Source organism: Streptococcus sp. HMSC076C09 (assembly GCF_001837905.1).
GTDB classification, from domain to species: domain Bacteria; phylum Bacillota; class Bacilli; order Lactobacillales; family Streptococcaceae; genus Streptococcus; species Streptococcus parasanguinis_I.
In genome coordinates this window covers 1-41,540 of sequence record NZ_KV834651.1, presented here as the reverse complement: position 1 = coordinate 41,540, position 41,540 = coordinate 1, and the positions used below count along the sequence as shown (strand labels likewise).

Here is a 41,540-nt window from a genome sequence, read left to right as displayed (position 1 = left end):
CCACTAATATCAACAGAAAAGACCCCATCTTAGAAATTGGGGGTTATTAAACTCTTGATTTTTTCAGCAAGCTATGGTATTCTTTTGTTAGTTAATAAACTAACGAAAAGGAGAACAAATGTTTTCACCTACTAAATTAAAAGAAAAAAGAGAAAGTCAAGGATTGTCTCAATCTCAACTTGCATCCAGGTTGGGAATCAGTAGAGCCTCATATTTTAATTGGGAAGCGGGTAAAACAAAGCCTAATCAACATAATTTGAGTAAATTGAGTCAGATTTTGAATGTTGATACTCGATATTTTGAATCAGAGTATGAAATAGTTGAAACTTATCTCAAGCTAACTGAAAAGAATAAAGAAGCGACACTTCATTATGCTACAGAACTGTTGAACAAACAGAATGTAAAGGTTGTAGACATTCCTCAGCGTTTTGCTTATAAAGTTTACGAAAAATTATCAGCTGGCACGGGAACAGCATACTTTGATGATGGTAATTACGATACAGTTTATTTTAATCATCAATTTGATTATGACTTTGCATCGTGGGTGTTTGGTAATTCAATGGAACCAACATATGAAAATGGTTCTGTAGCCCTAATTAAGCAAACAGGATTTGATTATGATGGAGCTATCTATGCCATAGATTGGGATGGTCAAACTTATATCAAGAAAGTCTATCGTGAAGAAAATGGACTTCGTTTAGTTTCACTCAATCGGAACTATTCAGATAAGTTTGCGCCTTATGATGAGAATCCTCGTATCATAGGGAAAATCGTTGGAAACTTTATGCCTTTAGAGGACTGAGTATGACTTGGTTTGATTATAGTCTCGAACCGAAGAGTGACATTGCCTTTATTGATATGAAATCTTTTTACGCAAGTGTAGAGTGTGTCGATAGAGGATTACACCCGCTTAAGACTTCGCTTTGTGTTATGAGTCGTGCAGATAATTCTGCTGGGCTAATCCTTGCTTCCTCTCCTATGTTTAAGAAGGTATTTGGGAAATCAAATGTTGGACGTTCCTATGATTTACCATTTGATGTAAAGACTAGAAAGTTTTCTTACTATAATGCTGGAAAACAAGGTTTACCGACAACGATAGACTATGTCCGTTATATAGAGGAATGGGCAAAATCAACTGTGATTGTTCCTCCGAGAATGGATACTTATATTGCAGTCAATATGGAGATTCAAAAAATTTTTCAAGATTTTGCAGCATCAGACGATATCTATCCATACTCAATTGACGAAGGATTTATCGATTTAACTAGTTCATTAAATTTTTTTGTGCCTGATAAAAGTATTAGTCGAAAAGATAAGTTAGATATTATCTCAGCTGCTATTCAAAAAAAGATTTGGAGAAAAACAGGAATCTATTCAACGGTAGGTATGTCTAATGCTAATCCCTTATTAGCGAAGTTAGCACTTGATAATGAGGCTAAAAAAACTCCGACAATGAGAGCCAATTGGTCCTATGAGGATGTAGAAAAGAAAGTATGGTCTATCCCTAAAATGACAGATTTCTGGGGAATTGGGAATCGGATGGAGAAGAGATTACATAGTTTAGGCATCTTTTCGATTAAAGAATTGGCACAAGCTAATCCTGACTTGATTAAAAAAGAGCTTGGTATCATGGGCTTAGAGTTATGGTTTCATGCTAATGGGATTGATGAAAGTAATGTTCATAAACCTTATAAGCCAAAGTCAAAAGGGATAGGGAACTCTCAAGTTTTACCTAGAGATTATGTCCAACAAAGAGATATTGAGATCATACTTCGTGAGATGGCAGAACAAGTTGCTGTTAGATTGAGAAGAGTTGGTAAGAAAGCAACTGTAGTTTCTATACACTTAGGGTATTCTAAAGTGGAACAGAAACGATCTATTCATACTCAAATGAAGATTGAACCAACTAATCAAACAGCACTACTGACAAACTATGTTTTAAGGTTATTTCACACTAAATATACTTCAGGAGCTATCAGAAGTGTTGCAGTGAGCTATTCAGGTTTAGTAGATGAATCATTTGGATTGATTTCATTATTTGATGATGTTGAGAAAATAGAAAAAGAAGAAAGGCTCCAGTCCGCAATCGATGCTATTCGAACAGAATTTGGTTTTACTTCACTATTGAAAGGGAATGCCCTGGATCAGGCTTCTAGAACAATTGCAAGAAGTAAACTCATTGGTGGTCATTCAGCTGGAGGATTAGATGGACTAAAATGATGAATCGTTCTTATTTACCTTTTTTGTCTGCAAGAGAGTATCAAGACCGTGGGATGGCTAAGTGGATGGGATTCTTTTTGTCAGAACATTCAAGTTCTCTTTGGGAAGAAAATAATAGAGAAGACATCTCCATTTCTCTATCAATGGAAGAGAAAGTTCGATTTGTTCGTCAACTTTATACGAATGCATTCCCAGCAACTTTTGTTTGTAAGCTCTCAAATAGAAGAAAAGTAGTATCGGGTATTGTTAAAGAGATGGGGAGAGAATCTATATCCATTAAATCAGACTTTGGTTTTTTCGCTTAAAATGGGAAGATATACTCGATATACAGATAGAAGGGGTAGATTTATATGAATCGTAAAGAATTATATGATGATAAATTGCAGCTAGATTATTTTTCTGATTCTTATTTACGGTTTGAGTCAGATTTTTACAAGTATTCTGCTTTAGACATACCATTAACATTTATCACTGATGATATTTTACGTACAATGGCTATGTCTCAAAAACATTATTTTAAACTTAACAAAAGTAAATCTTTAGATAATCGTGATCATTACTTTGTTTTTTCTATCAAGATGAACAAAGATAGTAGTGGGATTAGGCAGTATGAATATCAGAGACATTGTTTTAGTTTGTAAGAGTCCGATAGGGCTCTTTTTTCTGTGATAATTTTATCAAAAAGTATTTGTTATACTTTTTTTAATTTAGATTTATCTTGGGGGTTTGGGGGCGTGCCACCACATTTTCATATCGTTTGTTTTTTGAACCGTGAAGTTTGAAATGGCAGGCGATATGATTTTTGAGATATTGTGGACACAATATCTGAGCTCGCAAAGCCTTACAAAAATGTTGAATCTATTTTGAAAAATGTACTGACAGTGTCTGTAAGCTTACATTGTCAGTACAGGTATCAATGAGGGAGGAAAAGTCATATGAAAAGAGATATACGTAGTATTCGGAAACAATTTCGCTTAACAGAAACGGAAGAAAAACAAATACTAGATTTAATGAGAGAGAAAGGAGAGAATAATTTTTCTGATTTTCTCCGTAAAAGCTTACTATTGTCTGATGGACAAAAACAGATGGAAAAATGGTTCAACCTTTGGAAAAATCAAAAGTTGGAACAAATTAGCCGTGATGTTCATGAAATATTAATAATTGCTAAAATAAATCATCAGGTTACTCAAGAACATGTTTCTATTCTGTTAACTTGTATTCAAGAATTAATTAAAGAGGTAGAAAAAACAAGTCCTCTTAGTGAAGATTTTCGTAACAAATACATGAGGTAGTAGAGTGGAACATCGATATAGAACGAATTTAAAAAAAGTCTTTTTATCTGATCTCGAATTAGTCAAATTAAATGAAAATATCTCAAAAAGTAATTGCTTATCCTTTTCAGAATATGCTAGACGAACTCTATTAAATCCTGGTATGAATTTCATTACCATTGATACAAATAGTTATCAAGATTTAATTTTTGAATTAAAACGAATAGGAAATAATATTAATCAAATCGCCAGAAGCATAAATTATTCGAACTTAATAACGGAAGTTGAATTAGATGAATTGAGAAAAGGTATAGAAGAGTTAATAGTAGAAGTGGAGAAAGATTTTCTTATCCAATCTGAAAAATTGAGGAAATTTTATGGTCATCACTAAACACTTTGCGATACATGGAAAAAATTATCGTAGTAAACTAATCAAATATATTTTGAATCCAAGTAAAACAAAAAACCTAACACTAGTTTCAGATTTTGGCATGAGAAATTATTTAGATTTTCTTAGTTATGAAGAACTAGTGAAGATGTACAATGATAATTTTTTAAGCAATGATACTCTTTATGAATTTCGTCATGATAGGCAAGAAGCAAATCAAAGAAAAATTCATTCTCATCATATCATTCAGTCCTTTTCTCCAGATGACCATCTTACTCCAGAACAAATTAATCGGATTGGTTATGAGACAGTTAAAGAGTTAACAGGAGGTAGATTCCGTTTTATCGTAGCAACTCATGTTGATAAAGATCATATCCACAATCACATCATCCTAAATTCAATTGATAAGAATTCTGATAAAAAGTTTCTATGGGATTATAAAGCAGAACGTAATCTAAGAATGGTTTCAGATCGTCTTTCAAAAATTGTAGGCGCAAAAATTATAGAAAATCGTTATTCTCATCATCAGTATGAAGTTTATCGCAAAACAAATTACAAATATGAAATAAAACAACGAGTATATTTTCTAATCGAGAACTCGATAAATTTTGAAGATTTCAAGAAAAAAGCAAAAGCTTTACATTTGAAAATTGATTTTAGACATAAGCATGTTACTTTTTTTATGACTGATTCAAATATGAAACAAGTCGTACGTGATAGTAAATTGAGTAGAAAACAACCTTATAATGAAACTTACTTTAAGAAAAAGTTTGTTCAAAGGGAAATCATAAACATCTTAGAATTTTTACTTCCGAAAATGAAGAATATGAATGAATTGATTCAACGAGCAGAATTTTTTGGATTAAAAATAATTCCGAAAGCAAAACATGTTCTATTTGAATTTGATGGAATTAAGCTTTCAGAGCAGGAATTGGTAAAAACGAATCAGTATAATGTTAGTTATTTTCAAGACTATTTTAATAACAAAAATGAAACTGTTGTCTTAGATAATAAAAATTTAGTTGAACTTTACAATGAAGACAAGCTAATTAAAGAAAAAAAGTTGCCGACAGAAGATGTGGTATGGAAATCATATCAAGATTTCAAGAGAAATAGGGATGCTGTTCATGAGTTTGAAGTAGAGTTGAATCTTAATGAAGTAGAAGAAGTAGTAGACGATGGAATTTACATTAAGGTGCAGTTTGGTATCAGACAAGAAGGACTTATTTTTGTACCAAATATTCAAATCAATATGGAAGAAGAAAAAGTTAAAGTATTTCTCAGAGAAACTAGTTCTTACTATGTATATCATAAAGATTCAGCAGAAAAAAATCGCTTTATGAAAGGTAAAACTTTGATTAGGCAATTTAATCTTCAGTATGAACCGCACTATATGTATAGAAGAATTCCTCTAAGCAAAATTAAAGAAAAAATAGAACAATTAGATTTTCTTATATCTTCAGAAAATAGCCCGAATACTTTTGAAGACATAACAAAAGATTTCATTGACCAAATATCATATCTAGAGAATATGATTCAACAAGTCCAAGATAAAATTAATAATTTGTCTAATTTAGAGGAAATATTGTTGAATGATACGGAAAATAGTTCAGGAAATATAGAAGATAATATTAAATTCAAAATATCAATAGACACAATAGAGAAAGATTTGTTCATTTATAAAGGAAGGCTTGAAAAACTGAAGGAACAACATAGAGAAGCTGAAAATACATTTGAGTTGTTTAATCGTACGATAAAGAACTACAAGAAAACAAAAAACACGAAATCTATCAAGGAAAATGAGATACATTTAGAGTGAATAATTTCCTAAAAAGTATATATAGAATAGTTTCATGTGCCAATTTGTCACATTTTCAAAAATAAGAAAATAACTATATTATACTTGTTTTAGGAGACAACAAATGTTGAAAAGGATTAGAGATTTACGTGAAGATGATGATTTAACACAAGAATATATTGCGAAAATCGTTTTGAATTGCACAAGATCAGCTTATTCTAAAATGGAAGCTGGTAGCAGATTAATCTCTATAAATGATCTCATTAAACTAGCTGATTTTTATAATGTGAGTCTAGACTACCTTGTAGGTCGAGTGGATAATAAAGAAGACCATTACTCCAAAAAGTAGTAGGTTAAGAAAGCACATTGACAATTGAATAGTCCAAAATGGTACTTTCCTCATTTGTGGAGCAAATTTGAATGGCTCGCCATGATAAGAGCGATTTTAAAACCATCAATAAAATAGAGCGATACTTTATATGCCATGATACAAATGATATACAATGATACTTCTGACCGTTCAGGCTGCCACCGTAAAAGAGCAGTAAGTGAAATTCTTATGATGACTTCATCAGTCATGCCATGGAGGTAAAAAAACTGAGAAAGGAAGTAGTAAAATCATGGAAACAGTAAACTATAAAGATTTAGTTGCGATTGGTTTTCCAGAGCACACATCGAGAAATATTATTAGACAAGCAAAAAAGATTGCTGTAAAAAAGTTTGAAGAAGCTAGAAAAAATGATAAGAATGCGGTACAATTAGGATGTTCACCTTTCGATAATAAAAGGTTAGGCATTGCTCCTAAAAATATTGTAGAAAATTTAATTGGTATTTCTTTTTCAGATATAGAAGGTGAGAAAAATGGTTATATCAAAGACAAAGAAATATAAAGGTGTATACAAAGATTCAAAAGGAAAAATTTATTTTCAAATTGAATTAGGAGTTGATCCAATAACTGGGAAAAGAATTCAAAAGAAAGGAAGGAAAAATCAACAGGGACTACCGTTTAATTCTTTTAAGGAAGCATATGAAGAGATACTTCGTTTAAAACATGAATTTGTGAACTCTACTATTAATAATAGTTTTCTAACTTTTAGAGAGTTTATGGAAGAGATTTATTTAAAATATTATCAACAAAAAGTTCAATTTGTAACTTATCAGACCGCTTTACCACATCATCAGTTATTTATTAAGCAATTTGGTAGTAAAAGATTATCAGATATTAGTACTATTGACTGTGAAAGATTTCGCTTAGCTATTATAGACAAGTATTCTAGTAATTATGCTAAAAATATGTGGTCTAGATTTAAAGCATGCCTGGGTTATGCAGAAAGATTGGGTTATATTGATAGAGTTCCTTTTAAAGGATTAGATAATCCTAGAGGAAAGCACCCTGATACAAAATTTTGGACATTTGATGAATTTAAGAAGGTAATAAACTCTTTTGATATTAGTGAGTATGAGGGACTTCATAATTACATGACGATCTGGTTATATTTTATGACTGGTTTAAGAGTTAGTGAGGGTATTGCTCTTAAATGGGAAGATATTGATTTTGAACGTAAATGGATTCATGTTCATTCGACAATTGAGAAAGATAAAAACGGTGTATGGTATGCTAAACAACAAACAAAGACAGTAGCAGGGAATCGTAAAATTGATTTAGATGATTTTACGATTACAATACTTAAAAAATGGCGAGAAGTTCAAATCAAGAATGATGATAAAGATTATGTAATATCACGTTTTGGTGATCCCTTGTGTAAGTCTACAATCTCTAGAATAATAAAAAGGCATGCTAGGGTTACTGGTGTACCAGAAATTACGGGGAAGGGGTTAAGACATAGTCACGCATCCTATCTTATAAATGTATTACATAAGGATACCTTATATGTTTCATATCGATTAGGACATGCTGATAAGTCAACTACGTTGAATACATATAGTCACTGGTATTATTCAGGTGATTCAACAATTTCAGAAGAGATTACAAACAGTTTAGATAATCTTGGATTGTCAATTTACCTACCAAATTCCTGCCAAAGTTGAAAATTGAGGAATTAATCCACTAATACTGGAAGAAAATAGGGTTTGCAAATTGTTACTCTTAAGTAATAGAGTTTCCAATCAAAATGAAAACCGAGGTTTAGGCCTCGGTTTTTTTATGCATTCTTTCTTTTATGATTTTTACAAGCCCTGTATCATCAAATATTTCATTGAGATACAACAAGATTGTTGCTATAATAGGGATATTCTATGAACTAAGGAGAAGGTATGAAAATTTTCAAACAGATTCTTTTGGCTTTAGGTGCTGTTTTTGCAGCAGTCCTCTTGGTAGCCTGTGGTCTAAACAGTGATAATGGGACTTATGTATTCGAACCCTCAACAGAAGAAGTGAGGGAGATGCTACCAAGTCAACTTGCTTATATCATTTCAGATGATTATAAATTTAAGGTTTCGATAATCATTAAGGACAAAACAGGCCTCATAAAGGTTCAGATAAAATCAAATGTTCAAAATACCAATCTACCCTATGATTTTAAGGTTGATCAAAAAACTAAAACAATTATATTGGAAAGTGAATATAGTAAGACTAAAATTACTTATCAAATTTCTGGTGGGGTATTAACAATTAAAGATGTAAGTGATTCTGGCATGAGTAATTCCGACACCTATATAAATTTCATAAAATACGCGAAATTTAAAAAGATCAAATAAAAGAAATGGTAGGTACGGATCCTGCATTTTTAATCGTTTAATATTAGTTGATAAATATATTACAAGAGTATTACATTTGTAATATTTCATTGCCGTGTGTCTGAATTGTTGATATAATAGGGTGAATCTAACTAAAAAGGAGAAGTTATGAAAAACTTTAAACGTATTCTTTTGGCTGTAGTAGCTGTTTTTGCAGCTGTCCTCTTGGTGGCATGTGGTGCCAAAAGTGATAACGGGACTTATGTCTACAAACCATCAAAAACTGAAGTGAAGGAAATCCTTGAAGAACAAGGTGCTCCAAGTTCAAGTGTAGATGCATTGATCGACAATGTTAAATTGGAAGTTTCAGTGACCATTAAAGACAAAACAGGTAGCCTTAAAATTAAAGGTGAAATGATGGGACAAAAGACTGACCAATCATTTGATATGAAAGTTGACCAACAAAAGAAAACTCTTCAATCTAAAACAGGTGAAGGTGAGAAGGTTAAATACAAAGTTTCAGGCGATGTGTTCACTTTTGATTTATCTGGTGAAAAGAGTTCAGGTCATGAGGCCGCTTTGGAAATGTTCAAAAACGCTAAATTCAAACGTACAAAATAATACAAGAGAAGGGCAGAGGGGATCTGCTCTTTTTCTTCTTTAAAACATCTTGAATCGGTATGAAAATAGTGGTAAAATCTCATTATAAAATACATTAGGAGATTGATTATGAAAAATATTAAACGTATTCTTTTAGCTTTCGTTGCAGTTTTTGCAGCCGTCCTCTTGGTGGCATGTGGTGCCAAAAGTGATAATGGGACTTATGTCTACAAACCATCAAAAACTGAACTCAAGAAAATTCTTGAGGAGCAGGGCTTATCAGGTAGTCAATTAGAGTCTATTGGAGACGTTATTAATTTTGAAGTTTCTATTAAGATCAAAGATTCTAAAGGAACCCTCAGCATCGCGGGTGAAGTCGCTGGTCAAAAGAATGAGCGATCTTATGATGTCAAAATCAATCAAAAAGAGAAAACAATCTCGTCAAATGATGGTAGTGGAGAAAAGATTACATATAAGGTCGATGGTGACTATTTGACATTTGATCTTTCTAAGTTAAGTAATAGCAACCAAGGGGATCTTATGATTCTTAAAAATGCAAAACTCAAACGCACGAAATAATTCAAGTGAAGAGCGGGGAAACCTGCTCTTTTGCTTTACTTTTATGACTAGTTTGGTATAATGAATGAGACTACAGATGGGACTGGGGCAGGAATGATTTTCTTTGAAAATGATTTCGTCTCGCTCCCTCTTTTCTGTGTGATCAAGGTTATTATTTATGGAAAAGGAGAATCATCTATGCTATATATTTGGTCTTACTTGAAAAAGTATCCCAAGTGGCTAGCCCTGAATCTATTTTCAGCGGTCCTGTTTGTTATTGTCAATTTGGGCTTGCCAACGATTCTAGCTCGCATGATTGATGAGGGGATTAACCCGCGTGATGTGGATCGATTGTATTTCTGGGGCTGGGTCATGTTTGCGATTATTTTGCTAGGGATTGTGGGTCGGATTATCTTGTCTTACGCGGTTGGTCAACTAACGACCACCATGGTCCGCGATATGCGCAATGACCTCTATGCTAAGTTACAGGAGTACTCGCATCGCGAGTATGAGCAAATTGGGGTATCGTCATTGGTCACTCGTTTGACTTCGGATGCCTTTGTTTTGATGCAGTTTGCGGATTCTATGTTGAAGATGGGGGTCATCACACCCTTGATGATGGTTTCCAGTGTTCTCTTGATTCTGACGACCAGTCCTTCTTTAGCGTGGATTGTAGCGGTATCTGTACCATTTCTTGCTGTCGTCGTCTGGTATGTAGCAGTTAAGACACGTCCTCTTTCTGAGAAGCAACAAAAGACCCTCGACCATCTTAATCAATTTGCCCGTGAAAATTTGACTGGACTTCGTGTGATTCGTGCCTTTGCCCGCGAAGAATTCCAAGAGGATAAATTTGCGGCTGAAAATGAAGTCTACGCGGAAAACTCGAATAAATTGTTCAAACTTACTGGTTTGACAGAACCCCTATTTGTGCAGATCATCATTGCTATGATTGTGGCGATTGTCTGGTTTGCTTTGGATCCTCTTCATGACGGTAGTTTGAAAATTGGGGATTTGGTTGCCTTTATTGAGTATAGCTTCCACGCGCTCTTATCTTTCCTCTTTTTAGCCAATCTCTTTACTATGTATCCTCGGACTGCGGTTTCTAGCCGGCGTCTCAAGGAAATCATGGACATGCCCATTTCGATTGATCCGAATGAGAATGGTGTCACAGAGACAGCATCTCGTGGCTATTTAGAATTTGACAATGTCACCTTTGCCTATCCAGGTGAGACGGAGAGTCCGGTTCTCCACAATATTTCCTTTAAAGCGAAACCAGGAGAAACGATTGCCTTTATCGGCTCGACCGGTTCTGGGAAATCATCGCTTGTGCAGCTGATTCCTCGATTCTATGATGTAACACTTGGGAAGATTTTGGTGGATGGTGTGGATGTCCGTGACTACAATCTGAAAGCCCTTCGCCAAAAGATTGGTTTTATTCCACAAAAGGCCTTGCTCTTTACAGGAACCATTGCTGAAAACCTTCGTTATGGGAAAGAAGATGCATCTGTCGAAGAATTAGAACAAGCGGCTGATATTTCCCAAGCCAAGGAATTTATCGACAGCCGTGAGGAACGCTTTGATACGCATTTGGCAGAAGGTGGTAGCAACCTTTCAGGTGGTCAAAAACAACGCTTGTCTATCGCCCGTGCTGTTGTCAAGGATCCTGATATTTTTATCTTTGATGATTCCTTCTCTGCCTTGGACTACAAGACGGATGCCACTTTGCGGAAGCGTCTCAAAGAAGTTACAGGAGATGCGACCGTTCTGATCGTAGCGCAACGTGTGGGAACCATTATGGATGCGGATCAAATTATTGTCTTGGACCAAGGGGAGATCGTCGGTCGAGGTACTCACGATGAATTGATGGAAAGCAATGAGATCTATCGTGAAATTGCCAATTCGCAGCTCGATAGTCCATCGTTGACAGAAGAATAGAAAGGAGAAGCAGATGAAACAAGAACAAAACAGTTTTAGTAGACTATGGACCTATTTGAGAGCCTATCGCTTGGAAGTTTGCTTGTCCATTTTCTTAAAAATTCTAAGTGTCGTCATGAGTGTTGTCGAACCCTTTGTTTTGGGGCTTGCGATTACTGAGTTGACAAAAAATCTCATGGATATGGCAAAAGGCCTTGCGGGAGCTGGTCTTAACACCTCCTATATCGCGATCATTATGACGCTCTATCTATTCCGTGGGGTCCTCTATGAGTTGGGATCTTATTATTCCAACTATTTCATGACTAATGCTGTTCAAAAGACCGTTCAGGACATACGAAATGATTTGTCCCATAAAATCAATCACATTCCCGTTTCTTTTTTTGACCGGCATCAGTTCGGAGATTTGCTCGGACGTTTTACTAGCGATGTCGAAACTGTCTCGAATGCCTTGCAACAGTCCTTCTTACAAATCGTTAATGCTATCTTTACCTTGCTCTTTGTCATCAGCATGGTCTTGTACTTAAACATGCAGCTGGGGCTAGTGGTCATTTTGTCCATTCCGATCACTTATTTCAGTGCTCGATTTATCATGAAAAAATCGCAGCCTTACTTTAAAGAGCAGGCAGATGTTTTGGGGGCAATGAACGGCTTTGTGCAAGAAAATTTAACAGGCTTTAATGTCCTTAAGCTCTACGTCCGGGAAAAATCTTCTCAGGAAGAGTTTCATGATATTACCCATCATCTTCAAAAAGTAGGATTCAAGGCTAATTTCATTTCTGGCTTAATGATGCCGATATTAAATGGGATTTCAGATTTGACCTATCTCATTATCGCTTTGTTTGGTGGCTTACAAGTGTTAGCAGGTCGTTTGACTGTCGGGAACATGCAGGCCTTCGTTCAATATGTTTGGCAAATCAACCAACCGATTCAAAACTTGACCCAATTGGCAGGACAGCTACAAAGTGCTAAGTCGTCTCTAGATCGGATTTTCCAAGTCATGGATGAACCAGATGAAGTAGCAGATGTGACAGAAACCCTCTCTGGAGATTTGACAGGGCAAGTCAGCTTTAAAAACGTTGATTTCCAATATGTAGCGGACAAACCCTTGATTCGTGATTTCAACCTAGAAGTTAAACCAGGTGAAATGGTGGCCATTGTCGGACCAACTGGAGCAGGGAAAACAACTCTGATTAATCTGCTCATGCGCTTTTACGATGTGACTGCAGGATCGATTACGGTGGATGGTCATGATATTCGTCATCTATCTCGCCAAGATTACCGCAAGCAATTTGGAATGGTATTGCAGGATGCTTGGTTATATGAAGGAACCATCAAAGAAAACCTTCGCTTTGGTAATCTCGAGGCAACGGATGAAGAAATTGTGGAAGCTGCAAAGGCAGCCAATGTCGATCACTTTATCCGGACACTCCCTGGTGGTTACAATATGGAAATGAACCAGGAGTCTAGCAATATTTCTCTAGGGCAAAAGCAACTTCTAACTATTGCGCGTGCGCTCCTAGCGGATCCTAAAATCTTGATTTTGGATGAAGCGACGTCTTCTGTCGATACGCGTTTAGAGCTCTTGATTCAAAAAGCCATGAAGAATTTGATGAAAGGGCGGACTAGTTTTGTCATTGCTCACCGCTTGTCTACCATTCAAGAAGCAGATAAAATCCTTGTCCTCAAAGATGGCCAAATCATCGAGCAAGGAAATCACCAATCCTTGTTAGCAGATAAAGGATTCTACTATGAGCTCTACAATAGCCAATTTTCAAATAAAAAAGCGGAATAAGCGCGTGTCATCAAAAGAGGTTTGAGAAAGCATTCTCAGCCTCTTTTTTCTTACTCACTTTTATTACTACATAAAAAGGTTAACATTTCTGCAACAAATTGATACAGAATATTCACACAATTCACCTTGTTTGTCATGATAATTTTTATTAGGATAGAATCGTTGTAAAAAATAAAAGGAGAAATGTGTGATGAATCATTTAAACAAAGATATCACTTTTGGCATTCGCAAATCTAAGCTTGGAGTCTTTTCTGTCGTGATTGCGATCATGGGGGCTTGTTTTTTGACTGGACAATCTGTGGCAGCTGATCAAGCTGGAGAGCAGGTACAAGTCCAAACACAAGGGCAAGAAGCGACAACCTCTGATCCCGCAAGCTCTCAAGTAGATACCAGCCAATATGGAGCATCTATGCCTTACACCCGTTATGAGGCAGACAAAGGGAACCTCCTTGGAAAGGCAGAGGTAGAGCAGTCTCGAGATAGTCACTCAACAGCTATTGAAGCTTCTGATCAGACTTATGTCGCTTTAAAAGAAAAAGGAGATGGTGTTTCCTTTAAGGTCAATGAACCAGCCAATGCCTTAACCGTACGCTACACAGTGCCAGATGGAGCAAGTGGACAACTCGATGTACAGGTGAATGGTCATAGTGTTCAACAATTGGATCTTTCGTCCTCATCTAACTGGCAGTATTTGAATGACAAAGGTGTACACGATAGTGCACAGGCTGATACACGTGCCCGCTTCCAATTTGATGAAGTACACAGCCTACTTCCAGGAGTTCAGCTTCAAAAAGGAGATGTGGTTTCACTGGTGAAAAACAAGTCAGACGACGTCCATTACGGCCTTGACTTTGTGGAATTCGAGCAAGCTCCTGACCCGATTGCTCAAGAGGACAATGCTATCAATATTGTTTCTAAAGGAGCTACGCCAAACGATGATACTGATGACAGCCAGGCCCTCTATGATGCGATTTATGAAGCTAAACAAAGCGGAAAGAATGTCTATATCCCAGCTGGGCGATTTAATCTCAATCGAAAAGTCGGTATCGATGCTTCTGATATGAAGATTTCAGGGGCTGGTATCTGGCATACCCAACTGCATTTTACAAGTGACCAAGCTGGTGGCGGTGGATTTGACTTCCTTCACCAAGACAACCATGTTGAATTTAGCGATGTCTATCTTTCTTCCAACCTTCGTTCACGCTATGGTGAAAATGCTCAGTACAAGGCCATTTCTGGAACGCCAGGGAAGAATTCTCATATTCACGATATTTGGGCCGAACATTTTGAAGTCGGCATGTGGATTGGCGATTATGCTGGAAAAAATGATATGAAGTACACAGATGGTCTAGTAGTAGAAAATGTCCGTTTGCGAAACAACCTGGCTGACGGAGTCAACTTTGCCCAAGGGACTAAGAATTCGATTGTCCGCAATTCTAGTATTCGTGGAAATGGAGATGACGGACTAGCCAGCTGGTCAAGTATTGCAGATGGAACAGAATCAGCAGTAGCAGAAAATAATAAATTCTTGCACAATACGATTGAACTTGGTTGGCGTGCTGGAGGTGTTGGGATCTTTGGTGGAAAAGGTCATGAAATTGCCTACAATCGGATTAAAGACAATATCGGTGATGCTGGAATTCGCTTGACGACTGTCTTTAAGGGCCATAACTTTGATTTGAATGAAGAAGGAATTCGGGTTCACCACAATCTCTTGGAGCGTACAGGGACGAAGAGCGATATCTACAACAAGCATCGTGGATCGATTGATGTTGAAACGCGCTATGGAGATATTAAAAATGTCACCATTGAGGACAATGTATTTGTAGCGCCATTTGATATAGGTGTGACTGATCACCTCAATCTAAATGGAGGTATCCTAAACCATGTCGAAGTCAGAAACAATCAAACCATGAGTCAACTCTCTCATTCAGCTCAAGCAGGACTATCTGCTCCTGCTTCACAACCAGTTGGACAAGCCTTGAAAGTCAAAGAACCCCCCCTTCAAGTAAGTGCCGTGAAAGTCCCCCATCAACCGTCGAAAGTTCAACCGTATAAAAAACAAACGGGTCTGAATCTTAAACAAGCAAAGACAGTCACCAAAACAGTCAAACCTAACTATGTGCTAAAATCAACAAATTCCAAGCAAAAGAGCTTTTTGAAAGCTCCGAGTGCTTTATTTCTTTACCGGATGATGGGATTACGTCAAACGGTTTAAGAAGAATGGAAATCCTGGATACAATTCCAGGATTTTTTGCTTGCTGCTAGTCCTTCATTGACAGTGAGAAGGCATATCGGTATACTAGGTATAATCTAATTAGGAGGCTTCCATGATGATTCGACCCGTTCAGCTTAGCGATGCAGCAGCTATCCGAGCGATTTACCAACCTTATGTAACAGAGACAGCCATTACCTTTGAGGTTGATGTGCCGACTGTCCAGGAATTTGAAAGCCGCATCACAAAAACGCTGACCCAATTTCCTTATTTGGTTGCAGAAGTGGATGGGAAAGTTGTGGGGTATGCCTATGCCTCGACCTATTATGCACGCGCTGCCTATGATTGGACCACTGAATTGTCTATTTATGTAGCAAAAGAAGCGCGTGGACAAGGGATCGGATCGGCTCTTTATACTGCCTTAGAAGAGAAGTTGCAAGCACGAGGCTACTTACGCTTTCTGGCTTGTATCGCAGTTCCGAACGAAGCGAGCATTGCCATGCATGAAAAGCGGGGCTATGTCCAAGTCGCACATTTCCCAAAGATTGGCTATAAGTTTAACAAATGGCATGATATAATCTGGATGCAAAAGACGATCGATGGGCCGGTAACACTCTTGAAATGTGAGGAAGAGGATGAAGATTGAAGACTTGATTCCCATTTTAGAAGCAGCAACAGTTCCTGAAAAGATCCCTGATATGGAAGCTTATATGAAAAATAAATTCAGCTTTCTTGGCGTTCAAAAACCAATTCTCAAAAAGATTGAAAGAGAGTTTTTTAAACCTTTCATAAAGAATCCAATTGATTGGGCTTTTGTGGAAGAGTGTTGGCAGCAACCTTACCGTGAGTTCCAATATATTGCTATGGATTATCTGGATAAAAAGAAGAAGGAGCTTAGACCTGAAGATTTTCCAAAGCTGAAACAGTTAGCTCAAACCAAGTCCTGGTGGGATAGTATTGATCAGTTGGACCTCATCATCGGAGAGATTACTTTCACCTATCCAGAAACCAAGCAGGTTATGCTGGAGTGGAGTAAGGATCAGGACTTTTGGTTGAGGCGGATTGCCATTGATCACCAGCTTATGAGGAAAGAAAAAACAGATACGGATTTGTTAGAAAAAGTGATCCTCAATAATCTAGGTCAAAGCGAGTTCTTTATAAATAAGGCAATTGGCTGGAGCTTACGCAACTATTCCAAGGTCAATCCGGATTGGGTAGGGGCCTTTATCGACCGCTATCGAGAGCAGTTATCTCCTTTGAGTATTCGAGAAGGAAGCAAGTACCTACCTTCTTGACAGTTTGTGGATGTTCATGGTAAACTAGATTTATGCGATGAGTCGATTGGCTCTTAGGAGCCTTTTGCGCTGAGGAGGTCTACATTCAATTGTAACGCAGTAGCGGACCTTGAACAGTTGTGTGAACCGGCTGTTCTCACTGAAAGGTGCCTCGAATCCTGGTCTTCGGATCAGGATTTTTTTGTACCTTTTAAGAAATGAAAACTATTATAATACAGTTGCTACAAAGTTATGTTGGTGTTATAATATAGTAAAGGGCCTAGGTCAGAAAGGAGTGGAGTTGATTGGGAGATTTCTATCATTCTAATGATTCAGCATCTACAGACTATTCGCATAAAATTGAGGAGCTTGAAAACTCTAAACAATTTCAGGATGCCATCGGATTGATCCGAGAACAGATGAAGAACAATCTTAAGTGGAATGTTTTGCGATCCTTTGGTATTATTTGCGCCATACTGTCTCTCATTTTATTGCGTTTTGCAGCTATTCCTTTGATCCTTTTAGTTGTTGGTTTGTATTATTGGCCACAATATAAAAAACGAAAAGCCTTGTTTGGGGATCGAATTCGTTCGAACGATGAGATCTATCTTGATGATATCCTTTCGCCTGTATTAAAGGAAGTTTTTCCTCGAGCTTCGATCAAAGAGGACGGTTCCATCCCTTCTGAAGCTCTCTCGCATTTATGTCCTCGGTCGACTGATTTTCTATGTTTCAAAGAACTATCGTTTCATGATGACAAAGAGCTAACGGTGTCAAATCTCTATGCCCATCATACGGAGACTCGTTACCGGACATCTAATGGACATACGAGGACGGAACATGTGGAAGTTACAGATTTCCTTGGACAAGTGTTCTCTTTATGTCTACCGATCAATTTCTCTGGTCATCTTCGGGTGGTTCCGACCAAGAAATCATTTCTTTTTAAGAGGGAGGTGAATGGGGTTTATCCTGGAGCCAGAGGAGATGAAGTTCAGATTGAAACCGAGGATATTCGCAATAACGAAAATTACAATATCTACTGCACGGATGAACTGTCTGCCCGTAAATTTCTCACCCCTAAGATGTTGGAATGGTTTGATCGACAAATTTCTCAAAATGCCATGTGTGTATTTTTGAAAGACAAGAAACTATTTATTTCTTTGTATACCGATCGCTATATCTTTCCGACGCCCCAAAAACCGGAAGATATTGATCAGCTATCTTTGGTATCTGAATATCATAAATTATGCAGAGAACTAGCTTTAATTAAAGAAATAACAGCAATTTTTGAAGGAGAAGCATCATGAATCTCATTATCGGCTTAATCATATTTGTTGCCCTATTGGCTATTTGGTTTATTAGTGTAGGAAATCGCCTCAATCGCTATCTAGTGACCATTGAAGAATCAAAGAGAACCGTTGATATCGTCCTCGTAAAACGCTATGATACCATTTCGGAAATGCTAAAAGTAGCCAAAGCTTATGCCAAACATGAGCAACAGATTTTCACTGATTTAGTTGCTTTACGCCAAGGAGCAACTATTCAAGAATCCAACCAAGTCATTACCAATCAAAATGATGTCTTGGCACAAATTCGTGCAGTGGGTGAAAACTATCCAGAGCTCTTGTCTTCTAATCAATTCTTGGCCCTACAAAAGGAAATTGCTGACGAAAATGAAGATCTTGCTGCAGCGAAGCGAATTGTTAACAGTAATGTCAGCCACATCAATCAAGAAATTGTTTCCTTTCCAGCGTCTATCGTAGCAGGTGTAAAGGGGATCCATCAAGTTCCATTTCTTGCTGAAGAAACACAAGGTAAGAAAGATTTAAGTGATTTGAACTATGACCTGAATTAAAGAGCTTTTATGATAAATAACCATCAACAATCCTGGTCTTAGAATCAGGATTTTTTCCTACTGTTGGTACTTTTCATTTATGCCAAAAAATTGTATAATAGTACAAATACTCAATTTTTAGAAAATTTTGAAAGAGGATTTACTATGGGATACACAGTTGCTGTTGTCGGTGCTACAGGTGCCGTTGGTGCTCAAATGATCAAAATGTTGGAAGAATCAACTCTTCCAATCGATAAAATTCGCTACCTTGCGTCAGCACGTTCTGCAGGAAAAGTCTTGCAATTTAAAGGGCAAGACGTGACCATCGAAGAAACGACTGAAGATGCTTTTGAAGGGGTTGATATTGCTCTCTTCTCAGCTGGTGGTTCAACATCTGCCAAATATGCACCTTATGCGGTAAAAGCAGGCGCAGTAGTGGTTGATAACACTTCTTATTTCCGTCAAAATCCGGATGTCCCATTGGTTGTTCCTGAAGTGAATGCCCATGCTCTTGATGCTCACAACGGAATCATCTCTTGTCCAAACTGTTCAACCATTCAAATGATGGTAGCTCTTGAGCCAGTTCGTCAAAAATGGGGCTTGGACCGTATCATCGTGTCTACTTACCAAGCTGTATCAGGTGCTGGTATGGGAGCTATTCTTGAAACCCAACGTGAGTTGAAAGAAGTCTTAAATGATGGAGTTAATCCACGTGATGTTAAAGCAGAAATCTTACCTTCAGGTGGAGATAAGAAACACTATCCAATCGCCTTCAACGCTCTTCCACAAATTGATGTCTTCACAGATAATGACTACACATACGAAGAAATGAAGATGACAAACGAGACTAAGAAAATTATGGAAGACGATAGCATTGCTGTTTCAGCAACTTGTGTGCGGATTCCAGTCTTGTCAGCTCACTCAGAGTCAGTCTACATTGAAACAAAAGAAGTGGCACCAATTGACGAAGTGAAAGCTGCTATTGCAGAATTTCCAGGTGCAGTCCTTGAAGATGATGTTGCTCACCAAATCTATCCTCAAGCAGTCAATGCTGTAGGTTCACGTGATACCTTCGTTGGACGTATTCGTAGAGACTTGGATGCTGAAAAAGGAATCCACATGTGGGTTGTTTCAGATAACCTCCTTAAAGGAGCTGCTTGGAACTCAGTCCAAATCGCAGAAACCCTTCACGAACGTGGACTCGTACGTCCAACAGCTGAATTGAAGTTTGAATTGAAATAGGGAGAAAAACAGAAATCAGTAACTCGAAGAGTTTGATTTCGTAGTTTTTCCCCCGCACAGTTGATTAGGAAGTACGAATGTTGCAAACATGAGTAGTTCCAATCAACCACTGCGTCACGATTCAGAAATCTGCAACTCGAAGAGTTTGATTTCTTCATCAGCTAACTAGCGAATCAACTTGTTTTATGAACAGATCATGAGGCAAAGGCAAGCAAGCCCCAGCCTCTTTCTTATATAGAGAAAGGTTTTTCTATGTCTTATAATGATTTAAAAGATTGTAAAATCATCACTGCATTTATCACCCCCTTCCATGAAGATGGGAGCATTAATTTTGACGCTCTTCCTGACTTGATCGAGCACCTCTTGGCTCATCATACAGATGGGATTCTCTTAGCTGGAACGACTGCAGAAAGTCCAACTCTGACTCACGATGAGGAATTGCAACTCTTTGCGGCCGTTCAAAAGATTGTCAATGGTCGAGTTCCTTTGATCGCTGGTGTCGGAACCAATGAAACTCGCGACTCGATTGAGTTCGTTAAAGAGGTGGATGCTTTTGGTGGCTTTGCAGCAGGATTGGCTATCGTCCCATACTACAACAAACCATCTCAAGAAGGAATGTATCAACACTTTAAAGCGATTGCGGATGCATCTGATCTTCCGATTATTATCTACAATATTCCTGGACGCGTGGTTGTGGAAATGACGCCTGAAACCATGCTTCGTTTGGCAGAACACCCAAACATCATTGGGGTCAAAGAGTGTACAACCCTGGCTAATATGGCCTACTTGATTGAACACAAGCCAGAAGAATTTCTTGTTTACACAGGGGAAGATGGAGATGCTTTCCATGCGATGAATCTTGGGGCTGATGGAGTGATCTCAGTAGCCTCTCATACAAATGGGGATGAGATGTATGAGATGTTCCAAGCGATTGAACACAATGATATTAAAAAGGCTGCGGCTATCCAACGTCAGTTTATCCCTAAAGTTAACGCTCTCTTCTCATATCCGAGTCCAGCTCCTGTCAAAGCTGTCTTGAACTATATGGGCTTTGAAGCAGGGCCAACTCGTTTGCCATTGGTGCCAGCACCGGCAGAAGATGCGAAGCGCATCATCAAGGTTGTAGTAGATGGGGATTACCATGCAACCAAAGAGATCATTACGGGAGTTTTAAGACCAGATTACTAACATTTTATTGTAGAAATTGTGTTTGAATAAAAATAACTTAACTTCCCAATGAATGAATCTATTTTTTGAAAGACCTTTGATTCTTTGTAAAAAAATTATATAATAAAGTAGTAGGTCTTCATTTCTTTATCGAGGAAATGGAGTATTCATGAAAATTTAAAATAAAGGAGACTCCGATGGAAGTCATTAAACGTAGTGGAGAAGTGGTTGAATTCAACCCAGATAAAATTTACCAAGCTATTTTGAAAGCTGCGCAAGTTGTCTATGTTTTGACAGATGATTTGCGACAAAACTTAGCTCAAGTAACGAAGAAAGTTGCCATGGATTTGGATGAAGCTCAAGTAGAACGCGCAACCATCAGCATGATCCAATCATTAGTGGAACAACGCTTGCTGGGAGCAGGTTATATTACCATTGCAGAACACTACATTTCTTATCGCTTGCAACGCGATTTGGAACGAAGTGGCTATGGTGATCACATCGCCGTGCATTTGCATTTTGAGCAAATTCGCTAGAATATAAAAAAGAAGTTACTTAGGTAGCTTCTTTTTTAGTATTTTTATTAATCACAGTGATTTCAGAAAACATGGTATAATAGAATAGATTGAACTGGAAAGGAAGTGAGATTATGGCAACTATTCAATGGTTTCCTGGACACATGTCCAAAGCTAGAAGACAAGTACAAGAAAATTTGAAATTTGTGGATTTTGTGACGGTATTGGTAGATGCTCGTTTGCCACTATCAAGCCAAAATCCTATGTTAACGAAAATTGTTGGTGATAAGCCCAAATTAATGATTTTGAACAAGGTAGACTTGGCAGATCCTGTGGCGACAAAAGAATGGCAGGACTATTTCGAATCTCAAGGCATTAAAACCTTGGCTATCAACTCTAAAGAGCAATCTACGGTAAAAAAAGTAACAGATGCTGCTAAGTCTTTGATGGCCGATAAAATTGCTCGTCAGAAGGAACGAGGGATTCAGATTGAAACCCTTCGGACCATGATTATCGGGATTCCTAATGCCGGGAAATCAACTCTTATGAACCGCTTAGCGGGGAAAAAGATTGCTGTTGTTGGAAATAAACCAGGGGTGACCAAGGGGCAACAATGGTTGAAAACCAATAAAGACCTTGAAATCTTGGATACTCCAGGGATTCTCTGGCCCAAGTTTGAAGATGAAGAAGTGGCCTTAAAGCTTGCTTTAACAGGCGCCATCAAGGACCAGTTGCTTCCAATGGATGAAGTGACCATTTTTGGCCTTAACTATTTTAAAGAGCACTACCCAACTGTTTTGCAGGAACGTTTTAAACAAATGGATCTGGAACAAGAAGCTCCTGAAATCATTATGGAAATGACCCAGAAATTAGGATTTCGTGAGGATTACGACCGTTTTTACCAACTCTTTGTTAAAGATGTTCGCGATGGAAAATTGGGACGGTATACGCTGGATCGTGTAGGTGAAATAGATGCCAACAATTAAAGAAGTTAAAGAGCGTTTGGCAATGATTGACGAGCTAGATCATCCCTTCTTTGAAGAGTTGATCCTTGATGGTCGAGCAGGCGTTCAAGCGGCTATCAGCAAACGAAAACGCGAACTCCAAAAACAAGTGGACGAAGATTTGCGTTTGGAAAAAATGCTAGCCTATGAAAAAGAACTTTATACTCAAGAGATTCAGCTCATTGCAGGAGTGGATGAAGTGGGACGTGGTCCATTAGCGGGACCAGTTGTTGCAGCTGCCGTGATCTTGCCGAAAGCTTGTAAAATTCCAGGACTCAACGATAGTAAAAAGATTCCAAAATCAAAACACAAGGAAATCTATGAGGCTGTGCTCCAAAACGCCATTGCGATCGGAATCGGCATCAAGGATAATCAAGTGATTGACCAGGTTAATATCTATGAAGCTACGAAGCTAGCCATGATGGAGGCCATTGGTCAGCTAGAGCCTCAACCCCAGCATCTTTTGATTGATGCCATGAGGTTGGATCTTCCTATTCCCCAAACTAGTATCATCAAAGGGGATGCTAACTCCTTATCCATTGCTGCAGCATCCATCGTAGCCAAGGTGACTCGGGATCAGATGATGGAAGAGTTTGATTGCGAATATCCGGGTTATGATTTTACGCAGAACGTTGGCTATGGGACGGCTAACCATCTGGCTGGCCTTCACAAGCTGGGAGTGACTCCTATCCATCGGCGTTCATTTGAACCCGTCGAATCAATGTGTGAGGATTAGGTTATGCTATTTACCATCGATATCGGAGGGACCTTTATAAAGTACGGTCTGATGGATGCAGACTATCAATTGATCCGTACAGACAAGATCCCAACACCATCTACGATTGAGGACTTTTGGCAAGGATTAGAAGGAATCGTTGCTCCTGTACGGGAAGAAATCGAGGGAATCGCCATTTCATGCCCTGGTGAGATCCAAAAGAGCCTTGGCTTTGTCTTTCGAGGTGGTCTCATTCCATATTTACGAGGCATTCCTCTAGCAAGTAGACTCGAACAAACATTTCAAGTTCCCGTCACTGTTCTCAATGATGGAGAATCCGCAGGTTTAGCGGAAGCAAGGCTTGGCAATCTAAAAGATTGTTCTTGCGGTGCGACCTTGGTCTTAGGGACAGGAGTCGGCCTTGCTCTTCTTTCTAACGGTGACCTGTTGAGAGGATGGCAACTGACAGAATACATTCGGTCTATTGATAAGGCAGAAAGAACACCAGAAAATCGCCGCTTTCATCGCGGACTCTTTTTGCAAGGCATTTCCAATCTTTTGGAAAACACAGGTTCAGCTGTTCAATTTGTTGAGAAAGCTAGTCACATCTTGAACTTAGAAAAGGCAGATGGTATAGCTGTTTTCAAAGCTCTTGATCAAGAGGGCAACGAGGAGCTGACATCCTTGTTTCAGGAGTATTGTCATGATATTGCTATTCTGATTTTTAATCTTCAATCTTTGCTCTTGCTTGAAAAGGTGACGATTGGAGGGGGCATTAGTGGTCAACCACTACTGATCGATGAGATCAGTCGACAATACCATGACCTGCTCTCTCAAAAAGGGTATAAACAATTTGAGGCCTTGCCCATTCAAGCGGCTCGCTTCCACAATGAAAGCAACTTGATTGGTGCTGCATCTTACTTTTATTCTTCGACACATCAAAAAAAGTTCTAGAAATAGAGCTTTTTTCTTTTCTTTTTCGAATAAATAAGTGAGAGGAAGTAGAAGGTGACCATGGAGAAATTTGAAATCTTTAAATTAAAAGAAGCCGGTTTATCAAATGAGCAAGTCTTGAGAGTTTTGGTCTACTGTAGAAAAGACCAAGCCTTACCAAGCTTAGAAGAGATAGCAAAAATCGCTCGCTGTCGCAGTATCCTTCATTTTGTAGACAAATACCGGCAACTGGATGAAGAGCATTTACACAAGGAGTTTGAACGGTTCCCATCTCTATCCATTTTTGATCCTGAATACCCTGAGGAATTGCTACAGATCTACAATCCTCCTGTACTCCTTTTTTACCAAGGGGATTTGCAACTGTTAAGCAAACCGAAGATTGCAGTTGTTGGAGCTCGCGAGACCACGCGAGAAGGGGTTCGTTCTGTAGAGAAAATTATTAAGGAACTTGGGAATGAACTGGTCATTGTTAGTGGACTTGCAAAGGGGATTGATGCGACGGCGCATTATGCCAGCATTCGCAATGGTGGCAAGACCATCGGAGTGATTGGAACAGGACTGGATGTCTCTTATCCTAAGAGCAATCAAAGACTGCAGGCACATATGGGGGAACACCATCTGATCTTGAGCGAGTACGGTCCAGGGCAGGCACCACTTAAATTTCATTTTCCTGAGCGAAACCGCATCATTGCAGGCATCTGTCAGGCTGTGATTGTGGCAGAAGCTCGACTCCGTTCAGGGAGTTTGATTACTTGTGAGCGTGCTATGGAAGAAGGCCGAGACGTTTTTGCTATTCCAGGAAACATTTTAGATGGAAAATCTGCAGGCTGCCATCACCTGATTCAAGAAGGTGCAAAGCTTGTCACATCAGGACAGGATATTCTTGATGAATTGAAATACGAATTGTGATTTTCCTATAGGAGAAGTTCCTAGTTGACATCTTTCTTAAAATGTATTAAACTCAATGAGATTTATACAATACAGAGGGATAAAACGTGGTAACAAAAACAAAAAGGAAAAGTAGTACAACCAAGAAAAATTTGGTGATTGTGGAGTCTCCTGCTAAGGCCAAAACAATCGAAAAATACCTTGGTCGTAATTACAAAGTCATGGCTAGTGTTGGTCATATTCGGGACCTGAAAAAATCAACCATGTCGATCGACTTCGACAATAACTATGAACCGGAGTATATCAATATTCGCGGGAAAGGTCCCTTGATCAATGATTTGAAAAAAGAAGCTAAAAAAGCTAAGCAAGTCTTTCTCGCAAGTGACCCGGACCGTGAGGGAGAAGCTATTTCTTGGCATTTAGCACATATTTTGAACTTGGATGCCAAAGAAAAGAACCGTGTGGTCTTTAACGAAATCACCAAGGATGCAGTAAAAAATGCCTTTAAAGAACCGCGCCAAATCAATATGGACTTGGTCGATGCCCAACAAGCACGTCGGGTCTTGGACCGGATTGTAGGGTATTCTATCTCGCCTATTCTTTGGAAAAAGGTTAAAAAAGGACTTTCTGCAGGGCGGGTGCAATCAGTTGCCCTCAAATTAATCATTGATCGTGAAAATGAAATTAATGATTTCAAGCCGGAAGAATACTGGACCATTGATGGTGTCTTCAAAAAAGGGACCAAGCAATTCCAAGCCAGCTTCTATGGGATTGATGGCAAGAAGATGAAGCTCAACACCAATGAAGAGGTGAAAGCTGTTCTTGAACGCTTAGATGGCAAAGATTTTACCGTTGAAAAGGTGGAAAAGAAAGAACGTCGTCGGAATGCGCCACTTCCCTACACCACCTCTTCCATGCAGATGGATGCTGCCAATAAGATCAACTTCCGTACGCGTAAGACCATGATGGTCGCCCAGCAGTTGTATGAAGGAATTAATATTGGCTCTGGTGTTCAAGGTTTGATTACCTATATGCGTACCGATTCTACACGGATCAGTCCAGTTGCGCAAAATGAGGCAGCGAACTTTATCGTGGATCGCTTCGGTGAGAAATATTCCAAGCATGGAAGCCGCGTGAAAAATGCTTCTGGTGCCCAAGATGCCCACGAAGCGATTCGTCCATCCAGCGTCTTCAATACTCCTGAGAGCATTGCCAAGTACCTCGACAAGGACCAGCTCAAGCTCTACACCTTGATTTGGAACCGCTTTGTAGCTAGTCAAATGACTGCAGCTGTCTTTGATACCATGAATGTCCGTTTAGGTCAAAATGGGGTTCAGTATACGGCAAATGGAAGCCAGGTGAAATTTGATGGTTATTTGGCGATTTATAACGACTCAGATAAGAACAAGATGTTGCCGGATATGGTAGAAGGTGATATCGTCAAGCAAGTCAATAGCAAGCCGGAACAACACTTTACCCAACCACCTGCTCGATATTCTGAAGCAACCTTGATTAAGACCTTGGAAGAGAACGGTGTTGGACGACCTTCAACCTATGCACCGACGATTGAGACCATTCAAAAACGCTATTATGTCAAGCTGGTAGCCAAACGCTTTGAACCAACGGAATTAGGGGAGATCGTTAATAAACTGATTGTTGAATTTTTCCCAGATATTGTCAATGTGACCTTCACAGCTGAGATGGAAGGGAAACTCGATGATGTCGAACTCGGAAAAGAAGAGTGGCAAAAAGTCATTGATGCCTTCTACAAACCATTCTCTAAAGAAGTCGCCAAGGCTGAAGAAGAGATGGAAAAAATCCAAATCAAAGACGAACCAGCTGGTTTTGATTGTGAAGTCTGTGGCAGCCCGATGGTGATTAAATTAGGACGTTTTGGTAAGTTCTATGCTTGTAGTAATTTCCCAGATTGTCGCCACACCCAAGCCATCGTTAAGGAAATTGGGGTGGAATGTCCAGACTGTCACCAGGGACAAATCATCGAGCGTAAAACCAAACGAAATCGTATTTTCTATGGCTGTAATCGCTACCCAGACTGTGAATTCACTTCTTGGGACAAGCCAATCGGCCGTGACTGTCCAAAATGTGGTCACTACTTAGTTGAGAAAAAAGTTCGTGGTGGTGGGAAGCAAGTCGTATGTAGCAATGGGGACTACGAAGAAGAAAAAGTGAAATAATCTTTTAAATGATTTAATGTCTATTATAACGGCAATTTTTATAAATGTCTGTTATAATAGACATTTTTGTTTTTTTTCGTTATAATAGACACAAGGAGGTGGGCTTATGTATCTTGCTTTGATTGCAGATGTCATTGATTCCAAAATGGTTCAAGAACGTTTTGACCTGCAAAAACAGTTAGAAAATACGCTTCAAAAGATCAATGAGCTTTTTAAAGACTGCCTAGCATCGGCTTTTACCTTAACTTTGGGTGATGAGTTTCAAGCACTTTTGAAAGTGGATGCTCCAGTTTTTCAAATCATCGATACCTTACGTTCAGAACTAACCCCTACACAACTTCGTTTTGGTATTGGCCTCGGGGAGATTGTAACGGATATCGATCCCCTGCAAAGTATCGGTGCAGATGGACCAGCCTATTGGAATGCGCGTGCAGCTATTAATCTGGTTCATCAGAAAAATGACTATGGCAATACACAGATTTATTTTTCAAGCGGGAAGGAAAACCAAGACTTTTTTGTAAACTCCCTCATCGCTTCTGGAGAAGCCATTCGTTCAGGTTGGCGGGATAGTCAGGAGGAGATCTTGCTCAATCTTCTAAAGAGATCCGTATATAGCGAGTCCTTTAGTCAGCAGGATTTGGCTCAATCACTAGCTATCAACCCAAGTGCTCTCTCTAAACGGTTAAAGAGTAGTAGTATCCGTGTTTATTTACGGGGGAGAGCAGCTGCCCTGGCTAGTATACAAAGCACAGTGAAAGGAGAGAAAGATGAGCGGATTGTCTAGTATCGTAGTGAATCCATACTTGATTCTCTTGTTGATTTGTCATTTACTATCAGATTATTATTTTCAAAGCCAAAAGATGGCGGATCGTAAGGATCAGGATAAGAAGGTGCTAGGGCTTCACATTCTATATGTAGCTCTGCCTCTGATTGTGGTTTCCCTCTGTCATCTGGACTTGTGGTGGATTTGCTTGGTCATTTTACTAACTCATGCTGGAATAGATTTCTTAAAACCGATCGTGCAGAAGCAATTGAAATTACCAAAAGCATGGACTTTTGCCTTGGATCAAGTCTTGCATATTGGCATCTTGACGTGTCTAGTCCTTTTAGGAGCGAATAATGGTTCGACCTATCTGCCTCTGGACACTTTAAATCTAATCTTTTATGTCCTCCTAGTTGGGAAACCGAGCAATATTGCCTTTAAAATTCTGTTTGCCAAGTATCAACCCACCAGCAAGAAGAAAATGGATACGATCACTGGGGCTGGTTCCATGATTGGCTTTTTAGAGCGTTTGGTGATTGGTGCCTGTCTGGTCTATGGGCAATTTGCTTCTATCGGCCTAGTATTTACAGTCAAATCCATCGCCCGCTATAATAAAATTTCGGAGAATCCAGCCTTTGCGGAGTATTACTTGATCGGGTCCTTGTTCAGTATCCTATCTGCCCTCTTAGGAGCTTGGTTGTGTTTATAAGAAAATAATTAGTTAAAGTCTAGACAGGAAGGAAAAGCCTCCCTGTCTTTTTACTTGGCTTTTTGGTATAATGGACCAAGTAGAAAATTAGAAAGATTTGTGGGTGTCTAACAGTTCAGTGAGGTGTTTTGATACCCAAAGAGGTATTAGTGTCATGTCTCAATCTTATATCAATGTGATCGGCGCGGGCCTTGCAGGCTCAGAAGCAGCTTACCAGATTGCCCAACAGGGAATTCCGGTCAAGCTTTATGAAATGCGGGGAGTCAAATCTACTCCGCAACATAAAACAGACAACTTTGCTGAGCTAGTTTGTTCCAACTCTCTTCGTGGGGATTCTCTCACCAATGCTGTCGGGCTCCTCAAAGAAGAAATGCGCCGTCTGGGTTCTGTCATCCTTGAAGCAGCGGAAGCGACTCGTGTACCAGCCGGTGGAGCACTTGCTGTGGACCGAGAAGGTTTTGCTAGTCGAGTGACGGAGAAGGTGTCCCAACACCCGCTCATTGAAGTCATTCGCGATGAAATTACGGAATTGCCGACAGATGCCATCACAGTGGTCGCAACAGGGCCTCTAACCAGCGATGCCTTGGCGGAAAAGATCCATGCCCTTAATGGTGGCGATGGTTTCTATTTCTATGATGCAGCAGCTCCTATTATCGATGTCAATACTGTCGATATGAACAAGGTTTACCTCAAGTCTCGTTATGACAAGGGAGAAGCGGCCTATCTCAACTGCCCAATGACCAAACAAGAATTTATGGATTTTCACGAGGCCTTGGTCAATGCAGAAGAAGCCCCGCTCAACTCTTTTGAAAAAGAAAAGTATTTCGAAGGTTGTATGCCAATTGAAGTCATGGCTAAACGAGGCGTTAAAACCATGCTCTATGGTCCTATGAAGCCAGTTGGACTCGAGTATCCGGATGATTACAAAGGACCTCGTGATGGGGAGTTTAAGACGCCTTACGCAGTCGTTCAGCTTCGCCAAGACAATGCGGCGGCTAGCCTCTACAATATCGTTGGCTTCCAAACTCACCTTAAATGGGGTGAGCAAAAGCGGGTCTTCCAAATGATCCCTGGTTTAGAAAATGCGGAGTTCGTTCGTTACGGCGTCATGCACCGCAATTCTTACATGGACTCGCCAAATCTCCTCGAGCAAACCTACCGTTCTAAGAAACAACCAAACCTCTTCTTTGCAGGGCAAATGACAGGGGTAGAAGGCTATGTCGAGTCGGCAGCTTCAGGATTAGTTGCCGGGATTAATGCAGCTCGTCTCTTTAAAGGTGAAGAAGCAGCTGTGTTCCCTGAAACAACAGCTATCGGAAGTCTGGCTCACTATATCACCCATGCCGACAGCAAGCACTTCCAACCCATGAATGTCAACTTTGGAATTATCAAGGAGCTAGAAGGACCACGTATTCGAGATAAGAAAGAACGCTATGAAAAAATTGCCGAACGTTCTTTAGAAGATTTGGCCCAATTTATGGAAAAATAGTATATGAAGTGAAAAAGTTTGGAGAAAATCCAGACTTTTTCTTCTAAAAATGGTATAATGAATAAAATTTAGAATATAGAGAGTTTTCTGACAATGAACAAATCCTATTTTTATTTAGATATGAAGACACACGAGTTGAAAGTGCCTTATACCGGAAAACTCCGTCGTGTGAGAGTCTTATTACCTAAGAATTATGAAACAGATACCGATCGACGCTATCCTGTTGTCTATTTTCATGATGGCCAGAATGTTCTCTATAGCAAGGAAGCTTTTGCAGGTCATTCCTGGAAGGTGATTCCAGCCATTAAGCGGAATCCTGATATTAGCCGCATGATTGTCGTTGCTATCGATAATGATGGTTTCCAACGCATGAATGAATACTCTGCCTGGAAATACAAGGAATCTAATATTCCTGGAATGCAATTTGGTGGCAAGGGCGTTGAGTACGGAGAGTTCGTTATGGAAGTGGTCAAACCTTTCATTGACCAAGAATACCGAACGCTTGCTGATCGAGAACATACAGCCATGATTGGTTCTTCCTTGGGTGGAAATATTACCCAATTCTTGGGCTTAGAGTACCAAGATCAAATCGGTTGTTTAGGGGTCTTTTCATCCGCTAACTGGCTGCACCAAGATGCCTTCAATCATTATATCGAGCGTAAAAAATTATATGCAGATCAACGCATTTACATCTATGTGGGGACGGAAGAGGCTGATGATACCGATAAAACCCTAATGGCAGGGAATATCAAGCAAGCCTATATTGACTCATCTCTTCGTTACTATCATGATGTCATTCAACAAGGAGTAGCTTTAGAAAATATCGCTATTCGGATTCAGTCTGGGGCTATCCACCATGAAGAAGCCTGGGCAGAGCATTTACCGGAATGTCTTCGTTTCTTAGCAGAGAAGTGGGACTAAAGCTTTTAAAGTTTTATAATAAAGAAAGAGGGAACCTATGAATATTGAACATCTAAGCCACTGGAGTGGCCAACTTAACCGCGAAATGTATCTAAACCGTTATGGACATGCAGGGATTCCTGTAGTAGTCTTTGCTTCATCAGGGGGAAGCCATAACGAATACTATGACTTTGGTATGATTGATGCCTGTGCTCAGTTCATCGAAGAAGGACGGGTTCAATTCTTCACTCTTTCGAGTGTAGACAGTGAAAGCTGGCTTTGTGATTGGAAAAACCCACACGATCGAGCTGAAATGCATCGCGCTTATGAACGCTATGTGATTGAAGAAGCCATTCCTTTTATCAAACACAAAACAGGCTGGTTTGACCCGATGATGACAACTGGCTGTTCTATGGGAGCTTACCACGCGCTCAATTTCTTCTTGCAACATCCAGATGTCTTCAACAAAGTGATTGCCTTGAGTGGTGTCTATGACGCTCGTTTCTTTGTTGGTGAGTTTGGTGGGGATGAAGCTATTTACCAAAACTCTCCATCTGATTATATCTGGAACCAAAATGATGGCTGGTTTATCGATCGTTACCGTCAGGCCGAAATCGTTGTTTGTACTGGTTTAGGAGCTTGGGAACAAGATGGACATCCATCTTTCTACAAACTGAAAGAAGCCTTTGATCACAAAAATATTCCTGCATGGTTCGCTGAATGGGGACATGATGTTGCCCACGATTGGGAATGGTGGCGCAAGCAAATGCCATACTTCCTAGGCCAAATGCATCTTTAAGTAAAAAGGGAGGAGACCTCAATGAATTATATCGTTATTTCACCATATTACCCACAAAACTTCCAACAATTTACAATTGAATTGGCTAATAAAGGGATCACTGTTTTGGGAATTGGTCAAGAGCCATATGAACAGTTAGATGAGCCTTTGCGCAACAGCTTAACAGAATATTTCCGAGTTGAAAATTTGGAAAATCTAGACGAAGTGAAGCGAGCAGTAGCCTTTCTTTTCTACAAACACGGGCCAATCGATCGCATCGAATCCCACAATGAATACTGGTTGGAATTGGATGCGGCGCTTCGGGAGCAATTCAATGTCTTCGGTGCCAAACCAAAAGATTTGAAGAAAACCAAGTTTAAATCAGAAATGAAAAAACTCTTCAAGAAAGCTGGAGTCCCAGTCGTTCCGGGTGCTGTGGTTAAAACAGAAAAAGACATTGACAAGGCTGTGAAGAAGATTGGGTTGCCATTGATTGCTAAGCCTGATAATGGAGTGGGAGCAGCAGCGACCTTTAAGATCGAAACGCCAGAAGATGTGGACCATTTCAAGGCTGAGTGGGATGGCCATACAGAGTACTTCTTTGAGAAATTTGTCACTTCTAGCGAGATTTGTACCTTTGATGGTCTGGTCGATCGCGATGGTAATATTGTCTTTTCGACTACTTTTGACTATGCCTATACGCCACTCGATTTGATGCTCTACAAGATGGACAATTCTTATTATGTCCTCAAAGAGATGGATCCAAAATTGCGTCAATACGGGGAAGCCATTGTCAAAGCTTTTGGCATGAAGGAACGTTTCTTCCACATTGAGTTCTTCCGCGATGGGGATGACTATATTGCGATCGAGTACAATAATCGCCCTGCAGGTGGCTTTACCATCGATGTCTACAATTATGCTCATTCCATCGACTTGTACCGAGGTTATGCTGCCATCGTAGCAGGAGAACCTTTCCCAGCTTCTGAGTTTGAGCCCCTTTATTGCTTGGCAACTTCTCGCCGTGCCAATGCAGCCTATGTCCTTTCAGAGGAAGAAGTTCTGGCTAAATACCGTGATCAATTCCGTGTGAAGAAAGACATGCCTGCTGCTTTTGCTGAGCTTCAAGGTGATTACCTTTACATGTTAACAACGCCTAGTCGTGAAGTATTAGAACAAATGATTCATGACTTTGGTCAACGCCAATCATAAGATAACGACCGGTAGGATAGGATCCTATCGGTTTTTTATATTTTAATGCAATCTCATGAAAGAAAAGTTTGTGAAATAGTTTATTTTAAGTTGAAAATGCTTATAAAACCTTCCTCCAAGGTATATAGTTTGTGAAATCATTTGAGCATTATTTTTGACAGTGCTTTCATTTTTGGCTAGAATAAAAGAGAATGAATAAATGCTAAGAAAGGCGAAATGATGGCAACATTAGATAAAAGTCTCTTATTGGAAATGTTCCGTAAAATGGAAGAAATCCGTCGCATGGACTTAAAAATTGCACAGTTAGTAAAAAAAGGGAAAGTGCCAGGAATGACGCACTTTTCTGTTGGGGAAGAAGCGGCTAACGTTGGAGCGATGTTGGCTTTAAACGACGATGATTTGCTGACATCAAATCACCGTGGTCACGGACAAGCGATCGCTAAAGGTATCGACCTGAATGGCATGATGGCTGAAATCCTAGGCAAGTATACTGGTACTTGTAAAGGGAAGGGAGGCTCTATGCATATCGCTGACCTTGATGCTGGTAACCTCGGTGCCAACGGGATCGTCGGTGGTGGTATGGGGATTGCTGTAGGGGCTGCCCTTACTCAACAAATGCATAAGACTGGTAAGATTGTTGTCTGCTTCTTTGGGGATGGTGCAACCAATGAAGGTGTCTTCCACGAAGCGGTCAATATGGCTTCCATCTGGAACCTACCAGTAATTTTCTACTGTATTAATAATGGTTACGGAATCTCTGCTGACATTAAGAAAATGACCAATATCCAGCACATTCATGAGCGTAGTGCTGCTTACGGAATTCCAGGAATGTTTATTCCTGATGGTAACAACGTCATTGATGTCTATGAAGGATTCCAAAAAGCTGTTGAACACGTCCGCTCCGGTAAAGGTCCTGTCTTGATCGAAAGTGTCACCTATCGTTGGCTTGGTCACTCTTCATCTGACCCTGGTAAATACCGGACTCGTGAAGAAGTCGAAGAGTGGAAGAAAAAAGATCCAATCGAAAACCTTCGCAAGTATCTCCTTGAAAATAAAATTGCGAGCGCAGAAGAATTGGATCAGATCCAAGAAGAAGTGAAAGAAGCAGTGGAAGCTTCAGTGAAATTTGCGGAAGAAAGCCCATTCCCTCCACTCGAATCAGCTTTCGAAGATATTTACGCAGACTAAGGGGGAGTAGAGAATTATGGAAACAAAATTAATGTCTTTCCGCGATACCATTATCCTTGCTATGTCTGAGGAAATGCGTCGCGACGAAAATGTATTGTTGATGGGGGAAGATGTCGGAGTTTTTGGTGGAGACTTTGGTACTTCCGTAGGGATGCTAGAGGAATTCGGTCCAGAACGTGTTCGTGACTGTCCAATTTCGGAGGCTGCTATCTCAGGTGCTGCAGCTGGTGCAGCCATGACCGGACTTCGTCCAATCGTTGATATGACCTTCATGGATTTCTCAGTGATTGCTATGGATGCTATCGTCAACCAAGCTGCGAAGACGCGCTACATGTTTGGTGGAAAAGGGCAGGTACCGATGACCATTCGCTGTGCTGCCGGTAACGGAGTTGGATCTGCAGCCCAACACTCCCAATCTTTGGAATCATGGTTTACTCATATTCCTGGTTTGAAAGTTGTTGCTCCTGGTACGCCAGCGGATATGAAAGGACTTCTCAAGTCATCGATCCGTGATAACAACCCCGTTATCATTCTTGAGTACAAATCAGAATTCAATCAAAAAGGGGAAGTGCCTGTTGATCCCGACTATACCATTCCACTTGGTGTCGGAGAAATCAAACGTGAGGGTACTGATGTCACTGTCGTAACTTACGGGAAAATGCTTCGTCGTGTCATGCAAGCAGCTGAAGAATTAGCTGAAGAAGGCCTTTCAGTAGAAGTAGTAGACCCACGTACCTTGGTTCCACTTGATAAAGAGATTATTATTAATTCTGTTAAGAAAACAGGAAAAGTCGTCCTTGTCAATGACGCCCATAAAACAAGTGGTTATATCGGTGAAATCTCAGCTATCATTTCTGAATCAGAAGCATTTGATTATCTGGATGCACCCATCCGTCGTTGTGCAGGGGAAGATGTGCCAATGCCTTATGCACAAAACCTTGAGAATGCAATGATTCCAACAGTTGAAAGCATCAAAGATGCCATTCGGAAAACGTATAATAAAGAATAAGACATAATTTAAATTATGTAGTATCTATTAAATCAGACGAAGAAACTTTGTATCTATCGATGCAAAGTTCTCTGCGTCCTTGATATCTTAGATTAGAGTACGGGCTAAAAGCTCGGAAAAAAGATAAATCTCCTTGACTTCATCGAAGTCTGCGTTGATTTCCTATTTTTCGGTCGCTTTTAAACGCCCTTTGCATCTTGTAACTGAATCCGGACGGAGGACTGTGAAAAAAAGATAGATTTCCTTGTGTTCATCGAACACAGCGTCAATCTCCTATTTTTTCTTTGTCCTCTACGTCCTTGATATCTTATAATAGAATAGGAGAGGTCATGGCTGATGATAAGCTAAGAGCGACTCCTGCGGCTAGAAAATTAGCGGATGATCTAGGGATCAACCTCTATGATGTTTCTGGTTCAGGCGCAAACGGTCGTGTCCACAAAGAAGACGTGGAAACATATAAAGACACAAATGTGGTTCGCATTTCACCACTTGCAAAACGAATTGCTTTAGAACACAATATTGCTTGGCAAGAAATCCAAGGAACAGGTCATCGTGGCAAGATCATGAAGAAGGATGTCCTTGCTTTCCTTCCTGAGAATATTGAGAAGGATACCATTAAGTCACCTGCTCAAATTGAGAAGGTAGAAGAGGCTCCTGATAATGTAACACCTTATGGGGAAATCGAGCGAATTCCGATGACACCAATGCGTAAGGTGATTGCTCAACGGATGGTGGAATCTTATTTGACAGCACCAACCTTTACATTGAACTATGACGTTGATATGTCTCAAATGTTGGCCCTTCGTAAGAAGGTATTGGATCCAATCATGGAAGCAACTGGCAAGAAAGTCACTGTAACAGATTTGCTTTCTCTTGCGGTTGTTAAGACCTTGATGAAACACCCATACGTCAATGCGTCATTGACGGAGGATGGCAAAACCATCATCACTCACAACTATGTCAACTTAGCTATGGCGGTTGGGATGGACAATGGGCTGATGACACCGGTTGTCTATAACGCAGAAAAGATGACTTTATCAGAGTTGGTGATAGCCTTCAAGGACGTTATCGGACGTACCTTGGATGGTAAGCTTGCTCCAAGCGAATTGCAAAATTCAACTTTTACCATCAGTAACTTGGGGATGTTTGGTGTTCAATCTTTTGGACCGATTATCAACCAACCAAACTCTGCCATTCTTGGGGTTAGCGCAACTGTTGAAAAACCAGTTGTAGTTAATGGTGAAATCGTCATTCGTCCAATCATGAGCTTGGGCTTGACCATTGACCACCGCGTTGTCGATGGTATGGCTGGTGCCAAATTCATGAAAGACTTGAAAGCCTTGATTGAAGACCCGATTTCAATGTTGGTCTAATCAACGAGAGAGAATAGAAACAAGAAAAAGAGGGAAATAAAATGGCCTTAGAAGTAATTATGCCAAAAGCCGGCGTAGATATGACCGAAGGACAAATCGTTCAGTGGAATAAAAAAGTCGGCGAATTTGTAAAAGAAGGAGAAATTCTCCTTGAAATCATGACAGATAAAGTTAGCATGGAATTGGAAGCTGAAGAAGATGGCTACTTGATTGCTATCTTAAAAGGGGACGGCGAGACTGTTCCTGTAACAGAAGTTATCGGTTATCTTGGTGAAGAAGGGGAAAATATCCCAACCGCTGGAGCAGTAGCAGCAGAAGCGAGTCCAGCGCCAGCTGCAGCAAGTGCTTCAAATGATGACAATAAGAGTGATGATGCTTATGATATCGTAGTGATCGGTGGTGGACCTGCTGGTTACGTATCTGCTATCAAGGCAGCTCAATTGGGTGGTAAGGTTGCCCTTGTTGAGAAATCTGAACTTGGTGGAACTTGCTTGAACCGCGGATGTATCCCAACTAAGACTTACCTACACAACGCTGAAATCATTGAAAATATCGGTCATGCGGCAAACCGTGGGATCATCATTGACAATCCTAGCTTCACAGTAGATATGGACAAGGTTCTTGAAACCAAGAACAAGGTCGTAAATACTTTGGTTGGTGGTGTTGCAGGACTTCTTCGTAGCTACGGAGTTGATGTTCATAAGGGTATCGGTACCATTACGAAAGATAAGAATGTCTTGGTCAATGGTTCTGAATTGCTTGAAACGAAGAAGATTATCCTTGCTGGTGGTTCTAAAGTCAGCAAGATTAACGTTCCTGGTATGGAATCATCCCTTGTAATGACGAGTGATGACATCTTGGATATGAATGAAGTCCCAGAAAGCCTTGTGATCATTGGTGGTGGGGTTGTCGGTATCGAGCTTGGTCAAGCCTTTATGACCTTTGGTTCAAAAGTAACTGTTATTGAAATGATGGACCGCATTGTTCCAGCTATGGATGCTGAAGTATCTAAGAACCTTCGTTTTATCCTTGAACGTAAAGGCATGACAATCTTGACCGATACGAAACTGCAAGAAATCATTGAAGAAGATGGCAAACTCCGTATCAAGGTTGAAGGCAAAGACGATATCATCGCAAACAAAGCTCTTCTTTCAATCGGTCGTGTTCCAGATCTTGAAGGAATTGGAGAAGTTGAATTTGAATTAGACCGTGGTCGTATCAAGGTCAATGAATACATGGAAACATCTGTTCCAGGTATCTATGCGCCAGGTGATATCAATGGTACGAAGATGTTGGCCCACGCTGCCTTTCGTATGGGTGAAGTAGCGGCTGAAAATGCTCTTAAAGGAAACCACGCTGTTGCCAAATTGAACTTAACTCCTGCAGCTATCTACACACTTCCAGAAGTTGCGGCTGTTGGTTTGACAGAAGAACAAGCTCGTGAGAAATATGATGTCCAAATCGGTAAATTCAACTTTGCCGCAAACGGGCGTGCCATTGCATCAGATGCGGCTCAAGGATTTGTAAAAGTCATTGCTGACAAGAAATATGGTGAAGTTCTTGGGGTTCACATCATTGGTCCAGCAGCTGCTGAATTGATCAACGAAGCTTCTACCATCATTGAGATGGAAATCACTGTAGAAGAAATGCTCAAGACCATTCATGGTCACCCAACCTTCTCAGAAGTGATGTACGAAGCTTTTGCGGATGTACTTGGCTTGGCAGTTCACTCACCTAAGAAAAAATAAAAATAGATAGACTAGACTGGAATTATTTTCCAGTCTCTATCGTATTAGAAGGTATCTTATGAAATACATTATCAATCATTCAAACGACACTGCTTTTAATATTGCTTTAGAGGAATATGCTTTTAAACACCTTTTGGACGAGGACCAAATCTTCCTTCTTTGGATTAACAAACCATCTATTATTGTAGGACGTCACCAAAATACCATCGAGGAAATTAACCGTGACTATGTTCGTGAAAATGGAATTGAAGTAGTCCGTCGAATCAGTGGTGGTGGAGCTGTTTACCATGATTTGAACAACCTAAACTATACAATCATTTCAAAAGAAGATGAAAACAAGGCCTTTGACTTCAAAAGCTTCTCTACTCCAGTTATCAATACTTTAGCTGAACTTGGTGTTAAAGCTGAATTTACAGGCCGTAACGACTTAGAAATCGACGGTAAGAAATTCTGTGGCAATGCTCAAGCCTATATCAATGGCCGAATCATGCATCATGGTTGTCTTCTCTTTGACGTGGATTTGTCAGTCCTAGCTAACGCACTTAAAGTGTCTAAAGATAAGTTTGAATCAAAAGGGGTAAAATCAGTCCGTGCTCGAGTAACTAATATTATCGATGAGTTACCAGAAAAGATCACTGTTGAAGAGTTCCGTGACCTACTTTTGGACTACATGAAAAAAGAATATCCTGAAATGACAGAATATGTATTTTCAGATGAAGAATTGGCTGAAATCAACCGTATTAAAGATACTAAGTTTGGGACATGGGATTGGAACTATGGTAAATCACCAGAGTATAACGTCCGTCGTGGAACAAAATTCCCAAGCGGTAAGGTTGAAATTTTTGCTAATGTCATTGAATCAAAAATTCAAGATATCAAGATTTACGGTGACTTTTTCGGTATCGAAGATGTTGCAGCAGTAGAAGACGTTCTTCGTGGTGTCAAATACGAACGTGAAGATGTCCTCAAAGCATTTCAAACCATTAACCTAGGTCGTTACTTCGCAGGAATCACGGCAGAGGAAATTGCTGAAGCAGTGGTGGAATAAAGTAAAAGATATCCATTTAACATGGATATCTTTTATCTTAAACTTGATATTTAAATATCATGAGTGTACAATATAGAGGAAATCTGAACACAAAAGGGGATTATATTCGATGATGAAAGTTCCAGTGGAAAATCTTGGTCTATTTGAACAGTTAGATCGTATAGTAGTGGCTTTTTTCAGAAAGCAACAATCTTCAAGTCCTTATGATTTGAATGTCAGTATTACACAAGGACACGTTGACCAGAAAAAACAGGAGCTAGAACCATTAGGCTATCAAGCTGTCCAACTACCATTAGGAATGGCTTTAGATAACGTCATCCAGCAACCTTATTATAAAAACTTAATCATTGGTGGTCTTGCTCCTGAGGAAATAATCGTTAGCAAAGAAGAATTAATGCCTTTGAAAGATATCGTGGATAGCTTTTGTATTATGTACGCTGCAGCGAATAATAGATTGGAAAATAGTAAAGCTTATGAATTAATGAAAGATAAGACGGTTTATTTTATTGGTAAACTATTTACAGATTTTCCGAAGGCCGGTGATGAAATTGCTTATTTAGGAATTGATCGAATAGCGAGTGACGGAACACCATATGAAGCAGTTAAATGCTTTTTAACAGAAGAGAGTGCAGAGAAGTACAATGGTGAAAAAAGACCGGTCACTCCTGCAAACCTGGCTTATCTAAAATTATTTTGGGGAAAACCAGTCATTATTGAGCCACACCGTAATTATTGGATCGAATTTTTATAGAAAAAATAAAAGAGCGTAAGATACCATAAAAAAATCTTACGCTCTTTTTCTAACACTAAAACATTGCATAATTTATATTATGTATCTTATAAACTATCCAAGGCATTTTTCTGTTCGTCATTAACGATATGCGTATACAAGTCCGTTACCTGTGTGCTAGCGTGGCCTAGCTGATGACTGACTAAAACTTGGGATTTGGTTGCATCATAGAGACGAGTTGCTAATGTATGGCGTAGTTTGTGGGGAGTTACGCGGACTTTAAAGTCTACTGAATACTTGGCCACCATCTTTTCAACACTAGAAGCATCAATCCGGTTTGGAACACCTCGATACAAGGTCAGAAAGAGGGCTGTATCAGTCTTTTCTGTCTTGTATCGTTTGTCTCGAATAGCAAGATATTTCTCTAAATAAGGCTTAGCAAAGGCAGCAACATTGACTGAGTCTCGTTTTCCACCTTTTCGAGTGACGTCAATCACCATCATCTTAAGGTTGAGATCTCGAAGATCTAGGTTAACTGCTTCAGAGAGACGGACACCAGAGGCAAGAAGGAGTGCGATAATGGCTAAATCTCGCTCTTTATTCTTATTAAAGGAAGATAAGGCACGATTTGAGAGTGTTTGAGGGTATTCCTGGTCGATATAGTTAAGGAAACCTTCTGTCTCATCACCTAAAAAGAGCTTTTGCTTGATATTTTCAGCCCGAGCAGCCAAGGTTTCTTTCTTTTTCTTGGTAGCAACCTTCTTCATGACATTACGGTAGAAATAAGGTTCCCCATGCTCGTTTTCAACTTCCTCAGTCAAATACTTATACAGACTAGAAAGTGCCGAAAGGGTGCGGTTAATGGTTGTTTGAGAAACCCCGTTTTTAGTCGTATTGGCATTGAGCAGAGGACGTTCACGCAAGTAAAGGATAAAGGATTCCATGTTTTTCTTGGTCATGTGCTCCAGAACCTCTAAAGGGATATTGGCCATGGTGTCAGCATCTGATATACCAGATTCCAAGACCCAGGTGAAAAATCGATCGTATTCCTTTAAGTATTCGTATAAGGTCGTAAAACTATATGGAACGGCCAGTTTTGATTGGTAATATTCTAAGACGTACCAAGGCATGACTTGTTTGAGTTTATCAATCCGTTCTAATAAGATCTCGCGTTTCATGTTTTTCTCCAAATCTTTCTATACTAGTAGTATAGCATAGCCAGATATATTTTTCAAGAAAATTATAGTTTTTCGGAAAGATGTCATAGGGTTTATTTCATTAACTGAAAAAAATTTTAAAGATAACTAAAAATTTTTTTCGGGCGAAAATCGGTC

General features: G+C 39.6%; 40 protein-coding genes and 1 pseudogene. 40 read left to right on the top strand and 1 reads right to left on the bottom strand.

Going from position 1 to position 41,540, the window contains the following annotated elements:
* Positions 1 to 118: 118 nt before the first annotated feature.
* From HMPREF2704_RS09115 to HMPREF2704_RS08920, 40 genes and pseudogenes are all read left to right on the top strand, one after another.
* Positions 119 to 802, top strand: coding sequence for a LexA family transcriptional regulator (locus tag HMPREF2704_RS09115; RefSeq protein ID WP_070846350.1), 684 nt, complete (start codon positions 119 to 121; stop codon positions 800 to 802).
* 2 nt (positions 803 to 804) lie between these two features.
* Positions 805 to 2,220, top strand: coding sequence for a Y-family DNA polymerase (locus HMPREF2704_RS09110; protein ID WP_070846347.1), 1,416 nt, complete (start codon positions 805 to 807; stop codon positions 2,218 to 2,220).
* A pseudogene (locus HMPREF2704_RS09105) lies at positions 2,217 to 2,581 on the top strand (hypothetical protein). The gene HMPREF2704_RS09110 and the pseudogene HMPREF2704_RS09105 overlap by 4 nt, the downstream one beginning before the upstream one ends.
* Positions 2,571 to 2,861, top strand: a complete 291-nt coding sequence (locus HMPREF2704_RS09100) for a DUF5960 family protein (protein WP_001080188.1) — start codon at positions 2,571 to 2,573, stop codon at positions 2,859 to 2,861. Before HMPREF2704_RS09105 ends, HMPREF2704_RS09100 begins: the two are co-directional and overlap by 11 nt.
* Before the next feature lie 294 nt (positions 2,862 to 3,155).
* Positions 3,156 to 3,512: an SAG1252 family conjugative relaxosome accessory protein gene (locus tag HMPREF2704_RS09095; RefSeq protein WP_070846345.1), complete on the top strand. Its 357-nt coding sequence runs from the start codon at positions 3,156 to 3,158 to the stop codon at positions 3,510 to 3,512.
* 4 nt (positions 3,513 to 3,516) lie between these two features.
* Positions 3,517 to 3,882 carry a MobC family plasmid mobilization relaxosome protein gene (locus HMPREF2704_RS09090; RefSeq protein WP_070846343.1) on the top strand — a complete coding sequence of 122 codons (366 nt, stop codon included), beginning with the start codon at positions 3,517 to 3,519 and terminating at the stop codon, positions 3,880 to 3,882.
* Positions 3,869 to 5,698 (top strand): SAG1250 family conjugative relaxase, encoded by a 1,830-nt coding sequence (locus HMPREF2704_RS09085; RefSeq protein ID WP_070846341.1) that lies wholly within the window; start codon positions 3,869 to 3,871, stop codon positions 5,696 to 5,698. Before HMPREF2704_RS09090 ends, HMPREF2704_RS09085 begins: the two co-directional genes overlap by 14 nt.
* Before the next feature lie 103 nt (positions 5,699 to 5,801).
* A complete protein-coding gene (locus HMPREF2704_RS09080; protein ID WP_070846339.1) occupies positions 5,802 to 6,026 on the top strand; it encodes a helix-turn-helix domain-containing protein in 225 nt (74 codons plus the stop codon).
* A gap of 271 nt (positions 6,027 to 6,297) precedes the next feature.
* Entirely contained in the window at positions 6,298 to 6,567 is a 270-nt protein-coding gene (locus HMPREF2704_RS09075) for a DUF3173 family protein (protein ID WP_000450956.1), read from the top strand.
* Positions 6,539 to 7,726 carry a tyrosine-type recombinase/integrase gene (locus tag HMPREF2704_RS09070; protein ID WP_070846338.1) on the top strand — a complete coding sequence of 396 codons (1,188 nt, stop codon included), beginning with the start codon at positions 6,539 to 6,541 and terminating at the stop codon, positions 7,724 to 7,726. The genes HMPREF2704_RS09075 and HMPREF2704_RS09070 overlap by 29 nt, the downstream gene beginning before the upstream one ends.
* Positions 7,727 to 7,951: 225 nt before the next feature.
* Positions 7,952 to 8,395, top strand: a complete 444-nt coding sequence (locus tag HMPREF2704_RS09065) for a hypothetical protein (RefSeq protein WP_045759483.1) — start codon at positions 7,952 to 7,954, stop codon at positions 8,393 to 8,395.
* Between the two features lie 147 nt (positions 8,396 to 8,542).
* Positions 8,543 to 8,995, top strand: a complete 453-nt coding sequence (locus tag HMPREF2704_RS09060; protein WP_003007432.1) for a hypothetical protein — start codon at positions 8,543 to 8,545, stop codon at positions 8,993 to 8,995.
* A gap of 108 nt (positions 8,996 to 9,103) precedes the next feature.
* The gene (locus HMPREF2704_RS09055; RefSeq protein ID WP_045759482.1) at positions 9,104 to 9,553 is read left to right on the top strand and encodes a hypothetical protein; all 450 of its coding nucleotides are present in this window, start codon (positions 9,104 to 9,106) and stop codon (positions 9,551 to 9,553) included.
* 177 nt (positions 9,554 to 9,730) lie between these two features.
* Complete coding sequence (locus HMPREF2704_RS09050; protein WP_049486174.1) at positions 9,731 to 11,467, top strand: ABC transporter ATP-binding protein; 1,737 nt, start codon at positions 9,731 to 9,733, stop codon at positions 11,465 to 11,467.
* Positions 11,468 to 11,480: 13 nt separating this feature from the next.
* On the top strand, positions 11,481 to 13,259 hold the full coding sequence (locus HMPREF2704_RS09045; RefSeq protein ID WP_070846336.1) for an ABC transporter ATP-binding protein: 1,779 nt from the start codon (positions 11,481 to 11,483) through the stop codon (positions 13,257 to 13,259).
* Between the two features lie 190 nt (positions 13,260 to 13,449).
* The gene (locus tag HMPREF2704_RS09040) at positions 13,450 to 15,477 is read left to right on the top strand and encodes a glycosyl hydrolase family 28-related protein (RefSeq protein ID WP_070846334.1); all 2,028 of its coding nucleotides are present in this window, start codon (positions 13,450 to 13,452) and stop codon (positions 15,475 to 15,477) included.
* Between the two features lie 112 nt (positions 15,478 to 15,589).
* Positions 15,590 to 16,120, top strand: coding sequence for a GNAT family N-acetyltransferase (locus HMPREF2704_RS09035; RefSeq protein WP_049483554.1), 531 nt, complete (start codon positions 15,590 to 15,592; stop codon positions 16,118 to 16,120).
* Entirely contained in the window at positions 16,110 to 16,769 is a 660-nt protein-coding gene (locus HMPREF2704_RS09030; protein WP_049486161.1) for a DNA alkylation repair protein, read from the top strand. The genes HMPREF2704_RS09035 and HMPREF2704_RS09030 overlap by 11 nt, the downstream gene beginning before the upstream one ends.
* A gap of 284 nt (positions 16,770 to 17,053) precedes the next feature.
* Positions 17,054 to 18,055 carry a DUF3137 domain-containing protein gene (locus tag HMPREF2704_RS09025; protein WP_070846332.1) on the top strand — a complete coding sequence of 334 codons (1,002 nt, stop codon included), beginning with the start codon at positions 17,054 to 17,056 and terminating at the stop codon, positions 18,053 to 18,055.
* Complete coding sequence (locus HMPREF2704_RS09020) at positions 18,052 to 18,603, top strand: LemA family protein (protein WP_024055977.1); 552 nt, start codon at positions 18,052 to 18,054, stop codon at positions 18,601 to 18,603. The genes HMPREF2704_RS09025 and HMPREF2704_RS09020 overlap by 4 nt, the downstream gene beginning before the upstream one ends.
* A 144-nt stretch (positions 18,604 to 18,747) precedes the next feature.
* Positions 18,748 to 19,824, top strand: a complete 1,077-nt coding sequence (locus tag HMPREF2704_RS09015; protein WP_036757608.1) for an aspartate-semialdehyde dehydrogenase — start codon at positions 18,748 to 18,750, stop codon at positions 19,822 to 19,824.
* A gap of 252 nt (positions 19,825 to 20,076) precedes the next feature.
* Entirely contained in the window at positions 20,077 to 21,012 is a 936-nt protein-coding gene (gene dapA, locus HMPREF2704_RS09010; RefSeq protein ID WP_070846331.1) for a 4-hydroxy-tetrahydrodipicolinate synthase, read from the top strand.
* A 176-nt stretch (positions 21,013 to 21,188) separates the two neighbouring features.
* Entirely contained in the window at positions 21,189 to 21,527 is a 339-nt protein-coding gene (locus tag HMPREF2704_RS09005) for an ATP cone domain-containing protein (protein WP_003001449.1), read from the top strand.
* A gap of 113 nt (positions 21,528 to 21,640) precedes the next feature.
* Positions 21,641 to 22,492 carry a ribosome biogenesis GTPase YlqF gene (gene ylqF, locus HMPREF2704_RS09000; RefSeq protein ID WP_021153236.1) on the top strand — a complete coding sequence of 284 codons (852 nt, stop codon included), beginning with the start codon at positions 21,641 to 21,643 and terminating at the stop codon, positions 22,490 to 22,492.
* The gene (locus tag HMPREF2704_RS08995; protein WP_070846329.1) at positions 22,479 to 23,246 is read left to right on the top strand and encodes a ribonuclease HII; all 768 of its coding nucleotides are present in this window, start codon (positions 22,479 to 22,481) and stop codon (positions 23,244 to 23,246) included. The genes ylqF and HMPREF2704_RS08995 overlap by 14 nt, the downstream gene beginning before the upstream one ends.
* Before the next feature lie 3 nt (positions 23,247 to 23,249).
* Positions 23,250 to 24,179 carry an ROK family protein gene (locus HMPREF2704_RS08990; protein ID WP_070846327.1) on the top strand — a complete coding sequence of 310 codons (930 nt, stop codon included), beginning with the start codon at positions 23,250 to 23,252 and terminating at the stop codon, positions 24,177 to 24,179.
* Between the two features lie 60 nt (positions 24,180 to 24,239).
* Positions 24,240 to 25,088: a DNA-processing protein DprA gene (gene dprA / locus HMPREF2704_RS08985; RefSeq protein WP_070450001.1), complete on the top strand. Its 849-nt coding sequence runs from the start codon at positions 24,240 to 24,242 to the stop codon at positions 25,086 to 25,088.
* Positions 25,089 to 25,174: 86 nt separating this feature from the next.
* On the top strand, positions 25,175 to 27,262 hold the full coding sequence (gene topA, locus HMPREF2704_RS08980) for a type I DNA topoisomerase (RefSeq protein ID WP_070846326.1): 2,088 nt from the start codon (positions 25,175 to 25,177) through the stop codon (positions 27,260 to 27,262).
* 106 nt (positions 27,263 to 27,368) lie between these two features.
* On the top strand, positions 27,369 to 28,046 hold the full coding sequence (locus HMPREF2704_RS08975) for a SatD family protein (RefSeq protein WP_070846324.1): 678 nt from the start codon (positions 27,369 to 27,371) through the stop codon (positions 28,044 to 28,046).
* Positions 28,030 to 28,734, top strand: a complete 705-nt coding sequence (locus tag HMPREF2704_RS08970; RefSeq protein WP_070673953.1) for a DUF3307 domain-containing protein — start codon at positions 28,030 to 28,032, stop codon at positions 28,732 to 28,734. Before HMPREF2704_RS08975 ends, HMPREF2704_RS08970 begins: the two co-directional genes overlap by 17 nt.
* 154 nt (positions 28,735 to 28,888) lie before the next feature.
* Complete coding sequence (gene trmFO / locus HMPREF2704_RS08965; protein WP_024055751.1) at positions 28,889 to 30,223, top strand: methylenetetrahydrofolate--tRNA-(uracil(54)-C(5))-methyltransferase (FADH(2)-oxidizing) TrmFO; 1,335 nt, start codon at positions 28,889 to 28,891, stop codon at positions 30,221 to 30,223.
* A 93-nt stretch (positions 30,224 to 30,316) separates the two neighbouring features.
* A complete protein-coding gene (locus tag HMPREF2704_RS08960; protein WP_070465931.1) occupies positions 30,317 to 31,144 on the top strand; it encodes an alpha/beta hydrolase in 828 nt (275 codons plus the stop codon).
* 37 nt (positions 31,145 to 31,181) lie between these two features.
* Positions 31,182 to 31,922 carry an esterase family protein gene (locus HMPREF2704_RS08955; RefSeq protein ID WP_070846322.1) on the top strand — a complete coding sequence of 247 codons (741 nt, stop codon included), beginning with the start codon at positions 31,182 to 31,184 and terminating at the stop codon, positions 31,920 to 31,922.
* Positions 31,923 to 31,943: 21 nt separating this feature from the next.
* Positions 31,944 to 33,110, top strand: a complete 1,167-nt coding sequence (locus HMPREF2704_RS08950; protein ID WP_070846320.1) for an ATP-grasp domain-containing protein — start codon at positions 31,944 to 31,946, stop codon at positions 33,108 to 33,110.
* 219 nt (positions 33,111 to 33,329) lie between these two features.
* On the top strand, positions 33,330 to 34,298 hold the full coding sequence (locus tag HMPREF2704_RS08945; protein ID WP_070846577.1) for a thiamine pyrophosphate-dependent dehydrogenase E1 component subunit alpha: 969 nt from the start codon (positions 33,330 to 33,332) through the stop codon (positions 34,296 to 34,298).
* A gap of 16 nt (positions 34,299 to 34,314) precedes the next feature.
* On the top strand, positions 34,315 to 35,307 hold the full coding sequence (locus tag HMPREF2704_RS08940) for an alpha-ketoacid dehydrogenase subunit beta (protein ID WP_070846318.1): 993 nt from the start codon (positions 34,315 to 34,317) through the stop codon (positions 35,305 to 35,307).
* A gap of 329 nt (positions 35,308 to 35,636) precedes the next feature.
* Positions 35,637 to 36,680 (top strand): dihydrolipoamide acetyltransferase, encoded by a 1,044-nt coding sequence (locus tag HMPREF2704_RS08935; protein WP_070846316.1) that lies wholly within the window; start codon positions 35,637 to 35,639, stop codon positions 36,678 to 36,680.
* A gap of 41 nt (positions 36,681 to 36,721) precedes the next feature.
* Positions 36,722 to 38,428 (top strand): dihydrolipoyl dehydrogenase, encoded by a 1,707-nt coding sequence (gene lpdA / locus HMPREF2704_RS08930; protein ID WP_070846314.1) that lies wholly within the window; start codon positions 36,722 to 36,724, stop codon positions 38,426 to 38,428.
* A gap of 58 nt (positions 38,429 to 38,486) precedes the next feature.
* The gene (locus HMPREF2704_RS08925) at positions 38,487 to 39,476 is read left to right on the top strand and encodes a lipoate--protein ligase (RefSeq protein WP_024055033.1); all 990 of its coding nucleotides are present in this window, start codon (positions 38,487 to 38,489) and stop codon (positions 39,474 to 39,476) included.
* A gap of 109 nt (positions 39,477 to 39,585) precedes the next feature.
* A complete protein-coding gene (locus HMPREF2704_RS08920; RefSeq protein ID WP_070846312.1) occupies positions 39,586 to 40,227 on the top strand; it encodes a hypothetical protein in 642 nt (213 codons plus the stop codon).
* Between the two features lie 86 nt (positions 40,228 to 40,313).
* Here HMPREF2704_RS08920 and xerS read toward each other — a convergent pair whose 3' ends face one another.
* A complete protein-coding gene (xerS, locus tag HMPREF2704_RS08915) occupies positions 40,314 to 41,384 on the bottom strand; it encodes a tyrosine recombinase XerS (RefSeq protein ID WP_070846310.1) in 1,071 nt (356 codons plus the stop codon).
* Between the last annotated feature and the right edge of the window lie 156 nt (positions 41,385 to 41,540).

Excerpts from the sequence above, each read along its gene's own strand:
- HMPREF2704_RS09115 (WP_070846350.1), top strand. The coding sequence starts at position 119 with ATGTTTTCACCTACTAAATTAAAAGAAAAAAGAGAAAGTCAAGGATTG.
- HMPREF2704_RS09110 (WP_070846347.1), top strand. The coding sequence starts at position 805 with ATGACTTGGTTTGATTATAGTCTCGAACCGAAGAGTGACATTGCCTTT.
- HMPREF2704_RS09100 (WP_001080188.1), top strand. The coding sequence starts at position 2,571 with ATGAATCGTAAAGAATTATATGATGATAAATTGCAGCTAGATTATTTT.
- HMPREF2704_RS09095 (WP_070846345.1), top strand. The coding sequence starts at position 3,156 with ATGAAAAGAGATATACGTAGTATTCGGAAACAATTTCGCTTAACAGAA.
- HMPREF2704_RS09085 (WP_070846341.1), top strand. The coding sequence starts at position 3,869 with ATGGTCATCACTAAACACTTTGCGATACATGGAAAAAATTATCGTAGT.
- HMPREF2704_RS09080 (WP_070846339.1), top strand. The coding sequence starts at position 5,802 with ATGTTGAAAAGGATTAGAGATTTACGTGAAGATGATGATTTAACACAA.
- HMPREF2704_RS09075 (WP_000450956.1), top strand. The coding sequence starts at position 6,298 with ATGGAAACAGTAAACTATAAAGATTTAGTTGCGATTGGTTTTCCAGAG.
- HMPREF2704_RS09070 (WP_070846338.1), top strand. The coding sequence starts at position 6,539 with ATGGTTATATCAAAGACAAAGAAATATAAAGGTGTATACAAAGATTCA.
- HMPREF2704_RS09065 (WP_045759483.1), top strand. The coding sequence starts at position 7,952 with ATGAAAATTTTCAAACAGATTCTTTTGGCTTTAGGTGCTGTTTTTGCA.
- HMPREF2704_RS09060 (WP_003007432.1), top strand. The coding sequence starts at position 8,543 with ATGAAAAACTTTAAACGTATTCTTTTGGCTGTAGTAGCTGTTTTTGCA.
- HMPREF2704_RS09055 (WP_045759482.1), top strand. The coding sequence starts at position 9,104 with ATGAAAAATATTAAACGTATTCTTTTAGCTTTCGTTGCAGTTTTTGCA.
- HMPREF2704_RS09050 (WP_049486174.1), top strand. The coding sequence starts at position 9,731 with ATGCTATATATTTGGTCTTACTTGAAAAAGTATCCCAAGTGGCTAGCC.
- HMPREF2704_RS09045 (WP_070846336.1), top strand. The coding sequence starts at position 11,481 with ATGAAACAAGAACAAAACAGTTTTAGTAGACTATGGACCTATTTGAGA.
- HMPREF2704_RS09040 (WP_070846334.1), top strand. The coding sequence starts at position 13,450 with ATGAATCATTTAAACAAAGATATCACTTTTGGCATTCGCAAATCTAAG.
- HMPREF2704_RS09035 (WP_049483554.1), top strand. The coding sequence starts at position 15,590 with ATGATGATTCGACCCGTTCAGCTTAGCGATGCAGCAGCTATCCGAGCG.
- HMPREF2704_RS09030 (WP_049486161.1), top strand. The coding sequence starts at position 16,110 with ATGAAGATTGAAGACTTGATTCCCATTTTAGAAGCAGCAACAGTTCCT.
- HMPREF2704_RS09020 (WP_024055977.1), top strand. The coding sequence starts at position 18,052 with ATGAATCTCATTATCGGCTTAATCATATTTGTTGCCCTATTGGCTATT.
- HMPREF2704_RS09015 (WP_036757608.1), top strand. The coding sequence starts at position 18,748 with ATGGGATACACAGTTGCTGTTGTCGGTGCTACAGGTGCCGTTGGTGCT.
- dapA (WP_070846331.1), top strand. The coding sequence starts at position 20,077 with ATGTCTTATAATGATTTAAAAGATTGTAAAATCATCACTGCATTTATC.
- HMPREF2704_RS09005 (WP_003001449.1), top strand. The coding sequence starts at position 21,189 with ATGGAAGTCATTAAACGTAGTGGAGAAGTGGTTGAATTCAACCCAGAT.
- ylqF (WP_021153236.1), top strand. The coding sequence starts at position 21,641 with ATGGCAACTATTCAATGGTTTCCTGGACACATGTCCAAAGCTAGAAGA.
- HMPREF2704_RS08995 (WP_070846329.1), top strand. The coding sequence starts at position 22,479 with ATGCCAACAATTAAAGAAGTTAAAGAGCGTTTGGCAATGATTGACGAG.
- HMPREF2704_RS08990 (WP_070846327.1), top strand. The coding sequence starts at position 23,250 with ATGCTATTTACCATCGATATCGGAGGGACCTTTATAAAGTACGGTCTG.
- dprA (WP_070450001.1), top strand. The coding sequence starts at position 24,240 with ATGGAGAAATTTGAAATCTTTAAATTAAAAGAAGCCGGTTTATCAAAT.
- HMPREF2704_RS08975 (WP_070846324.1), top strand. The coding sequence starts at position 27,369 with ATGTATCTTGCTTTGATTGCAGATGTCATTGATTCCAAAATGGTTCAA.
- HMPREF2704_RS08970 (WP_070673953.1), top strand. The coding sequence starts at position 28,030 with ATGAGCGGATTGTCTAGTATCGTAGTGAATCCATACTTGATTCTCTTG.
- trmFO (WP_024055751.1), top strand. The coding sequence starts at position 28,889 with ATGTCTCAATCTTATATCAATGTGATCGGCGCGGGCCTTGCAGGCTCA.
- HMPREF2704_RS08960 (WP_070465931.1), top strand. The coding sequence starts at position 30,317 with ATGAACAAATCCTATTTTTATTTAGATATGAAGACACACGAGTTGAAA.
- HMPREF2704_RS08955 (WP_070846322.1), top strand. The coding sequence starts at position 31,182 with ATGAATATTGAACATCTAAGCCACTGGAGTGGCCAACTTAACCGCGAA.
- HMPREF2704_RS08950 (WP_070846320.1), top strand. The coding sequence starts at position 31,944 with ATGAATTATATCGTTATTTCACCATATTACCCACAAAACTTCCAACAA.
- HMPREF2704_RS08945 (WP_070846577.1), top strand. The coding sequence starts at position 33,330 with ATGGCAACATTAGATAAAAGTCTCTTATTGGAAATGTTCCGTAAAATG.
- HMPREF2704_RS08940 (WP_070846318.1), top strand. The coding sequence starts at position 34,315 with ATGGAAACAAAATTAATGTCTTTCCGCGATACCATTATCCTTGCTATG.
- HMPREF2704_RS08935 (WP_070846316.1), top strand. The coding sequence starts at position 35,637 with ATGGCTGATGATAAGCTAAGAGCGACTCCTGCGGCTAGAAAATTAGCG.
- lpdA (WP_070846314.1), top strand. The coding sequence starts at position 36,722 with ATGGCCTTAGAAGTAATTATGCCAAAAGCCGGCGTAGATATGACCGAA.
- HMPREF2704_RS08925 (WP_024055033.1), top strand. The coding sequence starts at position 38,487 with ATGAAATACATTATCAATCATTCAAACGACACTGCTTTTAATATTGCT.
- HMPREF2704_RS08920 (WP_070846312.1), top strand. The coding sequence starts at position 39,586 with ATGATGAAAGTTCCAGTGGAAAATCTTGGTCTATTTGAACAGTTAGAT.
- xerS (WP_070846310.1), bottom strand. The coding sequence starts at position 41,384 with ATGAAACGCGAGATCTTATTAGAACGGATTGATAAACTCAAACAAGTC.